The sequence below is a fragment of the Bacillus benzoevorans genome, assembly GCF_014207535.1.
Lineage (GTDB): Bacteria > Bacillota > Bacilli > Bacillales > Cytobacillaceae > Bacillus_BD > Bacillus_BD benzoevorans.
In genome coordinates, this window is sequence record NZ_JACHGK010000014.1 from 1 (window position 1) to 57,671 (window position 57,671).

Genomic DNA, 57,671 nt, shown 5'->3' on the forward strand with positions numbered 1-57,671 from the left:
AAAGTCCGCTCGACTTGCATGTATTAGGCACGCCGCCAGCGTTCGTCCTGAGCCAGGATCAAACTCTCCAATAAGATGAGACTTTAATTGTGAGATGGTTTTCCTCACAATTATTAGTCGAATCGATCGGGCATTTACGAGCAGTTTATCCGAAGGATATTACTGATCGTTAATCGCGATAAAGTGTTTGATTTGCTCATGTTTTGTTACAAAAATAAAACTTACGTTGACGTTTCTGCTTTGTTTAGTTTTCAAAGAACAAAAGGTCGATTTAGATTCAACGACTTATTGAATATTATCATTTTTCTTCATCGAAGTCAACTATTATGAAAATATTTTTTACTTAACTTTCATCTCAGCGACATAATTTAGTATACTCGACACCTTCACAGAAGTCAACTTCTTTTTTGAAGTTTTTTCTGCAAAATTTTTACTCTCTTTTAACAAAGAAAAGAGTAAGTGACCGCTCCTTTTCGTTTACAAAAAGAAAACGGAAATTAATAATATCATCATCCCTACTAGATTTCAATAGGAACTTGCTCTTTTTTCGAGCCCACAGAGAAGTCCCTCCGGCATCAACTTTTGCCGCTGAATTAAAGTGATGCCCGAGAATACCTTTGCGCTGCTAATAGAAATGTATTTTCAATTATTGAGCGTGCCGGCAGTGTTTATTTACTTTTATTTAAACATCGTATGTCAGAGCATGTTTGGTTAGGATAAAACTAATACAATGGTGAGTACACTTCTTAGAGGAGAAATACCTTTTAAGTTCTTCAACAACTACGGGTATGGGGCGTAAGGATGCATTGGCAATGGATGAATTAACTAGAATCAATAGGGTCTTAAACAGTTCAATATCTTCCGACTCGTGTCCGCATATACACGTTTCTGACTTCATATGTCTTTTAAGCATAAAGTAGGCCTGCCCTAATTCATATCTTACTAATCCGAGCACTTCATATGACCACGGTTCATTCAGCAGAAAGGATAAGGCGTTCAACGCATGATCATGCGCTTCTCTGCCTTCATCGTATCCTCCTCTGCTCTTTCTCCTTGGCATGTTTACCCCTCCCCAGTATTCAGTTTTATAACAGCCTGCATTTTAAAAGGCTGTTATAATACCTGAATTATATCACAGATAATTGTGATAATTTGTGAAATTAGTATGAATTGTAAAGGGAGAATAATTTCAGGTTTCATCCAAATCCCATCCTTTTTTTTGAAGTCAGGTGATTTTTATCACACCTTTCAAATAGAAAGGTTTTATAATAGAAGAAAACGGAATGAGCCGGTTACACCAATTTCGTATGCTAATCTAATGTACGTGCCATGGCTTGCCGAATAACAAAACAAAAAGCGGTCAATCATGTCTGCTTTACTTTTGCAGGACTGATTAAACCGCTTATTCTATGATATTACTTAATCCATTCTGGTTTTATGAGACCCCTCATAGCCTTACTGCAGAGATGAAAGCGAACCGTCGCCGTACTTTCCTTTTTGATAGAGTGTGATCAACTGGTCCAATTGCTGGCTGCAGTAGATTGTGTCGGGACTGTTTAAACCAGTTTCTTTTGCAATCTGAATCAACTCTTTTTTCAATTGGTTTATCTTGTACTCTAATTCCAGTTCATCTCCATCCACAAGACCCATAGCCAGAGGACTCATATGAAACCAGTATGTAAAGAATGAGACAAAATAACTCAGCCAAGATGTCTGCAAATTGTTCATACTATCTTGGTTCATGTCAAATAATTCTACAACCTTCATAACTTCTTTCCTCCTTCATCCATAAATTTGCAGTCCTTCAGATGAGTTGCCATACTTTGCATGGCAGAATCTCAAACGACCTTGCATGATACTTCACAATCTTTTTTATATATAAATATCCCCAGATATGTCCTTTAAATCCAGAAACTCCTTTAACTGCATCTTTCTATTTTCTTAATATTCTAAAAATTATAATCATAAACTAGCAGATACAAGTATTATAGCATAGGCATGTATGAATCTCCAATAAAAACTTCACAGAATTGTCTTACTTTTATAGACAGAGGTCAGTATACTTTCAAGCGCTATCCTATCAGGAGCAGTCCGCACCCCAAACGGCTCTTTTCAATATAACGAAGACGGTCTCGTTCAAAATTCAGCACTCCCTTTTAAATGTGAATAAAATCCCCATTGCTCTCTTTATTTCTCCTATTTTACATGATTGAAATTTTTTTAGAAAATGACCAAAAAATTTTTTAAAATTTTCTTTCAATTCGGACTTTTTGTGCTATAATAACTCTACTAAGGATAACTACCAAGTTATCTATTATAAAAATACTATATCTAGGGAGGAATATTATGCCAATTAATGAAGGTAGGAAAGCACATGAACATGCCATTAACGCTTTATCCTATCTACTGAACGAACCGTGGTCGTATGAAACGCTGGGATTAGTAAGATTTGAGTTAGGCCAATCCTATGCAATGCTGAAAAAGCATCTAAAAAAGGGAAAATGTGTATGCGGCGACGGGCATGAAGATTTGAATCTATATAAATCACTTCTCATCAATGTTCACGCAGCGATATCCAACGCATCCCTACACCCCGTTCCAGAAGTAGTAGAAGAACTTAAATCCTATTTCACAGAGAAAAAATCATCCCATAATTGTATCAATTCCATACTAAAACAACAGTCCATGACCCAGGATTTCTAAGGTCACTAGTACCTGCAAAATGTCGAATAAGACTAAACACAGCATTCCAGTCCCCATATTGTACGCCGCATGAAGCGCGGCACTGGAGAGACGGTTCTTTTAAGAAGATTGTAAAAGGCGAGCCAATACTATGATGGCTCGCCTTTTAACTTTTTTTAATTCATCCTCGATTCATAAGCAGGTTTCCATTTACTTTTCAATCAATTCATAGAGGGTGATTTCCCTCCTGCTCTGTATATAAAGAGTGAAAGGAGAGGATGTTAAATGGCAACAGCAATTATGTCAAGTTCAAGGTTAATGATTAATTATGAGATTGGGATGGACGGCGAGGGAAATCCGCTTTACAAGTTGAAGTCCTACCCTAATGTGAAAGAGGCCGCTACGGCAGACCAGCTGTATCAAGTGGCTCAGGCACTGGCATCTTTAACCAACTACTCGCTTAGCAGCGTGAAGCGTAATGATGTTTCTGATTTAATCTAATCGAAAACGGAAGAATGGCAGCATCACTTAGGACCCAAGCGGTTCAGGAGAAATGCGCTTTAACCCGATTCCAAAGCTGATTAAAAAATGAAAGGATGATTTTAATGGCAAAAACAATAGAACTTCTTTTTACCAATACCAGTGGAAAAATTTCTAAGCTGACAGTAGACAGCCCAAAGGAGCCGATTGATCCGCTTTTAGTGAAGCAGGTGATGGATCAAATTATTGCGGCAAATGTATTTAGCGGAACCAATGGTGATTTCGTCAGCGCCGCTGAAGCTCGTCTTGTCGAGCATAATGTAACAGACTACGAACTCGTATAAGGTGAAACTTCCATCAGCGGGGGTTTCCCGACACACAGGACGTCGCGGTTTTAGCCTGATTTCACCCCCCATTGACGGTTAGCGATAAACTCATGTCTTCACCAGTGTATTGATTATGAGCATGACAAACAGGCTGCTTCCTCCTAGAAGCAGCCTGTTATTGCAGCTTCACGCACTCCATTTTATTCAGGAAAGAGGTGGTTACAATGGATCAAATCATCCCATTCATCAGCGAGGTTGGCTTTCCGATTGCCGTTTCTCTCTACCTGCTCTACCGGATGGAAGTAAAGCTTGATATGGTCATCCAATCCATCCAAAGCCTGCCGGAGAGAATCAAACTATAAGCCTTATGACGTCTTATGGTTTGCACTTTTGAAGGTTTGAGCCGTAAGACGTCCTGTCATTTCTCTGAAAAAGCCTTCAGCCTTACCAATTTATGCAGCAGCATAACCGCAATCATTCGGCAATTATCGAGGTAATTCTGTAACTAATGGTTAAATTTTTAGTAAATTTAATATTTTCTATTTACTTTTATATACACTTAGGTGTAAATTACATATATGGAACATTTTTAAACTACTATTTTTTCAAGGAGGCATTTACATTGGCACAATCAACCGTTACTAAAAAACGTGAAGAAACTGCTGCTGCTCCAAAAACTGCAGCTGCGCAAATTCAAGAGGAAGTGGTTTCATTTATTGAAACATTCCCAAACAACTGGGCAAACAACTTAGATAGAATCTTCGATGCTTACAGCGAGTCTGAAAATATTTTACTAGACGCTTTAGAAAGCCAAAGAGAAACTTGGGAGAAACTTACTGGGGATTTTACACAAATCAACGAAGAACAAAAGAAATTATATGAAAAACTTCAAGAACTTGCTGTATTAAACATCCAAAACGTATTTGGTCCTCAAGCAAGCAAGCCTGTAGAACAAGGAATTGCTCAATTTGTGGAAGTAAATAACAAAATCCAGCAAATCGTTGAAGCACCTTACAAAGAAGGTTTAAATCTATTAAACCAAGCACAAGATCAATTCCAACAATTCGCTCGTGAAAGTGTTGCACAGCAACAAAAAATTCGCGAAGATTTCAAAAAAGAAATCATTGCGGCTACTAATACTTTCATTGAAATCTATGAAGCGAACATCAAAGCTTCTCTAGCTTTTTTCAAATAAGATCCGCTCGCATTCATTCTGACCTGGTTGATTATAGAAACTTTAGACTAACCAGGTCAGAATGAGAGGCGGTTCTCGTGTCTCATTCCCATTTGCGGTATGAGATACGAGAACTGTCCCCATGTCCTACCTTGAAGAAGTAGCTTCCCTGCAGTCTGTGGTTAAAGCAGCGGGGTTACTTCTTTTTTTAATAAGCTGCGGCATTCTCCGTGCAGTTTGTTTTATATGGTCTTTTACATAGTGAAAAAGGAAATCGAACCAATGGGACTTGTTTGATTCCAATGCAATAAGTACTTAAAACGCAGATTTTTTTGTGAAAAATTGTAAAATCAGGAGGAACTCGTTATGCAAGAGCTTGTTGGAACCTGTTATATTTGTGGTAAAAACCTGTACTGCCTGGACGGTTTCTTTAATGGTCTGCATACCGATGATAAGGAAATAGTCTGTTACGACTGTGCAGAGGAACAAAATAAGGATTCCTTATCTAAATGAGGCGCGGTGACGGTTCTTGTGCTTCGCCGCCTCCAATGAATAGAAGCCGGAACTCCATCCCAGGCTTCCTCCTCCATCTAAGAAGCACGAGAATCGTCCCTACGGTTCAATTCCCGGGGTAAAACGAAGCACGGGTACCCACATCCCCGTGCTTCAAAATGAAAAAAGCAAGGGCATGGATCCCTTGCTTTTTCTATATGCTTATGATTGATTTCGCGATTACTTCATTATTTATCCTGCCAGCTGTTTATACGGCCGGTTCTGGCGCTGGGACAGGGTCTGGTACTGAAACCGGAGGAGCAGGTTCAGGTTCTGGCACTGTTACCGGAGGTGTTGGTTCTGGTGTTGGTTCCGGTGCCGGCTCTGGTTCTGGTGTTGGCTCTGGTGTTGGAGCTGGTTTTGGCTCCGGTACAGGTGCTGGCTCTGGCTTTGGCTCCGGCTTAGGCGCTGGTGCTGGCTCTGGTGTTGGTTCAGGTGCTGGCGCCGGTTTCGGTGTTGGCTTTGGTGTTGGTTTTGGTACAGGCTTAGTTTCCGTTTTCTTCTGACTCTTCTCTTCCGTTTTCACCTTATTCGCTGCGCTGTTTGCTTTACTTTCCGGTTCCTTTTTCGTCTCAGTGTCCGGCTCCTCTTTTGCTTTTATTTCCGCTTCATTTTTCACTTCATTATTTGGTTTTACCGGCACGTATGCTCCGCCAGTACCCGGTTTAATAGTCTTTAACTCCTGGATCATCACCTTGGATATTTTTCCATAACCGATGTCGTTCGGATGGAGATTATCAACCGTCCACTTGGCAAAGGTTTCCTCATTAAACCCGCTCTTTTCGTATAAGTCAATCAAAGGGATGCCGTAAAGCTCTGCGACTTCTCTTATCGCATTGACATAATCCTCCAGCGTATTTCCACTTGCATTCGGCTCCGTGTATAATGGCTCTGTATCAAACACGCCGCGCTTCAGCGGGGTTAGGAATACGATAACCGCATCCTTCTCTTTTGCCGCGATAATTTTCTCCGTTACCATTTTCAATTCACCGTAAAATGTCGGAGTATTTTGATCATCAGCAATAGTCCCGAGCAGGCTATTATGACCAAAATCGTTCGTACCGCCAAATAGCGTGATGAGATTCATACCTTTCAGGGCCTCCGGCGTTACATAGTCCGCCATGGTCTTAATCGATTGGCCGGCTATAGCGTCCGTTCGCACGGTTTGGAAGCCAAGCTCCTGTTTCACAATCGATTGGTATTGATTATCTGCTGTAATACTATCGCCAATCGCGTACCAGTTTTTATCCATCCACGGTCCTTTTTCCTCTGCTTCTTTCTTTTTTTCTCTATCTGCTATTTTTTGCTGCTTTTCCAATGCTGCCTGGGCCGATTCTGTCTGGCTGTTAATTTTATCCTGATAATATTTGTTCCCAATCAATACAATCACTATTGAGAACACAACAAAAAGCAAAAAAGCAATCTTCTTGCCCATAACGCACCCCTTATTATGTAAAAATACAAATCCCCTTTTCTATCGTAAATAGTATCATAAATAAAGAAAAAAATGTCAATTATCCACGAAATTTCCTGTCCACTTGGGCGCCCCGAAATTTATCTAACGATTATTCTAAATATCCAGTTCTAATCCCAAATTAAAAAGGCACAACAAGCGGTTATGATGCTTGATTGTGCCCTTTTCTTTCTTTTATATAATCGAGGCGCTGCCGTAACGCCCCGATATATTAGTTTACATCGACATAAATGTTTTCAGATGGGATTTTAGTTGAGTGTGAAACAATGTCTTTAATTCGTTCCTGCATGTTTTTGATGCTGTTGGTTGGAGAGTTTACCCGGATGAGTGTGTACACTTCTTCTTCATTCACACCCCATACCTTTACATCTTTAATCGTTAATTCGTGGTGCAGATTCTGAATGTTTTTCCGGATGCAGTCTACAGAGTAGCCTTCCGGTGTTCCCTCCATCAGGATATTGAATGATTCTTTTGTGATCTTTATCCCGCCATGGATGATAATCAGAGAAGTAACAAGACTGCCAATGGGGTCAAGCCATACCATATCAAAGAACATTATCGCCAGCGCAATCACGACAGCACTTAAGCTTGTAATCATATCTGCAAACACGTGAAGTAATGCGCTTCTCATGTTAATGTTTGAATTTCCTTTTGATAAAATAAAACCCACAACTGCATTAATGATAAGACCAATCATCCCGACAACAGCCATTTCCGCAGGTCTTATTTCAACCGGAGTAATCATGCGGTTCACTGCCTCATAAATCAGATAAAGCGGAATAATAATCAGCGATAACCCATTGATAAAAGCCGCGATTGGCTCAAAACGCTTGTAGCCGAATGTTCTGTTTTTCGTTATCGCTTTGGCTGCCATAATCGTTGCAATTAAAGAAAGAATCAGCGATGCGGAATCGGAAGCCATGTGGATTCCGTCCCCGATAATCATTAACGAACCAGAAATATATCCATAAACGACTTCAATGACCGCAAATATAATCGTTAATCCAGCCGCCCACATTAGTAATTGTTTGTTTCTATTTTTATTTGTATATTCTTCATTAGAATTCATAGTTTTCACCGTCCGTATGTTAGAAACCTTGTTTATGTATTACATACTACTCCATTTTTCCGAGAAACACAAGTCATAATTGAGAAAAATATTTTCTAATTGAGAATGAGAAATATCATCAATTAGATGAAAACGTATACTTTAAGCAATTGATAAACATTATTAATTAGAATAATTATTATTTTATTTTTTGTAAAAAATAGGAGCCCTTATGGTACACCTATCAGCAAGGTCTCAGAAAAATAGCAAACTATGATCTAAATCAATGAAAATAATTTTTAATTCGGTAAGCTAGAGGTAATCGACAGATCCGGCAGAATTCGGGTCGTCACCGTGATGAGAGGAAGTTTTTGCGATGTTTTTCAAAAAATATAAACAGTTAAGGCTGGAAAATGAAGAGTTAAAGAGCCGATTATGTGAGGCGGAGAAGAAATCAAGACAGGATGAAGAAAAGCTCAATGCTTTTATAGATCGGTTTTATCATGATTTAACCGCGACGATTCAGCAGCATGAATTAGTGAACGGTCAGCATCATCTCCTCGGAAATTTGGTAGAAAAAATTAAGGCGCGTTTTGATTCTGTCCATTCTCTGAGCCAATTGTCTTCCGATAAATCGGTTGTTTTACATAAACAAGGTCAGGCATTACTTGCCTCGATGGAAGACATGGTAGCAGTTTCCGATGAAGGAAAAAAGTCCGTTCAAACCGTCGCCGGGCTGATGGGACAGCTCGGGGACCAGCTTCATGAAACATCCCAACAAATGAATGGGTTGAATGACCGTTCGCATGAAATCGAGCTTATCGTGAAGGTGATAAAAGATATCGCTGATCAAACCAATCTGCTCGCGCTCAATGCATCCATTGAAGCGGCAAGAGCCGGTGAGCATGGCAGGGGTTTTGCGGTTGTTGCCGAAGAGGTGCGCAAGCTGGCGGAAAGCACCGCTCAGAGTACAAGTACGATCAGCCTTCTGACGCAAAGCATTCAGCGGGATATCCACAATTCTATTCAGGCGGCAAAGGCTGGTGCCGGACTGATGGAGGAAGGTGTGAAGGTCAGCACAGACACTTCGGGGAAAATTGACCATATTTTAGATGTGGTGCATCAAGTACAGCGGGAGGTTCAGGAGGTGATCGGCACGATTCAGGAGCAAAAGAATTTAGCGAATGAAGCGATGAGCGAAATACATAACACCGCGGTTAATTTCGAGGAAGCGAACAACATGATTTTACAGCACATTAAGGATGCCAGCGTTGTGGATGAAAAATTGGAAAACGGCAGTCAGTGGATATTGGAGCTGCGGCCGTGATGGACATGATGTGGTGAACATGTAAGGGGCATGATATACTCGGCAGACTTGTCCGCCAGGTTCTTTGCTTTCATTTTTCATTATACATACACTTTAATAAAGGACGGATGTTCTATGGTAACACTGTATTATACACCAAGATGCGTTTCCTGCAGAAAAGCGAAAAAATGGTTTGAGGACCACGAGATTCCTATTAAAGAACACAATCTCTATACCCATCCGTTAACAAAAGAAGAACTATTGCGGATTTTGCAGATGACGGAAGAAGGGACGGATGAAATCATCTCCACACGTTCAGTAACGATTCGCCAATTAGATATTAATCTAAATCAACTATCTCTGAGCGCTTTATATGATTTAATCAATCAACACCCGTGTCTATTGAAAAAGCCGATCATTCTCGATGAAAAACGCCTCCAGGTCGGCTATAACAAAGATGAAATCGTGCGCTTTTTGCCAAGGAAAAGGCGGGAGTACAATCCCGCCGAGATGATTCAAGCCTAGATTTCCGGGCGTCACCGTGACGCCCAATATTTTACTGTTGCTGTTCTAGTACGTTTAGTGCCAGTGCAGCGAAAAATTCTGCCGCAACTTTTATCGCTTCTTCTTTAAGGTCAAATTTTGGGTGATGCCATTCGCGCGGACCGTCGACACCCATCCAGACAAAGAAGCCCGGGGTAAATTTTTGGTAAAATGCGAAGTCCTCGCCGGCTGCACTTGGCTCTGCATCAACGGCCATGTACCCAATCTCCTCTGCTGTTGTGCGGATGATTTTTTCAAAAGCGGCGTCATTATAGACCACCGGCATATAGGCATCCCAATGAAATTGGGCGGTACCGCCATAGCCTTGTGCTGTCGATTCTGCCATTTGCTTCATCAGACCCGGAATGACCTCGCGTGCCTCCTCTTGGAAAGTACGCACGGTTCCCTGGAGCACCACTTTGTCCGGAATGACATTCCATGTATTCCCGCCATGAATACTCGTGATGCTGACAACAGCGTTATGAAACAAGTCCATTCTTCTCGAGACAATCGACTGAACCGCGGTCACATACTGACTCGCCATGACAATCGGGTCTATCGCATTATGCGGAATCCCCGCATGACCGCCGACTCCATGAAAGGTAATATCAAACTTATCAACACTTGCCATCAGACCTTCTGATTTAACCCCGATCGTCCCAACGGGCAAGTCCGGTTTATTGTGCATGCCGAAAATCGCCTGCACTCCTTCGAGAACGCCATTTTCCACGAGATGTTTCGCCCCTTGGGCAATCTCTTCCGCCGGTTGAAAAATAATTCTTACATTTCCCTTCAGCTGCTCCTTCTGTTCATGTAACAGAATCGCCGCCCCAAGAATGGATACCGTATGAAAATCATGTCCGCACGCATGCATGCAGCCTTCTTTTTTTGATTGAAAAGAAACCTCTGTTTCTTCTTTAATCGGCAAGGCATCGATATCCGCCCGCAGTGCGATGGTCGGTCCTTCCTGATTCCCCTTAATTTCCGCCACCACACCTGTCTTTAATGCGAATGGAAGCACAGGGATTCCTTTTTCCGCAAGCCAGCTTTTCAGCATCTCCGTTGTATGAACTTCCTCAAAGCCCAGCTCTGGGTGTTCATGCAAATAGCGGCGTTTCTCTGTTAACTCCTGCAAAAGCTCATCTGAAACTTGAAACATATCATTCACCCATCCTTTATATAACTCCGCTTCGTCCCTCTGGTTTTCGAATATTGTACCACGATTAGACATGGAAAGTCGCAAATCGGGCTTGTTGAAGATTGGGATCCTAGTTTTAGTATTATCACAGGAGCATTGAAATCAAGAAAAAATCGAGGCGTCACTGTGACGCCTCGATTTGATTTTATTTGGTCCCGAAGCTCCAAATATCTGATATCGTTTTGCCGGTGTAGTTGTCTTCGGCTGTGACATACCAGTAGTAGGTTTGGTTTGGTTCCAGACCACGCCATTGGGCTTCGGCCGTTTGTCCGCTTTGGATATTATCCTTTTGTTCAATGAGCGTATCGGTGTAGATATTGACTTTGAAGCTGTCGGTGGCGATGCGTTTTTGCCGGGCTTCAAGGTTCAGGTTGATGACTAATTCGTCTTTTGCCCCGTATTTTTCAGTATTATAATAATTGTAGTCATTCATATACGGCGAGTAGGTGTTGACAATGATGCGGCTCCCCCCCTGGTCAAAGTGAAGCAGCCTCATATAGCCCAGTCCGCCTTCAGGTCCGCCCTGATAATCCATCAGCATTTGGTACACCGTACGGTCCGGCTCTCCGTCGCCGTTATCATCAATCTTATCGATCAAAGTTTGCGCCTCATGATAATGCCCTGACAGGACAGCAAACACGTTTTTGTTCGGCAGAACCACTTCATTGTATAGCTTGTCACCCATCGGATGCCTTGTGCCGGAAGCCTGCAGGTATTCATGGAAACACAAAATTGCTTTACGGTCCGGGTGGCCGGCGAGCACGCGATTGATCCAGACAATCGCCTCTTCATCAATGCCCCAGCCCATATAGACGATGATATAATCATTGCCGCCGGCCGAAATTAAATCATAATGACCGCGGTTATTTTTGTAGGAACCGCCGTAATACGGCCGGTCCTTATAACGCGCTTCGCCAAAGCAGCGGGTAAAGTTCGTATAATCCGATGTTTTATGGTCGACATCGTGGTTGCCGGCAAGCACCCCATTCGGAATATTCGCATCATCCAGCGTTCTCATAAAGGTGCTGGCGTTGTTCCACTGGTAGTCCTTATCGCTTTCATCGACCAGGTCACCGGTATGGAAGACATATTTAATTTTTAAAGCGTCCTGATTTTCAACAATCCACTTCGTCATCCGGTCATAGATATAGGGATAGCTCTCAGAATAATACTGAGTGTCGGACATCCAGACAAAGGTATAATCATATTGCTCCGGTGAGACAGGAATTTCATCCTGCACGAGGACATTGATTTTGCTATCCTTCACAAACTCCGCAACCGCTGCATTTCCCTTCAGGGTAAAATCTTTCTCCCCGGCTATTTTAAAATCAAGCATGATCCATTGATTCTTCTTCTGGCTCCACGCGTACATGGACACCTTCCGGCCAGACAGTGAATGTCCCTCCCACAACAATTCCACGATATCCGACTCATCTACCGAGCTGTCCACCGTGACATCAAAGCGATGATATGGGAATTGTGTATCTGAATCGGTCACAAGATAGTCGTCATCCGAGACAGAAATTTTCTTGATTTCCTCATCCAGCACGTCCATTTCTCCCGGCTGCACCGGCAGCTTCGGCGGCTCTGTGTCCGCAGCGTTTTTATAAACCTTCATCGAACTCACGTCAGACGGCTGATACTGGAAACCTTTGTAAAAAGAAACCTTCATCTCATCATTCGTCGGGTCGCTTACCTTTACTTTTAACAGCCCACTATTGTTCTCAGCGGCGGAACGGTCGTCCGGCGCCACCCACTCGGGCTTTTTCGGCATCTCATCGACAACTGTGAAAGGAACCTTCTTCTCTATTTTATTCCCGGCTTTGTCGACAGCAGCTATCAACAGCTCATGGCTCCCCGGCGACAGCAGGGCGGACGAGGTTTTGTACGGCACTTCAATCACTTTACCATCCAGTTTGACCTCTGCTGATTCGATACCGGCAATTTGATCCGAAGCACCCGCCTCAATGGTAAAGGCACCCTTGTACTGCCTCCCTGTTACCATATTGGTTTCAATCACAGGGGGGGTGTTATCGACCTTCACTTTCACTGTTGTCTTTCCGTTGCCAGGGTCCTCGGCACGAATCGTGTATTCGCCGTCTGCCGCCTTCGTTGTATCCCAGCGAAACGATTTCGCGAGCATTTTTTCCTCCGGGATCATGAAATTGAAATCAACGGCAGCATTGGAATCCTTCATCGTCATGATTTTTGTATCATCACTGTAATGGGCATCTCTGATCACCGTTCCGTCATCCAAAATCAAACGGACATTTCTCAGATTATAGTCATCGCGGTTCTCGCCGTTATCCCGCGGAAACGGAGTCGCCTTATCCCCGGAACGGAAGGTAAAAATATTGCCCCCGGCCTTCAGCTTCTCCGGCTCAACCGGCACGGTAATCGTCTTCCACTGCGGAATCCAATCGTCGAATATACGAAGGATTTCGTCCCCCATCGTGACACCGTTTTGAAAAAAGAGATTCACGCCGCTGACCTCCAACGCAAGATAGCTTTCACTTTCCAGGGAGCGGAATGTGTTTCCAACCGGCTTCTGATCATTGATGAAGAGCTGTATCTGTTCCGGAGCGGCATCATCGGATGCGGTCTTCAGCACCTTTTCACCGGAAAGGATCGCACCATTTTCCACATTGAGCCGTAAACGGGCATCACTGCGGCCTCCCCTCACTTTCACGCTGTATGTTTCACTGCGCACTTCATTGGTCCCATCGGAAACAACATAGTAGTATTCAAGCGCCTTTTTCCCAATGAGATCGGGCGCATAGATCGTGAAATGATACTGCCGGTCATGATCATCCTGCTGCAGGAGAACCTTTTTGTAATGCTGTTCTTGATTATTTTTGTAAAAAAGAGCAACCGTTTTGACGATCAAATTGTCCTTTGCTGCGGCTTTCAGGGTCAAATCCTCTGTCTGCTGCATCTCCGTTTGCGCCGTTACATTTTCCACACTTGGCGGTGTGTTGTCGTCGGGAACCTCAACAGGTTTCGCCGGGACCTGGGACGCTTCCACCTTTCCCGGAGTGGCCCTTTTTTTCCCCGCGCTTATTTTTTTCATGATCCGGGTGCCGTCAATTGGATATTGATAGATGATCCCTTTATTAGGATGGGTGTCATCTGCTCCTGATCCTTCATTATAATAGGCAACTGAGCTTACGATATCGGTGTTAGTGGCGGCGACAATGCCTCTATGGCTGCTATTCGCCATGCCAGGTGAATAAATTTTGATGATGTCCCGATTCTCCGCCAGATGCGTCCGGTAGTGCTTGTTAAAATCCGTGACGGTTTTGCCGGCGTTTTGTTCATTCATCATCCAAAATACAATCGTTCCTTGCGCCGGGATGATCATATCATCCGGCACCGCCTCCCACATGACGTCGGTTTCCGGGTTGGAACCGTAGCGGTATTGGATTTGATAATCCTTAAACTTCAGCGGGGCGTTGGTGTTATTGTAGAGTTCAATGAACTCAAACCCGTCTTCGTCCCCGACATTCGTTGAATCCGGCACCAACTCGGTAATCAGGAGGGGCGGCAGCTTATTGAAATTTACTTTCGGTTTCGCCACTTGGATTTTGATTTCATCCGTCTTGTTGTAATTTTTCCCATCAGAGGCTTCGATGTAATAGATTAAATTCGCTTCGACGGCACGACGTGGAATTTTCGCCGAAAAATGACCAGGCTTTTCCGCCGTCATCGTCATCGATAAAGCGGTAAATGCTTCGCCGCCTTCTTTCTTATAGTAAAGGGTCGCATATGGCACAGACTGGTCGTCCTTCACATTTGCTTCGAGGACAATGTCCGTGTAGGCTTCGCTGTACTCGACCGGCTGATGCTTGATGATTGGCGGGTTAATATCCCCGGCAATTTCTTCCGGATTAACCGGGGTTACCGGTACCTGTTTCATATCAATGCTCCCCGGGGTCGGGTTGGCAAGCACGGCCATTTTATTCATGACGGTCGTCGACCTTGGATAGCTGTATTGCACGACCTTGCCGGCGTTGTTCGTTTCCTTTGGCAGGTAGCGCGCTGAAACGATTGTCTCACCTGCTTTATCCTTTACGGCTGCTCCACGGTATCCTTTGTTCGAAAAACCGGAAAAGCCTTTGACTTCAATGATCTGATCTTCAGGTATATTGGTGCCGAACTTTGCATTAAAATCAGCCTTCCTTTTTCCGGAGGGGTTGTACCAGAAGATGACAAGCTGCTGCGGCAGAATCACCTTTTTCCGAGGAACGGTCAGTGCCTTTTCGCGGTGGCGCCCTTCGAGATCCTGGTAATAAAAGGAGTAGTTATTCAGCACCAGTGTTTGCGTCGTGTTATTGTATACTTCAAAATATTCATAGTCATCGCGTCCAGCGGAATTTGGCGCCATCTCGGTAATCAAGAGCGGCGGATAGGCATTGAAATCCTCCTGCCCATTAGCTGCGGGTTTCTCATCATCCGCGAGAACGGTGTTTGTGAATGCATCAGCAGACGATTCTTCCGCTGTTTTGACCGGGGCTCCGCTTTGGCTGCCTTCCTCCGCTTTCATCAGGAAGGTTGACGGCGGCGCAAATTGGGATAGTAAAAAGATCAATATAATGATAGATGATAACCATAATCCCGTTTTCCTTTTCCTGTTGTTCATGGTATCCTCCTGTTAATGACAATCAATATCAAATTTCACCATTTTATTTTACACTTATTATAGTATTTGTTAATAACTTATTAATATAGGCTGACCACTCCCACAGCTGAAGCAGTGGGGTTCTTTTTCGCAAACATCCCACTTACATACTTTCAAGAGAAAGATGCAGAGGCGAGACTTGGGCGAACAACCCTTGAGAGAAAAACAGTCTTTCAAGAGGGCAAGGTCTGTGCCAACTACGCCGTCCTTTCGGCGATACTTTTTGCCTTTTTAGGCTTATCCTTAGGATGTTTAGTTTCTTGTCTTCTCTCATCCGTCAGATGATGTTTATACCAAACAGGCTGTTTATAAACAATCGATTCCATCGGTTTTACTTCCATCGGATAGAGTTTCCTGACAATATTTTGGGCCCCATTTACATCACGATGAATTTCTGTTTTGTGAACAGAACATATGAAGTTTCGACCATTAGCTCGGTGTCTCCCACCACAAAATGGGCAGACTTGAGAAGTATAACTTTCCTCTGTTTCTTCTACTTCGATCCCTCTCAACTTAGCTTTATAAATTAACTTTTCTTTAATTTTCCCCTGGTTCCAAAGTGACAATTGTTGTCTTCTTACTTTATTGTTCTTCTTTTTCTTTTTCTCATCCTTTTTTGTGTTCTTTTCAATGCCTGACACATTGCCAATCACGAAGTGAGTGACTTTCTCTTCTTCTAAAAATAAGACTGCCTCTTTTGTTGTTTTGTGTTCCAACTCTTCGAGTTGGTTTTTACTCTTTTGACGAATACGTCCCCTAGCTTTATTATATTTTCTCCATTGCCGTGATCCCTTTTTACAGCGAGACATTAATCTACTCAATTCTGCCAATGTTTTAGCTCGATATTGCGAAATACTCCTCATAGATCTTCCTGATACCAATAGAGATTTGTCTTCCGTGGCAACAGAAACTGCGTGAATTTCACCTAGATCAGCGCCAGCTACTTTGAATTCATAGGAAGATATATCTTTTTCAGGGACTTCTACTGAATAAGCAAACCAATACGCTCCGTTTCTCCAAACGATTTCTGCATAGTTGCATTTCGTCAAATCCTCGGTTAATAAATTCGGAACTGGAATATAGTCATTTTTCTTCGGGAACTTTTCATTCCAGCCCTTCTTTTTCTTTTTAGTCAATAAATCAACCAAAGCAGAACCATACTCTGCCTTTTTGACTTTGATGATTCCATCTGATATTTCCATAGACGCCTTTTTCAACGGAATGCAATAATAGTACTTTTTTCTCCACGGATACTTAGCTTTTTTATCTGTTAGACGTAGTTTGCGGATGGTCTCCCGATTGGCTGTATATTTATCCGCAATTGCTTGGACAGTTTGAGAATGGAGGTTATATGTTTGTTTTCGGACAGATTGAATCTCTGCTTTGCTGAGCCATTTTTTAGTGGTGAAATAATAGGAGTTCGCTTCTCGAACAATATCATTCCATACAGAAGCAGCCTCTCTTTGCATTATTCTTAATTCGTTGTATAAGTCTTTTTCATAAGGTATTTGAAAAGAATGGGTGACGAACATCTCGTACCTCCTTTCGTACTTTTATACTATTCTTTTATTGTACCAGAATGTACGTTCCTGTTAAAATGGCATTTTTTCAATAATAAAAAAATCAAATCATTAACGTGTCTGAAGACACGCCTGATTTGACCTCACTATCATCCTACAGCTGAAGCAGTGGGCTTTCTCGTTCGGGAAGCTCTGTAAATTTAGTGAAGTTAAGGGGTTTTTTCGGAGCGGTCCGATGGGGGCGTGGGGTGAAGGACATTTTTGCTTCTGGCACCTTAGATTTTGTCTTTCATCCGGAAGCTAATGGATACAAGAAAACCGCCCGAGCCGGCGGACGGTTTATTTGACCTTTGTTAATCCATGTTTCTGCAATACTTCTTTTTGCTTCACGCCTTTCGCGGTGACGTAGTTATTTTTAAACCAAGCTGTAATCGATGTTACAGCTGTAAACACTGTTGAAATAAAGAGATACTGCTCTTCAGATGTCCCAGGTATAGTCGAAAAACCAAAGGCCGTTAAAAACTGATTGAGCAGAGCAACCGCCAATACAATTGTGCGGATCTTCGTGCCTTTATCCATTAATTACGTTCTCCCCTTTCATTTCTGTATCTATTCACTGATGGGCTGGTTTAGAACAAGCCCTAAAAAAGGAACTGCCGTTCAACAGGAAAAAGCTCTGTAGACCATCATCAACTACAGAGCTTTTTCATATAGAGCACTAATCATTTCATGTCGTCACGGTGAATTTGTCCCGTGAATAGGATGGTGTAGCTTTAAATAGAAAAGGAGTGTGTTCCCTGTGTACCCACGTTATGAAGATGATTGGTACAACTACCAATCTGAGCAGGAGGCTTATTTGTCTCCTTCACCATATCAGCAAGAGAATTTTTACGATCCATCCTATTATGAATATGAAAGACAATTTGGTCCTGGAGGACAGCCTCCAATGGGAATGCCTGGACAGGGATTTCCTGGATCACAGCCTCCAATGGGAGCGCCGGGACAGGGTTTTCCTGGATCACAGCCTCCAATGGGAGCGCCAGGGCAAGGATTTCCTGGAGGGCAGCCTTCAATGGGAGCACCAGGGCAGGGATTTCCTGGAGGGCAGCCTTCAATGGGAGCGCCGGGGCAAGGTTCGATGTCCGGGCCGCCAACTGCACCACCGCCTTCTTATGTACCGACTCAAACGATGCAGGCAAGTGCATTTGCCGTTGATCCCGGCAGTATCCGCAGATGTTTATTCAGATATACCTATATCTGGTTAAGAAATCGACAGCAATTTTGGTTTTACCCAGTCTTCCTCGGACGCAACTCTGTTGCAGGCTGGCGCTGGACTGGATTTAGATGGATGTATTTTGGCATAAGCCTGAACCAAATCCAATCGTTCACTTGTGTATAATTGGCAAAAAATAAGACGGCTGCGAAACCCATTTTACGGGATATCGCAGCTGTTTGTTTATTTATTTTCAAGCATTCCCCCAGATGATTACAGAGAAATCCACAGAAAACCTTTTATTCGACAAATTTCGAGGTATCTGCACCTTTTTTTGAACATTACGGACATAAAACGACACAGCTATCCGAATTTATGAAATGGAGGGATGATTTTCCATACCCTGCATCGGGCGGGGATGGCAAGGAGTCTATGAACTGAACTTTTAACATCAAGGAAAGAATAGGTGAATGTTTTCATGACTTTTGAAAAGGCTTTATATAGGGAATTCACATTAAGCAGAAAAGAAACCTACGGGAAAAATAAGAAAAAGAATAACACGCCGGTTTTTACATCCAGAATGGAAAAACACGACTATTTTAAAGGTACGCCTTTTTTCGATATACGCAATGTAATAGATGTAACAGGATTTCTAAAAGATATCAAAGCACATTGGAATACATATGTTTCTCAGGTAAATCGCCTGATTCAGCACAATCCAATCAAAAAACTGGTAATGACTGGGATCTTTACGATTGTGCTTGGCATTTCGGCTCTCCATCCGAGTGCAGCCATTGTGCCTGAATATACCTATCAAGTGAAAGCCGGAGAAAAAGTGGATACGATTGCACAAGCACATGGAGTGACGGCACATGAAATCTATGCTGCTAATGGAATCTCAACTTTAAACAGCGGGCAAAAGCTTCTCCTGCCAAAGGTGGAAGATATGTCTGTTAGCGCTGATACTTTAAATATCCGTTCGCAGCCAACTGTTCAAGGCAGTGTTGTTGGATTTTTAAAAAAGGGTCAGGTCGTGAAGGTTTCCTTCATCGAAAACGGCTGGGCGGCCATCATGATGGAAGGGCGAATCCGTTATGTGAGTGCTGATTATCTGAGCAAAAATGCGGAGAAAAACATTATTGCCGCAAGCAGTTCTGCTGTTTATACGATTAAGCCCGGGGATACTTTTTACAAAATCAGCCAAGCCCTCGGAGTTTCCATTTCTTCCATTCAAAACCTGAATCCGGGGGTGGAGCCTTCTAAACTGAAAGTGGGGCAATCTATTCAAGTTCCAAACGCAGCTGGCAGCAATCCGGCGAAAAAGGAATCGATTGCAACGATTAGCCAGTCTGTTTATGTGATACAACCCGGGGATACTTTTTACAAAATCAGTAAGGAATTGGGCGTTACTGTCGCTTCCATTCAAGAGCTAAATCCAGGGGTCGAACCTGCGAAACTGAAAGTGGGACAGTCCATCAATCTTTCAAGCACTGCTGCTAAACCTCAAGCAATGGATAAGGCTGAGCAAATAAGCGAAACTACTAAGTATGCGGTTAAGTCCGGAGATACGCTATATAAAATCAGCAAAACCCTGGGTGTGTCTGTTTCTTCGATTCAGGAAATGAATCCGGCGGTTGACCCTGGAAAGCTGCAAATCGGTCAGCCCCTCAATATTCCGGCTGTAACGGCGTCTGAAGTGAACCACATAGAAGTGGATGCCCACATCATAGACGCAGACTCTCGGGGAAAGTTTCTATTTAGCACAGTTGATGGCAGCGTACATTCTGCCGAGGCATCAGGTGTGCTATTAAATGAATTAATCGAACACAAAGGAGAAAAACTGCTTCTTACACTAAAGGGAAAACGGGGGCAGGAGATGTTTCTTGCCGCCATTCATTAAGGCGGAACTTAATAGGAAGATATTAAAGGAACGTAGTGAGCCCATACACATGAGGCAGTATACTGTTCAACAATAAGATTTTACAGCACCTATAAGCAAAGGAAGCAGCAGCCTCGCAAAGTATCGGCTGCTGCTTCCTTTCTGTTTTTTCGTTTGGGATAAACCCCTTCATCCCTGCTGGTTTCACCTCGTAGTCTTGTATCCTCTACGAAAAGTCAGGCATATTCATTCGATAAATCTCGATGAGTCACAGTGACTGCTTCGAGGATTTTTTCGTTAAGGATTTTGATGTAGGTTCCTTTGACTCCAAGGGAGTGGGATTCGATGATGCCCGCTGTTTTTAGTTTGCGCAGTGCTACGATCAGAATGGAGCGGGAAATACTGTATTTTTTCGCCACTTTAGAAGTAACAATCAGACCTGCCTTTCCATTCAATTCTTGGAGGACAATTCCAACTGCCGCTAATTCACTGTGTGTGAGCGTATGAATAACCTTTTGTGCTTTCATCATGCTGCGGGCTTCCTTTTCCTGCCCTTTGGCTTTACGGCGGCGCAATTTGAGACCTAATAGGGTTGCAACATACTCTGCAAGGACTATATCATCCTCACAAAAAGGTTCATGAAGCCTGTTCATGACAATCGTCCCAAAGCACTCTCTTCCGCCGATAATCGAAACAACTGCTGTCAATTTACTTCTTTCAAATAAATCTTTATCATTCACGGGGATGGTTAAATCTTCTCTGTTTGAATTCTGACCCGCAAAGACTTCGTGCAAACTGAATAGATGATGAACGGATGTTTCCGGTGAAGGATGGTTTTCCAGCCCTTGCTGCATCCAATCATGGGCAATAGGCTGCTTTATATTATATCCCAGCAGCGTATCCTGGCTGCTTATCATATAAACATTGGACTGAGTAAGTTCACTTAATAACTCTGACATTTCTATAAAAATATCCTGGTGATTGATATTTTTCTTTATTAAATCATTTATGTTTCTTGCTTTCGCTAACAAATTCATGATGCTGCCTCCAATAATTTATGAATACACTGACAATTGAGAAGCGGAGATACAGTTCCATTCCATTGGCATATTGCAAATTCGGCAAGCCTTAGGATACAAGTATACATAGGCAGGTATACTTTCCCCATTTTAAAAACTAGCCCCGACCTCCTCGGCAAGATTCATTTTGCATGTGCAGCAAACTACTCTCTCCCGTTGCAATAGGCGGGGAATACCCCTGACAATCTTTTTTTACTAGTAATAATTATCTTTATAATGATTATATTACAGCCCACGACAGTTTTCGACGTTTTCACAGAAACTTAATACTATAGACATCTTCCTTTTATTTCCGTTACAGGACTGAAAAAGGTGAAGCGCGATTGAAACGCACTTCACCTTTTTGCTGTGTCCAAGAAGCGTGAATGCTGACCTGCTTCACGGGGCGTGCCAACGCAGTTTTACGGCTATTTTTATCAATGCGTATTCGCCGGTTGCACTGCTGTTTTCACCAAAGCAATAAATGTCTCCAGCACCTTCGTCTGGTAAATCGTTTGGGTCACAATCGAGAAACTGCGCTTAAACGGCAGCTCGATTACCGGAATGATATCGATATAGCCGTTCAGCCTCTCTTTTTCAATCGCCCGGCTCGACAGCAGCGAAATCCCGAGGCCGGCCTCAACCGATTCCTTGATCAGCTGTGTGCTGCCGAACTCAAGAATATTCTGCGGAGTAAATCCATACAGTTCAAATAGATTATCAGCCGCCTGCCTCGTACCGGAGCCTTTTTCCCGCAAAATCCATGTCTCTTCCTTCAAGTCAGAGAACCAAATCTTCTCCTTTTTCACAAAAGGATGCTGCGGCGACGCGACAATAAACATATGATCCTCTGAAATACGCTCGATATTCAGCTTCTTGTCATGACACGGACCTTCAATGATACCCACATCCAGCTGGTGTGTCGCCACCAGCTCGCAAATATCCTTTGTATTGTGAATCGTGATCGTCGGATGAATCTCCGGAAACTGCCTTTTCAACTGTACGATAATCTTCGGCAAAATGTACTCGCCAAACGTATAGCTCGCGCCAATCGAAATCGGCCCTGACCTCTGATTCGTCAGATCATCCAGCGAACTCTGCATCTTCGCATACAGCGCCAAGATTTCTTTTGCATGATGATAGACAATCTCCCCCGCCTTATTCATCCGCACGAACTTATTGCTCCTCTCTAAGAGCCGCGTCCCCACCGTTTCCTCCAGCGCCTTAATATACTGACTCACCGCCGGCTGCGTCATATGCAGTTCAGATGCCACCTTCGAAAAATTCTCCTTCTCCACAACCTTCACAAACACATTTAAATACTGATCCATAGTGAAACACTCCCTTTGAAACAGGGGGACGGTTCTCCCGTTTCCCTAATATTTCCCATTACACTATCTATTTGGTCTATTCCCTTTTCCTCCATATTCCATTTATTCACTTTATTATAACCATTTACTTATCATAACTATCAAATATACTTATTTCACTTATACACCATACCACGATATGCTTTATGTATCAAAAGAAAATGAGATGATTATATGGAAATGCAACATGTCAATGTTTTAATAGAAAAAGAACAGCACAAAAAACTGATTTCTTCGCGTGGTTTATGGGTATCGGGTGTCGCCTTTACTTTTCTCATTGCGGTCATCGGCTTCATGCTGGCGAAAATGCCCGTTCTGGACAAAATCGGACCGATGGCCAGCGCCATCATCCTAGCTATTCTTTACCGCCAATTCGTCGGCTATCCTGAAAGCTTAAGGGCAGGAATTCAATTTTCATCGAAAGCACTCCTGCGCTGTGCCATCATTTTGTATGGATTGAAATTGAATATGAATGTGATCCTGAGCCAAGGCCTGGGGCTCTTAATGCGGGATATGATTGTTATTACCTTTGCTATCCTGACCACCTTATGGCTTGGGAAAAAATTAAAAGCAGACGCCTCTCTGACTTTGCTTCTCGGCGTCGGTACAGGGGTCTGCGGTGCTGCTGCGATTGCCGCGGTTTCCCCCATTTTAAAGGCGAAAGAAGAGGATACAGCACTAGGAGTCGGAATTATCGCGCTTGTCGGTACGATTTTTTCCATTATCTATACCATTCTGCAGCCGCTTCTGCCATTATCGGCGAGTGAGTACGGAATCTGGAGCGGTTTAAGCCTTCATGAACTCGCCCATGCCGCATTAGCCGGTGCAGCCGCCGGTCCTGACGGCTTGACTTTCGCGCTTCTGGCCAAGCTAGGCCGGGTATTGCTGCTCGTACCGCTCTGTTTGTTTCTTGTTTATTGGATGAAAAGGAAGGAAACGACTGCGACGGAAAGTGCCAAAATTGAATTTCCATGGTTCCTAATCGGGTTTATCGCCATGAGTTTGTTTGGCAGTTATGTTCTTGGAGACGCGATTCCCGTTTCGGAAAGCGTGTCAGATGGAATCTCTTCCTTAACCGCCTTTCTCTTAACGTCAGCCATGGTCGGACTTGGTTTAAACGTCAGCCTTTCAAGCCTGCGGACAAAAGCGGCCCGCCCGCTCATCGCGATGGCTATTACTTCCGTGCTCCTATCGGCAGTTGCGTTTTTTCTCGCATAAACACCGGGACAGACTTTTATAAACAAAGCTGTGTTAAAGGTCAATGTTGATTTTGGAGGACTTTGTTGATTGGAGTGGAAGGCACGAAGACTCCTCCGAAAATGCTAGCGCATTTTCATCGTGCGTGGGTGGATTCGAGGAAGCTTATTCAATGTCCTGCGGGAACAGCGAGACAGACGAGACCCCGCAGGCACGAAGTGGCGAGGAGGCTCAGGCGTAGATGAGCGGAAAGCGAAGTGCCTGGAACGGAAATCAACAACCAAGTTTAACAGAGCCATAAACAAAAAAAGTGCTGTAAAGCCAATCCGATGATTTTACAGCACCCTTTTTTCTATTATATAAATAAATTTTAATACAATAGCGTTTTTTATGCAGCAATTTCACATACTTTCCTAAACCTCTTGTCCAAAAAAATATTTAAATAAAAAAAAGGATTTTTCGAAGCCGGTATAGAACTATTTTATTAGGCCAAAATGATTCCGAAGAATCTTTTACTCGGTTCATGAATAAGATAATACACAAGGAAATACCATATTGATAAAGCCATGAGAACCACCTATTGACCTCTATTTTGTAAAAGTTTAGACAACATTCATATAAGGAGTGGATTGTATGGAAAAATTATATGATTTATGGTTTGTGAATTATGAACATGACATGTCATCGGTTTGCGATAAAGGCATCCCTGAGTCAGAGATTGACGAACGTATTCGTCAGATGCAGGAAATCTACTCTGCCGAAGGATTTGACATTGTAGCTGCGCCTTCACAATTGTAAGGGCTTTCAAAAAAATAAGAAATAAAGGAAACTCGCTTCCACATCGATGAAGCGGGTTTTTTATTTTTAGCAAGAATAATGGCTCGACAAATTCCGAGGAATTTCCTGTCAAAGGTCTTAAAGCTAGACGAGAAATCTGAATAATTTTATAATTATAGCAAAAGGAGTGAATAGGATGGGAAATGTTATTCCAGAGGTCACATTGAATGATGGCATGACGCTGCCGGTTGTTGGTTTAGGTACATATTTAATCAGAGGAAATACAGGAGTCAATTCTTTATTAAGCGCGCTGGATTTAGGTTACCGCCTAATTGATGCCGCTTACAACTATGAAAATGAGGGGACAATCGGTGAAGCCGTGCGCCGCACTTCCGTTCCGCGGGAGCAATTAAGAATTACATCGAAGCTTCCTGGCCGCTATCAGGAATATGATAAAGCGGTTTCGACGATCCAGGAATCTTTATACCGCGCCGGTCTAGACTACTACGATCTCTATCTGATTCATTGGCCAAACCCGAGCCAGGATAACTATGTGGAAGCGTGGCAGGCCTTAATTGATGCGAAGAAATGGGGCTTGATCCGTTCCATCGGCGTGTGCAACTTCCTGCCTGAGCATATCGATCGCTTAGAAAAAGAAACCGGTGTCCTTCCCAGCGTGAACCAAATTGAATTGCATCCTTTCTTTAACCAGGAAGAGCAAAGAAACTATCACGCGGAGAAAGGAATTATCACAGAATCCTGGAGTCCGTTAACCCGCGGCATCCGCGAAATCCAGCTGCCTGAACTGCAGCAAATTGCCGAGAAGCACAACAAAACGATTGTCCAGGTCGTTTTACGCTGGCATTATCAGCTTGGCGCTGTTTCGATTCCAAAATCAGCAGCAGCCGTGCGTCAGCTTGATAATATCTCATTATTTGACTTCTCACTGGATGAAGCAGATATGAGCATCATTTCAGGACTTTCTTTCCCTGAAGGCAGAATCGCTAACCAAGATCCGGCATTTTATGAGGAATTTTAATGGCTTGACAAACAAAAGACCCTCTAGTAAGATATTGAAATTGAACAGGCTGTGTACCATATCGTACATGAGGCCGGGTCTTTTAAAGACAGTGGAAATAACATCCATGGGACACAATTGGGTTCCATGGTTTTTTTATTTTTCAAGCGAAAAGAAACATATAATGAGGCAGGAAACAAAGGCTTTATAAAAAATCACAACCCGCCCCATTTTATAAATTTCGGGGCATCCTTGTGATAATGGAGGATTGATTAAGTTTTATGACAACTGATGTTTTTCGAAGGGTGCAGCTGGTGCTGTTTGTTATTTTGCTGGCTAATTTGGCTGTAGCTGCATTAAAGATCGTGGTTGGCTCGTTGATTAACAGTGCGAGTATGACAGCAGATGGTTTCCATTCGCTTTCCGATGGAATGTCGAATGTTGTGGGCTTGATTGGGATCCGTTTAGCGATGAAACCAAAGGATTTAGACCATCCATACGGTCACAACAAATTTGAGACACTAGCCGGTCTATTCATTTCAGGAATGCTGTTTTTTGTAGGCGGAAAAGTTATTTACGATGCGATCGGCCGCTTTCAACAACCGGTTGAGCTGGATATTTCCCTTTCCAGTCTTGTCGCCATGCTTGTTACATTAGCGGTTAATATATTTGTGACCGTTACGGAGTATAAAAAAGGGAAGGAATTGAACAGTCCCATTTTGATTTCCGACTCGATGCACACAAGAAGTGATATTTATGTTTCGATCGGAGTGCTTGCTACACTGGTTGGGATTAAACTTGGCCTGCCAGCGCTCATCGACCCGATTGCTTCTCTTATTGTATCCGGATTTATCATCCACGCGGCCTATGGAATTTTCCGCGAAAACAGCGATGTTCTGGTAGACCGCTCCGTTGCTGATACGGAAGAAATCAGGGAGCTTGCTATGTCCTTTAAACAGGTGAAGGATGCGCACAATATTAGAAGCAGAGGCAGCCACCACGCCTTCTTTATTGATTTGCATATTTTAATCGATCCGCTTATGACGACCGAAGAAGCGCATGCACTAGTGCATGCTATCGAGGAAGAAATTAAAGAAAAAATAAACCCGAATGCGGAGGTTTTGGTCCACGTGGAACCTTACAGCGATACAAATCTTGAAGATTAGTTCTGAAAGATTTGAGGCGGGGATCGAAGGTATTAGATAAGGGATCGTTCGAGAATCTTCATGCAAAAAAAATGTTAGCATTTCACTCTCATCTTACTTTAGAAGCCCTTATCCTTCAAGGGTTGTGGGCACCTATTACATCATGCCGCCAGTAAGATGAGAGTGTGTTAATTTCGGAGATAAAAGGGGTTTTTCTCTTAGCGATTATACAAGTACAGGAACTTTCTTATTCTGCAATTGTTTCATTAATTCAGGCAATAGTGCCTTAATATCGGCAACGGCTGCATAATCAGACATCCTGAATAATGCATTGTCCTTATTATTATTAACGGAAATAATTAATCCAGAGTTTTGCATTCCCACTGTATAATGGACAGCACCGGAAATACCTAGGTTTAAGATAGCGTTTGGCTTAACGGTCTTTCCACTTTGACCAATTTGATCAAATGGAGTGAACCAGCCATTATCAACTAATGGACGAGTAACAGCCAATTTAGCCCCAGCTGCATCTGCAAGCTTTTGCGCTATATCTACATGATCTTTTTTTCCGATACCACGGCCAATAGAAACAATGAAATCCGCATTTTCTAATGTTAATGTATCCTCTACCAATGGTTGTTCTTCAATTACTTCATAATTAAAGTCATCCTCAACTGTAATTGCTTCTAAAATGATTTCCCCTCTGCGGTTGATATTCGGTAATAATACCGGGAAAATATTAGGGCGTACAGTGACCATTTGCGGGCGTGCTTCCGGGATGATAATTTTACACATAATATTTCCGCCAAATGACGGTTTAATTTGTTCTAAAATGCCATCTTCATTTACTTCTAAATCTAAACAATCTGCCGTTAACCCTGTTCCTAATTTGGTCATGGCTCTTGGGGCCAAATCACGACCAAAGGACGTCGCAGCAAATAAAAAGATGGATGGTTCATACTTCCTGCATAATACTTCTAATACTTTTGCATATGGACGAGGATTATAGTGTGCTAATACAGGATGATCAACGACAATGACTTTATCTGCACCATGCTGAATTAACTTTTCCGTTAATCCTTTTATTTGATAGCCTAATAATACAGCTGTAATTTCTTCATGTAATTGTTCTTTTAATTCAAGCGCTTTTCCTAATAATTCATAGGTTGACTGTTCTTGAACCCCATTGCTTTGTTCGGCAAAAATCCAAATTCCTTGAGCCTTCATGTTTTTTCCTCCTTCTCTTAGATAGCCTTATGTTCTTCTAATACATTCATAATTTGTTGAGCGATTTCTTCAGTAGATCCTTCAAGATACACCGTATTTCCTGTCTTATGTTGAGGAGGGAAAATGGAAAGTACCCTGCTTGGAGATCCCTTCAATCCAATACGGTTTGGATCACATTCAATATCCTGGCTGTTCCATACAGTAATTTCTTTTTTCGCTGATTGCATAATGGACATAGCCGTGGCAAAACGAGGTTCATTCAATTCTTTTGTTGTTGTAATCAATGCAGGTAATTTAACCTTTACTTTTTGTGTACTTCTTTCCAATAAACGAGTCACAATTGCGTGATCTCCGTCCATTTTAATCTCGCTTGCAAATGTAACCTGCGGAATATCTAGAAACTCGGCAACAATTGGTCCTGTTTGCCCTGTATCGGCATCGACTGCTTGACGTCCGCAGAAAATTAAATCGACGTTTCCAATCTTTTCAATTGCTTTTGCTAATGGATAACCAGTTGCTAAGGTGTCAGCACCGCCTAATGCCCGGTCACTGATTAGATATCCATGGTCACAGCCCATCGCTAAAGCTTTCTTTAATGCTTTTCTTCCTTGAGGCGGCCCCATGGTCACAACTGCTACTTCGCCGCCATATGTTTCTTTTAATCTCAATGCTTCTTCAATGGCATTCAAATCAAAGGGGTTAATGACACTCTTGACTCCATCACGATCGATATTATTGGTTTTTGGATTTATTTTAACGTCTACTGTATCTGGCACTTGTTTAATACACACAACAATTTTCATATGGTTACTCCTCCTGCTGCTTATTATTTTTGGTAAAGTTTTGGTAAAATTCGGCCGGCAATGTGTACCATGATTTCTGAAGTACCGCCGCCGATTGCCATACCGCGTGCATCAACCCAGAGACGGCCAACACGTGTATCTTTTGTATATCCGATCCCGCCGAAAATTTGTAAAGCATCATCTGTAATTTCAGTTGTTGCCTCATTACTGTAATACTTCAATAAGGCGGTACTTAATTTAACATCCATGCGATTATCATTTTCCCAAGCCGTTTTATATAAAAGGCTGCGCAAATTCTGCAGTTTAATTTCCATGCGCACTAATTTTTCTTGGATCAATTGATAGTTTTTAATTTCTTTACCGAATGTTGTTCGTTGTGAAACATATGCAGCCGCATCATCCATCGCAGCTTGTGCTAATCCCAAATTATTGGCACATACATTTAATCGTTCAGATTCAAAGTTTTTCATTAAATAGTAGAAACCTTTACCCTTTTCTCCTAAACGATATTCTTCTTTCAACTCAACATCGGTAAAATAGTAGTCACAGAATGGAATTAAATCTGTACCAATTTTTTCAGCTGGAACAATATCAATACCCGGTAAGCTCATAGGAATTAACCATAGAGAGTGGTTCTTATTCGTTCTAGATGGGTCATCATCTTTCGCAACGATAATGCAGTATTCCGCATCTGTCCCATTGGAGATCCAGCATTTATTTCCGTTTAAAATGAACTTATCACCAACTTGTTTTACAACAGTGCTCATTCCTTGACTGTCTGATCCAGCGTTTGGCTCGGATAAAGCCAGAACGATATTGGCTTTACCGGTCGTCCTATATTTTTGCACAATTTCTTCTGTTTGTTCTTTCGTCCCAAAATGAGTTAAATCATTCATACATTGCATGGAGATTAAAAATGGCATCTGAACTCCTGCACATCGTTGTAATTCTTCCAGGACTAAGACTTGGGTCATGCTATCTGAAGTGATTCCGCCCGCTTCTTCTGGTAATCCTAAAAGTCCGAAACCGGCTTCTGTCCAAGATTTATAAATCCAATCGGGCACACGATGATTTTTACACCATTCTTTTACATCTTCTTCTGTGAAATTTCGTTCGCACCATTCGCGAACACTTTCAACCATTAGTTCTTGTTCTTCCGTGATGTGATAATATTCATATGAACTAATCATGATAGAACCTCCATATCTTTTAAAGAAATAATTTTTTAGCCTGTTAAATTGTTTGTTAAATAATTCACATATGATTTCAAGGGGGAGTAAAATGAGTTACATTCTACATTCATTATTCCCACCTATTACTTTATATTTGGCTCTGTTAAACTTGGTTGTTGATTTCCGTTCCAAGCACTTCGCTTTCCGCTCATCTACGCCTGAGCCTCCTCGCCACTTCGTGCCTGCGGGGTCTCGTCTGTCTCGCTGTTCCCGCAGGACATTGAATAAGCTTCCTCGAATCCGCCCACGCACGATGAAAATGCGCTAGCATTTTCGGAGGAGTCTTCGTGCCTTCCACTCCAATCAACAAAGTCCTCCAAAATCAACATTGACCTTTAACACAGCCTTTTATTTAGTAAAAATGCAAGTATCGTGCCAACTTTAAATTTCTTAATTTTCCAGATGCCATTCATTATTTGTACCTAAAATAAGTTATGCCAATACGTTTTGATTGATAAAAGGCCTTTATTCACCAAACAATGGCCCATAGCAAGTGTTCACAGATACGAATATGTATCACTTCTTACTCAACAGGACCTATTGTGATGCAAATGTGTATCACCTAAGATGATTAAACTCGGTTTAATCGCCTTTATTGATACATAACGAAATCAGTTATATAGGTTTGTATCATTGTATATTTAAATGTAAATATTTATTTACTATTACAAACTTGTTAACGCTAAGCGAGGCGAAACTGTGTACCTCGCCCTTGTCCCTTTATACAATAGTCCACTAAAGACTTTTTATTTATTTTCCCATTAGCGAGTCTGGGCATCTCCTGCAGGAGAACAATATGATCGGGAATTTTATATTTAGCTATTTTGCCAATAGCGTATTCTTTTAATGTAGTTTCTGTTTCTTTACAATTCTCTTTTAAGGTGATGCAGGCATAAGTCCGTTCACCTAGTATGTTATCTGGAATTCCAAAAACATAGACTTCTACAACTGAAGGGTGAGAGAAATAAATACATTCCACTTCTGCAGGGACAATATTATTGCCGCCACGAATAATGAGGTCTTTTTTTCTTCCTACAATTTTGATGTAACCTAATGAATCAACGGTTACCAAATCACCTGTATGAAACCAGCCGTCTTCATCAATGACTTCTGCTGTTTCCCGAGGCATTTGATAGTAGCCCTTCATTAAGCCTTCACCTTTTACAGCCAATTCGCCCACTAATCCCTGACCGGCAGATGAACCTTCCTCATTAATTACTTTCAACTCTACTCCTTCGAAGATACGGCCGGATGTTTGAAAACGGCGATCCATCGAATCATATAAACCAGTCATTGAAATACCCATTGCTTCTGAAGAACCATAAAGATTCATAAGTTCAACGTTAAACTCAGAGTATATTTGTCTCATGATGGTTTCAGGGCAGGGCGCTCCTGCAACGATCCCTGTCCTAAGGGAGGATATATTCCTCTTATCATTTCTAAAATGTTCAAGCTCACGAATAAACATAGTAGGTACGCCTAAATGGACAGTTACTTTTTCCTGCCCAATTAAATCCAAGGTCTCTATCGGCCGATGTTTCTCCATTAAAACAATCTTTGCACCAAAAAAAAGCGGCATTAACACCCCTGCCAACAAACCAAAGGTATGACCACATGGCAGGGGAACCAGCACTGTATCTTGACTTGAACAATTGATCCGGAATCCAATACTTTTTGCTGACTGAAACAGATTATGCGGTGTCACTTGAACGCCTTTCGGATGACCTGTTGAGCCTGATGTAAACAGAATGGCATATAAATCTTCTTTAGGATCTATTTCTACTTGATCAAAAATACTATTCTCACCAATTTTCAGCAGGTCACCTAAATGAAGCAAGTCTATATATGAATCATACCCATCTTCTTTAAAACGGGTAGTAACAATTAAGGGGAATTCATAGTTTTCTCTGAGCCATGACAACTGAGACGAATTTGAAACAAAGACTGCTTTCGGATCAATGATATGAATGCGCTGCTCTAATTCTTTCCCTTTTAATGCGCAATTGCATGGAACAGCAATAGCTCCTATTTTTGCGATCGCCATATAGAGAGCAATAAATTCATACCAATTGGGCAGTAATATCAAGACCTTGTCATTTTTTTGAATGTCTAATAGGGTTAGAGCAGAAGACAGCTGCTGAACTTCTTTATTAAGCTCCCCATAAGTAATTCTCAGCTGCCCATCGAAAATGGCTTCCCTTTCAGGAGACCGTTCCCCCCAGTAATCAATTAGATTTCGAAATGATTTTTCTGTGTACATCTTACATCGCCCCGATTATTATGGATTATCCGCAGCGAAACTCTATTCCCATTGTTCCAACTGGAAATTCCCATTTTTCCAGAATCGTTGATCCGCATAGTACACGGCAAGTACCGCATTCTACACATCCTGCATAATCAAAGTGAACATCACCCTTTTCATCCACTTTATATAATCCGGCAGGACATGCCAGCTCCAGCTTTCTGAATTCCTTCATATCAATATTTCCTGATTTTAATACGATATGAGCATTTTCTTCATCAACATAAAATTTATCGATACCCAATTTTTCATCGACATTAACTTTACTCATAGTGCACGGACTCCTTTCATTGCATCCTTCGCAATGTTCATGATGCCAACCTTCTTCACATGCTTCATCATATTTTTCATTAGAGGCTTTGCAGGCTCTCCATTCATGACAAACATCTGCGCCATTACGTCTGCAGCCAGGCGAGGATAGCCATCAAATATTCTTGGGGTTTCTTCTAAGAAATGAGGGAATTTCTTATAGTGTTTCAAATCCTTCATGACAAAGCTCGCATCTAAAAAGTCTTGATAGGATTTAAGGGACTGTTCACTGAAGTCTTGAGCCTCTTTCGCCTTTAATACAGCATTCGCTGCACATTCTGCTGATGCTGCGGCAAAGTCCATTCCACGAACGGCATAACCGAGGTTAATACAGAATCCCGCTGCATCCCCTACGACCAATACACCATTTCCAATAATTTTAGGCACCATCGTGATACCAGCCTCAGGGACAAGGTGTCCGGAATACTCAATTAACTTTCCGCCTTTTACGAGCGGTTGAATCGCTGGATGATTTTTAAAGTTTTCCAGCATTTGTGGGACAGATATGTCTCCTTTGACTAATTCACTTAAGGTACTTACGACACCAATCGAAATGCTGGATTTATTGGTATAAATAAATCCGCCTCCAACACGACCGCCAGAAGGTGTCCCCGCAAACAGCCAAGAAGTACCTTCTTCGCCATTACATTGGAACCGATCCTCAATGACATTTTGCGGCAATTCAATCACTTCTTTTGCTCCAACAGCGACTTGATTCGGTTGTAATTCCCCGCGGAAGCCTAGTTTTTGTGCTAAAAGAGAGTTAACACCATCAGCTAAAATCGTAACATCTGCTTCCAACTCATCTTCACCAGCGACAACCCCGCAAACTTTACCGTCACGGACAATGAGATCGTCCACACGGATACCGTTAATAATGCTGACGCCTGCTTCTTCGGCCTTTTCTGCTATCCATTGGTCAAATTCACCGCGGAGCACTGAATAGGAGTCACTGCCTTGTACGCCGAGCATTTCAGATTGAAAATCAATGGTAAAATTACTTTCTTCTGTCATCAAACTAATTTTTTCACGTGTTATTTTTCGTTGCACTGGAGCTTCAGCGGCAAAGTTTGGCATAATCTTTTCCAGACTATGACTGTAAATCCGGCCGCCGGTCATATTTTTACTGCCTGAGTAATTTCCACGTTCGACTAATAAAACTTCCAAGCCTTCTTTTGCTAATAAATAGGACGTAACTGTCCCGGCAATCCCTCCGCCAACAACGATGGCATCAAATTTTTCCTCCGACATTTTTAACACCCTTTCGGTCTCTTCCTTAGTAAGAAGCGGAAAAACCAGATGGAGTTTTTCCGCTTTTTTCTCTGTCGTTTAGTTGTTAAACTGTCAATTAATAAAATGAGTAACTTATAAAATGAATAACATATTTGACTGTTAAACTAGTACTTTATTAAAATGTTCTGTTAAGGCAGGTACTACTTTATATAGGTCACCTACGATGCCATAATCCGCATATTTAAAAATAGGAGCGTTTTTATCTTTATTCACAGCAATCACTACTTTAGACTGGTTGATTCCAACAACGTGCTGAATTTGACCAGAAATTCCAAGTGCAACATAGATATCCGGTGAAAGCATTAAGCCCGTTACCCCAATATAAAGTTCCTTCGGCATCCAGCCTTCGCCGTCAGCAATTGGACGGGAACAGCCTACTTCCGCACCGATTGATGCAGCAAAGTCCTTAATCATATCAAGGTCCTCTTGCGCAGCAAGACCGCGTCCAATTCCCACAACGCGTTTTGATTTATTTAAATCAGCAGAAGTTTTAGGTTTCTGTTCTTTACTAACTACTTTAATCGTGAAAGCAGGTGCTACGAATGCAACTGTTTCTACTTCGCTCTCTAACGTTACTGGTTCTGAGTCAGCAAAGACACCAGATCCTACAGTGACAATCGCAGTGGCAGTAACGGCTTTCTCCTTGCGGACAGCAGCGCCGCCATAAACCATATGTTTGGCTTCTCCAGCACTTGTTAATTCGGAAGCATCTGTAATAACACTTGCTCCCAGCATCGCAGCCAAACGTCCAGACACTAGCTTACAGCGTTTAGTAGGCTCTACTAATAAGAAACTAGGTTTAACCTTTTCTACTAGTGCAGCAATTGTTTCTGTATAATCTTCAAACATGGCATCTGCTTGTGCAGGGATATGCCATACTTTATCAGCAAAGCCGCCTTGTGCCTCACCAATTACAATGGCTTCTACACGATCGCCTAATTGACGAGCCCCATTACATAGTTCAATAAGAGTACTAGTTTTTTCAGCAAATACTAATATAGTCATTATCTTCACCCACCTATCGTAATTCTACAGCAATTTTTTCGATAAATTGTTGAATCGCGTCATCTGAGCCGCCTTCAATCACAATCTGCTTCCGCTCAACTTGTTTAGGAGCTTTTGTTTCTAGAACCTCAATGGAATGAGCCGGAATAGTTAGGTCTGCATCACCTGAACTCCAAACAGTGGAAGGTTTTTTGCCTGCGGATAAAATTTGTTTCATACTTGGAATACGCGGCTCATTGATGTCTGCAGTAACGGAAAGCACAGCTGGAAGCGGTACTTCCAGGGTTTCAACTTCATCTTCTAAAGTACGTTCAACGATAGCTTTACCGTCAACAACAGAGATTTTGCTTACGCTGTTAATAGTTGGGACGGAAAGAAGCTGTCCTAATTGTGCTCCTACTTGTTGCGCATATAAATCAGAAGACCCATCGCCGCAAAGAATAAGATCATAACTGCCAATTTTTTCAATGCCTGCTTTTAAGGCTTGAGCAGTTTGATGCGTGTCCATATTGTCTAAGCTGTCGTCCGCAATAAGGTATAAACTTTCAGGACCACGGGATAACACATTTTTCTTTAATTTAGAGTCATCGATTTTAGCTGCGCCGGCACTTAATGCCAGTAAGTTTCCGCCATTTGCTTCCACAAGCTGTGCACCTGCTTCAATGCTGTTTATATCATAGTTACTTATTGTAAGCTTTGCCTTGTCTACAGAAATGTCACCGTTAGAGTTAACCATAATGTCTTGTTCATCTGGAACGACTTTAAAACAAGCGATAATATTCATCATTTCACCTCAAGTTAGTAGTAAACTAGTCTAATAAAAAAATGGTGGAATCCAGGCATTAAATAGATGTAATCTATTTAATGCCTGGAAGGGCTTTCATAAAGAATGTTTATGAAATAGCAACTTTTCAAAGTATTGGATGATGATCAAACTAAAAGTATCTTGTTATTTTGCATATTTTTTAATAATTTGACGACCAGAAATATGAACCATAATTTGGTCAGTACCACCAGCATATTGGTTCCCACGGCAATCCTGCCATAATCTGCTTGTTCTTGAATCTGTCGTATAACCAAGACCGCCAAAGATTTGCATAGCATCTGAAGCCACTTCAGTAGATGTTTTACAAACATAGCGTTTCACAAGTGCACTGTCTAAACGTACAGGAATGTTATTATCCATTTTCCAAGCTGTACTATATAATAGATGTCTCATCGTTTGTAATTTAATTTCCATATCCGTGAGCATTTGTTGAATTTGCTGGAAATCTCCAATTGGTTTTCCAAAAGCAATTCTTTCCCCTGCATACTTCGCAGCATCTTCCATCGCAGCCTGCGCCATACCTAAGCTGTGAGCTGCAACAAATAAACGCTCGATTTCAAAATTTTTCATTAAGTTAGTGAAGCCTTTTCCTGTTTCACCAACTTGAGCGCTTTCGTCTACTTCAACATTGTCAAAGTACATTTCACAGAAAGGAACGCTCGTTTGACCAATTTTTGATAATGAAGCTGTTTTCAATCCTGGTGTATCTTTAGATAAAAGGAACATCGTCATACTTCTATTTGATGGGGATGGATCTTCCTCTTTTGCAATAACTAGAACGTAAGGGTTAATTTCACCATTTGTTACCCATGTTTTTTGACCGTTAATCACAACTTTTCCGTTGCCTAAGCGCTTAATCGTTGAAGTCATAGAGCCGTTATCAGAACCTGCTCCTGGCTCAGATATTGCAATAGAAATAGGGCATCGGCCAGTTTCCTGATAGATATCCATTACTAATTTAACTTGTTCTTTGTTACCAAACTCAACAATATCCCATAATGTAAGGGTGTTAAGGAAGAATGGAAGAGATCCGCCAGCAGCCCGGCATGTTTCTTCTACAAGAGTTACTAATGTTTGAACATCGCATTCGGTTCCGCCTAAATCTTCAGGAAGACCCATAAATCCAAATCCTGCATCTAAATAGGATTTATATACTTCATCTGAGAAACCGTGATCAGCGTATGCTTTTCTTAATACATCATCTGGAAGATACCTTGCGACCCATTCTCTTGCACTTTCAATCAATAGTTCTTGTTCTTCAGTTCTGCTAAAATCCATTTATGTTCCCTCCTAGAATAAGCTCTTTTTGTTTCTACACTTACTATATTTGCAAGTACCGTGCCAACTTTTTTATATCAACCTTAGACACCGTAGAATCCCTTTTACATCGCCATTTAGAACGGTTTTCAGCCGAAAAATGATAGATTTTTGCCTCGATCCAAAAATACTTGTATGCCAACTTTAGAAGTCCCACAGATACAAATATGCATCACCTTTTGACCTAATTGAACGAAAAGAAGCGTTTTCGATTCAATTAAGTATCTCCTAAGAGTAATAAAATCGTTATAGAGAATCAAAATAGAATCACTTTTCTAATAATCACTTAAAACTAACTCATTTCTTGTTACCTTATCTATTACCCTAAACGTATACTAGAAGATGTTACTTGATTCCAATAGCACCCATGAGAACAGCAACATATGTTGCTATTGTAGGAATGAGTAATCCTATCACAAATACATATTTATACGTGTCTTTCATCGTTGAATTTGTTACCGCCAACATCGTTAATAATGCACCACAGTTAGGAAGAATGGCCGCAGTAGAGGCCACAGAAGCAATTCTATGGAAAACTTCTGGACTAATTCCTGTTGTTTGGGATAGTTGATAAAACGTATCACCAAAAGTAGAAAGGGCAATTCCCATACCTCCTGCAGCAGAACCTGTGATCATAGACATAACTTGTACAGAAATTGCTTCGGTAAACAATGGATTATCAGAAAGATTAAATAACATAGTAGTGATATCCGCAAATGCCGGGACTGCAGCAATAACAGCACCAAAACCAACAGCGGCACTAGTATTTAAAATAGCCATTACTGAACCCGCGCCACCCCCATTAATAGAGGGAATGAATTGCTTCCAATCCTTTAAATTTAAAAGCATGCTGCCAACGATCCCGATTAAAAGAGCATAGATAGCTTCTAGTTTCACTACATTAAGGAAAATAATTACAAGCAACAGTGGGATAAAAGATAAGATCCAGTTTGGAACTGCTTTTTCTTCACCTTGTTCAGCCGGCTTGCCGTTTGATTCCGGTTCTACATATCCCTCTCCTTTAGCAGTCAGTCTCTTCTGACTAAAGGCTAAGTAAAGATATCCACCGACAGCCATAATTAATGCCGTCACAATCCCGATAATAGGCGCAGCTGTAGGGGTTGTATGAAAGTATGGCATTGGGATTAGGTTGTGTATCTGTGGTGATCCAGGTATAGAAGCCATTGCATAAGTACCAAGTCCAAGCATGATGGTAGGAACAATTAATTTCCTTGAGATATTCGCTTCACGGAATAATTCAATAGCGATTGGATAAATAGCAAACACGATGACAAAAACACTGACTCCGCCATAAGCTAAGATGGATGTAGCGAGCAAAACGCCAAGAAGGGCTCTCTTCGTACCAATTAATTGGGATACCTTTACAGCAATTGATTTAGCAGCACCGGTCGCTTCCATCAATTTACCGAATATGGCTCCTAATAAGAACAGCGGAAACCATTTCTGAACGAAGCCAACAAGACCAGTCATATAAGTATTTGTATATGCATCAAAAAAGTCTAATCCGCTCAACAACGCTACCACACCTGCTGCCAGCGGCGCTACCCAAATAATGGACCAGCCAATATAAGATAAAGCTACAAGCACTGCTAAACCTATAAGAATACTAACCATCTATCATTCACCTGATTTCTCAATGTTTTGACAATACATATTATAATTTCCGGGGTAACTATTCATTTCAAATTGTCTTTCAATAATCATCATACAAACATTACATTTCGGGCTGCCCGTACCGTGCCTCAACCCTCAGAGCCAAAACAATTAAGAATGGATAGGGAACGGGCTGCCCGTCATTTCATTTCCCCTCGTCAAAAGGGAGCACACATAAGCGCAGATGATGCTTTATCGCAGCGTAGGGAATCATCATCTTCCATAAGAAGATCTATGATTACTAATTCTATTTATCTTCAAAAACCGGCGAACGTTTTTCTAAGAATGCCGCAATTCCACCCTTAGCATCCTCACTGCCAATTGCAAGGCCGCCCAATGCTTTTTCCAAACGTAACCCTTCTTCTAAAGACATTTGCATACCCTTGTTTATGGCAATTTTGTCATACTTTATTGAAAGAGGAGCATTTTGTGCAATGGTGCGAATCAATTCTTCTGCTGCAGGGATCAATTCTTCTGGTTCCACTACCTTGTTTACCAGCCCAATTTCTTTTGCTTCATCGGCTTTGATCCTACGGCAGGTGTAAATCAATTCTTTGGCAACACCGATACCAACTAGTCTTGGTAAACGCTGGGTTCCGCCATAAGTTGGGATCAAACCTAAAGTAGCCTCAGGTAAGCCCATTTGTGCCTTTGTGCTCGCTATACGGATGTCACATGATAACGCTACTTCCAAACCGCCGCCTAAGCAAAAACCATTTATTGCAGCAACAACAGGGCGAGGGTAATTTTCAAGCAGTGCTAAAGTTTGATAGGTTTCTTCTACTACGTCCATGAAACGTTCGCTTACATTAGGGCTTTTACCAGGAACTTCTGCCAATAATTCAGTAATGTCAGCACCCGCAATAAAGCTGCGTCCTTCACCGGTAATAATGACGCCACGGATTGTGCGAACATCTTTATACATCGTTTCTACAATGTCGCGCAATTCGCCAAGCAACGCAGCGTTAAGCGCATTGAGTGCTTGAGGGCGATTCATCGTAATATAGGCAATGGAATCTTTCACTTCATATTTAATATTTTGGTAATCCATTTCTTTCCTCCTACCTTCCTAGTAACCAGATTTTTATAGTCCCCTTGGCGTTCTAACTTGTGAAATAAATCACAAGGTAGAACGCATTTCATCAGGGATCCCACGATAAACAAGAGATTGTTTATATTTGTTATTAAACTAGTGTTGGAACCTTGTCCGCCGCGATTGCTCCAGACTTGTACATTTCTTCGATTTGTTCATCAGTGTAGCCAAGGGATTTAAGAATTTCTTCGTTATGCTCTCCCAAATGCGGTGCTCTATTACATGGCGGTGCTACATTGGCAGAGAACTGTACTGGTGAGCAAGGGAAAGCTATTTCTTTACCGCTTTCAAATTTGAATTTAGTAAGGTTGCCATTTGCCCAGCCCTGCGGGTCTTTATGCACATCAGCAAAGTGTCTAACCTCTTCACAAGGTACATCATTAGCAGTAAACTGCTCAATCCAATATGCTCTGTCTTGGGATGCAAAAGCCTCATCCAGTATGGCAACCATCTCAGGTCTGTGCTTCTTAACCTGTTCTAAAGTATTATAACGAGAATCATCAATAAGGTGATCAAGACCTAATACTTTACAAACTGTTTGATAGAAACGTGCATATTCGATAACTGTAAGCATGAACCACTCGCCATCCTTACAACAATAAGAACTCATAAGCGGGTGATTCGGCTCTGTACGGGATTTCGGGAAAGCATCTCCATACTGAGTAGACAAAACCATCATTGCATAAGCCCAAGTAGCAGTACCAAGCAAGGAAACTGAAACTCTGTCACCTTCACCTGTTTGACGCTGTTTAAATAGAGCACCTAAAATACCGGCAGCAAGGCCAAGGCTTAATGTATGGTCACCTGCACCAGATGGGGAATTATTTGGAGCATAACCAGGTTGGGTAACATCCAAGAGAGCACCCGTTCTTGACCAGAAAGCTGTAATATCGAAGCCAGGTTTATTAGCTTCAGGTCCTTCAGCCCCCAAACCATTAACATGAGCCCAAACTAACTTTGGAAACTTTGCATGTAATGATTCATAATCGAGTCCGAGCTTTTTCAGTGATTGTAATCGAGTGTTACTAATGAATACATCAGCTGTTTCAAGAAGCTTATGAAGCGCCTCCTTACCTTCAGGAGCTTTCAAATTAAGTGAAATGCCTTTTTTATTTGCATTCTCAAATTGGTAAATCGGACTCTCTTCTCTAGTGTTAGGCATACCCATACTTACGCTATAGCCACGAATCGGATCTGGCCCGGGACCTTCAATTTTAATAACATCTGCACCCCAGTCAGCAAGTATACGCGCTGCAGCAGGAGCTGCGGCATAGTTTGCTAGTTCAACAACTTTGACTCCTTTTAACACAGTACCGAATTCCATTTTTTGTACCTCCTAGTTTTTCTTATGATATTTACCCCAAGTATTGGAATAAAGTCAATAACCTTCAGAAAGGGAATGGCCTTTCTAAAATTCCTCCTTAGAAGGAGTATGATTATCACCATCTCCCTTACTATCCATTTATGCATTTTTCATACCAACTCGGTGCTTTTCATGTATTTTTTTTTGAACAATTAAGGACAAAAAGAATAATGAATGGCTGTTATTCTATATATAAAGGAAACTTTTTATCGATGTGAAAAAACTTCAATGGCAAATAGATTGAGGCATCAGCAATGAAAAGGACCTGCCTTCAAAACAAATGACCGATCCAATTATTCATCTATTTTCATAGATACAAATATGTATCACTTTTTAATTAAAAGAACCTATCATGATTCAAATAAGTATCACCAAAAATGATTAAACCCAGGATAATCATTTTTATTGATACAAAACCAAATCAGTTACCTTCATTAGTTTAAGTTCCTTCAGACGGAAGTTTGGGGAACTTTTGGTATAATAATGAACCTACTGTTACTAAAGTCACTATCTGGACATGTAAAGTTAAATACCTTGTCATAAAAATGACATCTTTACTATCATGGATGAATCTCAATGTAAATTATAATAAACCTTGAATATTTTAATACATCAATAAGACCTCATAGATTAAACGAATAGATTTTCCAACTTGCATGTTGAAATAAAACATTTAATGAAACCGCTTCGAAATTCGGCTCTGATGAATACTCAATAGAATGAAAACGCATACGCAGATAAAATCAAGAAACTGCAAATGATTATTTTAATATCTTTTATGGGGGTTTTGATATGATATTAGAATCTGGTTACTCAGTACTAAATGGTTCCTTATTCAATAACTATAATGATGGAATTATTATTGTTAATGCTGAAGGATTCATAAAAGATATTAATCAGAAAGCATGTGAAATGCTTAGTATTTACAGAAGAGAAGTAATAAATGAATCTTTTAATAGAACTTTTCAAGATTTACTGCAACTAGACAATCTTACAGATAACACCATTTACGTAAATGACTATTGTTTATCCGTTAAAGTGATTCCAACTCCATTTGGAACTAATATATTGTTAGAAAACAGGTCTTATATAGAAGAAATATCTAGTAATATTTTCGATAATAATATGAACAATATAGTTAAATTACTTAATTCATCTGACGATGGACTCTCAATAGTCGATAGGGATGGAATAATCATCCATGCGAATAAAACCCTGCTGCATAATCTAGAAATAGCTTCCAAAGAAGTCATCGGCAGGGTTTCAACGTCTCTTGTCAGTAATGGAATTATTAACGAGGTTACTTTTCGACACGTATTAAGAAATAAGAAAAAGGTCGATCTCAAACAAGTAGTCACTCGAAGAAAGAATCGATTATTGACAACGGCGGTACCTATCCTTAGTCCTAAAGGAGAAATAGAGTATATTGTTTCAACAAGCAGGGATTTAAATCGAATGCAACAGATTTCCCGCACAGCAAACAAAACAACTCTTATCGCTCCTAAGCGCAGCACGAATGAAGTCGATGACTTTATCAAGATGTTAAGAAATGAAGGCAATGTTATTGAATCAAAATCAATGGTAGACGCTTTTATAAAAATTAAAAAAGTGAAGGATACTGAAGCACCTGTACTATTAATAGGAGAAACAGGAGCAGGAAAAGAAGTGTTCGCTAACACCCTTCATGAAAAGGGACTCCGCAAAAATAGGGCCTATATCAAGGTGAACTGTGGTGCAATCCCTTCAGAATTATTAGAATCTGAATTGTTTGGTTATGAAGACGGTGCCTTCACTGGAGCCAAAAAAGGAGGTAAAAAGGGATTATTTGAGCTGGCAAACGGCGGAACAATCTTTCTCGATGAAATTACCACATTATCCTTACCGCTCCAATCAAAACTTCTGCGTGTTTTGCAAGAACATGAAATCATGCGAATTGGGGGAGCTAAGACAATAAAGATTGATACCCGGATCATTGCTGCAGCTAATGATCTCGATAAAAAACTAAAAAATGGGGAATTCCGGGAGGATTTATATTACAGGTTGAATGTGGTTCAAATTAAAATCCCGCCTCTGCGTGATAGACCTGAAGATATAGCCCAGTTAGTAACTCAATATACAACTAGGCTAAATTTAAAATACAACAAAAATGTATCTTTTTCTTCCAGTGCGATGGCTCTGCTTAATCTTTATACATGGCCCGGGAATGTAAGAGAATTGATAAATGTGATTGAAAAATGTGTGATCTTATCTAATAAAAATATTGTGGACACGAGCGATCTCCCTGAAGAGATTAATTCTGATGTAGTAGATAATGGAGAAGAGTTGGAAGGTTTAAAAGAGGTATTATATAAAACAGAAAAGGCATTAATAGAAAAATCTATGCTCTATTATGGAAGCACACGAAAAGCGGCCAAAGCATTAGGCGTGAGTCAGCCAACAATCGTACGAAAACTGCAGCAGTATGCCGATTCCAGCGAAATCACTAAATAGGATCCCTCTATCTAACAGATAAATTCTATTTAGTGTTTAGAGAACTTGTTAAACCCCATGACTTCATGCCATTGATTGTTGTTCTTGAATCGTTGAAGCCACCCGCTTGAATTTGATAACTTAATTATAAAACAAAAAAGGAGGGATTCCCCAAGGTAAATGGGGGATCCTTCCTTTTTTTGCTTAAAGGGACTTTTTCAGTGCCTCTATTGATGAGAGCTGTTTTTCGTATCCTATCTATTTAATGTGCTTTCGTTTCTAAAGCTTGTCCAGCAGTGGTGATCACTTTTTCCCCTTGTTTGTTCGCTGTGAAAACAGCCAAGGCCGCGATGATTCCCGGAATACCAAATATCATGAAGTTCATTTGTACTGTTAACTGGGAAGCTAGTAATATACCGCCGATGGCTGGTCCCAGGATGCCGCCAATTCTACCTACTCCTAATGCCCATCCGAGCGCTGTTGAACGCATGGTTACAGGATAAAATTGAGAAGTATAGGAATGGGTAAGGTTTTGTGTTCCAACGGTTGCCGCTCCTGCAATGGCTACAATGATGTATAATACAGCCATATTCATCGCATTTCCAAATCCAAGGCTCGTAATCGAAACAAATGCCAGCAGGAAAAAGATAATAAGCGCCCGCCCAACGCCCCAGTGATCGGCTGCCCATCCCATTAGAATTGCCCCGACTGTAGCGCCAACATTTAATGCCAGCAGAAAGCTTAAACTTGAACCAAGAGGAAATCCTGCTTCATTCATAAATTTAGGCAGCCATGTATTCAGACCATAGAGCATAAGCAGTGACGACGCATAGGTTAACCAAATCATCACGGTTAAAAGAGCCCTTTTTTCCGTAAATAAATTTTGAACCGGTGATGAAGCTTCTTTCGGTTCATTTAAGACAAAAATCTCATTTTCAGCCGGTTTATAGGCCGGATTTAACTTAACAAGAATTTTCTGTATCCCTTTATCATCATTTTTAGTTATTAACGTGCCGACTGAATCTGGTAATGACTTTATTAGGAAAGGTACGAATAGTAATGGAAGGGTGCCAAAGAAGAAAACGGACTCCCAGCCAAAATTTGCAATAAGAATCATACTTAGAAAGGCAGCGACAACCCCTCCGACGGAATATCCAGCCATAATTGAAGCAATCATCCGGCTGCGTAATCCTTTAGGGGAGTACTCACTAATCAAACCAATGACATTCGGCATCATGCCGCCTAATCCTAACCCGGTAATAAAGCGGAATAAACCAAACATTTTCGGAGTTGGTGCTAATCCCGACAGCAGCATAAACAAACTGAAAATGGAAACACAAATTAAGATGATCTTTTTTCGTCCTAATTTATCCGCTAGTGTTCCAAAAATAAATGCCCCGAACATCATGCCAAATAACGCATAACTCCCAAACATTCCGGCCTCAACAGAAGAAATCTTCCATTCTTCCATAAGAGTCGGAACAACTGCTCCATAGATGACTAAATCAAAGCCATCAAACAACATTAAGAGTGCGCCCCAGAAAAGCAGCATTCCATGAAACTTATTAAACTTTGTTTGTTCAACCAATTGTTCGGCATTTGTTGTGACCTGCATGTTTTCTCCCCCTTAGCTTTATCCTCTAAATCAAACTTTTCGATCTGCTGAAATTGTTTTTCATATCCCTACATCAATTTGCGATAGCAGTATAATAGTTTGTGACCATTATCATACTATTTATAGTATTAAATAACTTTTGATTTAGTAAATGGTATCTTTCCACTTTTCCCATTTTTATATATAATCTGAATTCCATCAGCAAAACAATAGTGACCCTTTGGCCACTATGAGGAATATTTGTGACAAATATGTGACCCAAACTGCTTATTTTATACATTATCATCTTTTATCATTTGCTGAACAGGGCATTTTGTAATATTTAGAAAAATAATAATAGTGAAATAACTAGAATTCTCCATCAGTATAATAATAGATAAGCACTGATGTTTTGCAAGAAGATTAAATTCATATGGCTGATCGGCGAAAGAATTACTATTCTGGGCAACAGAAATAATAAAGCCTAAATCTCTATAAGATTTAGGCTTCTAAAAAAGTCTACAAGCTGCTCTACAATTTCCGAACATCAAAGTTTTCGGCTGTTTTTGAAAAAACTGCTGCTCCTTTTAGGGGCAGGTATTTTTTAAATAGAAGGATGGCGCCGCTGATGCTGACTGCAGCGAGTATCAGCGACATGATGCCGATAAGGATATGGGATGATTTTTCAGCGGACATGACTTCTTGTTCCAGCTTCTGAATGGTGTGCTTTTGCGCAGCAATTTGCTTTTGATAGCCCGCTTGTATGTCATTTATTTGCGCATAAGCAGCTTCCACTTTTTGCGCATATTCTTCCCCTTTTGCCCCTTCTTCGGCCGCATTCATGATCTCTTTTTCGGCAAAAACGAACCACTCTTTGTTTTTTGTCAGAAGGATATTTAATTCTTCCGCAGCGGTTAATTTTTCCACATCTTCCATATGGTAAACCATTATCGCCGCCTGCTTTTGGAATTGTTTCTTGTCTAACTCATCTCCGTTACTTCCCAAGAATCCTTGCAGGGTCCCCTCTCCAGCTTTCCCTGCTGCAGCCAGCCCTTTTTCGGCAATGAGCAAGGGCATTTCTTTTTCAGCTATTTGCTCCACTTTTTTCTCGGCGGCATGAACGGCGGCATAATCATATACCCCTAAAGCAACCGTGAAGAAAATAGCTGTGAGAAATCCAAGCCATCTATTTATTTTAAAAAAACTTTTTCGAAATTTCATTTCAATCATCACTCCGAAATGTCATGTTTTTAGTTCCTTCATACTACTTCAAGAAATTAGTATAGTTAAAAATGAAAACTTTGGCTATGATCTCAGTCAATAAAATAGGGGAATTTACTCATTCTTAACGTTTCCTTTACTATTTTGTAATGTAAAGCAAACGCTGATTGATTCATATGAGAATATTCGATGGCGGGACTGCTTGCGGATGGTGTTGCAGATAAAAATGTTTGCAGAATATTGGAATGTGGAATGAAAATAAAATAGGGACGAAAACTATAGGAATGAATATGGGATGAAAAAACGGAGCAGATTTAGCAGAGGGCAAAATAGGTCTTTATAATCATTATACACCCATGCAAAATTCCCACAAACCCCTTCGAACTATTTTTCGAAAAAAATACGAGGTGTCACTGTGACACCTCATATTTTTGATAGAGGCTGGCGGTCCATTTCGTGTGGGGGCTGCTGCTTAAATTTTTGAGCAGGCCTTGGATGATGGCTGGGCTTAAAGCAGCACCTCTCAGATGTCCTGTAAGCAGCTCCAGTGATTCCAGCAGGATCGGATCGTCGATTTCATTTATTTTTCGCATCAGGACTTCCATTAGTTGTTCTTTTGTTGGAGCGATCCTTTCATGCACGGACATCGCGAAGAACTCCGGTGCTAATACGGGAATGGCAGCGTGCCGGGCGAGAATTTCTGTTTTTTCCACCAATGCCGTACATAGTTCATGTAAATCAACAGATGCGTGATCAATGAAAAATAATTCACCGTAATTTTTTACAAAGCCCTGAATGACAAAGACCAGATCAGCGCGCATCTTACTATTGGTTTGCGGAAATTGCCGTTCGATGATCGAAAAGACCACTTTCGTTAAGTGGGCATGATACACCAAAATTCGTTCAATCAATTCAGGGTTAAACATCGCAGATAGCTCCTTGATAAAAAGCTTTGCAAAATCAGCATGTCTTTCATACGCACGAAAGAACACGAAATAATATTGATATAATAGATCGCCAGCATGCTGATCGTCATTGACTGCACGTTCAATCTCAGCGGCAATAGTACTCATAAAATGGTCGATAATACTTAAAATCAATTCATCCTTCGATTTAAAAGAAAGGTAAAATGCCCCTTTTGAAATGCCGCATTTTTCTGTTATTTGCTGAATGGATGTGGCTTCAAAGCCATTTTTCGCAAATAACTCCAGCGCCTTCTCCATAATCATTTGTTTTTTCACGAATCCAAGTCACTCCACTCTTATCCTTTGTTTGACACATGACTGATTAGTCATTAGTATAGGTAATTGAATGGTACAAGTCAATTAAGGGCGGGTGTAATAGTGAAAGGTCTAGTTAACTTTGTCTTAAAGAATAAACTGGCTGTATGGTTATTAACCATCATCATTACAGTTTCCGGGATATATTCTGGGACACGAATGAAGATGGAGTCGATCCCGAACATCTCCATTCCTTATCTAATCGTGATGGGAGTCTATCCAGGCGCCACTCCTGAGCAAGTGATGGAAGACATCTCGATCCCGATGGAAAAGGCGGTCGAGGGACTTGAAGATGTGAAAAATGTTTTTTCCAGTTCATCATCGAGCGTCTCGCAATTGCAGATTGAATATGAATACGGCATCGATATGAATGAGAAAAAACGGGAGCTCGAGGCCGCGCTTGATGGCGTGAAACTCCCCGAAGATGCACAGGAGCCGGTGATTACGGCGATCAGTATGAATATGATGCCGGTCATTGCCTTATCAATTAGCTCTACGAAAGAGAATATCGTGGAATTAACGTCCACGGTTGAAGATATTCTTTTACCGAAAATCGAAAAGATTGATGGCGTGGCATCGGCAACGATTAACGGACAGCATGTGAATGAAGTAGAATTCACCTATAATGAAGAAAAAATGGCCCAGCTTGGTCTGACAGAAGACAAAGTGAAGGAAATGATTCAGGCCAGCGACATGGGATTATCATTAGGTCTCTATGAATTTGAAACTGGCAAGGAAGCCATTTATGTCGACGGCAAGTTGAAGTCGGCGGCTGAGCTGAAGGAAATGCTCATTCCGGTCACACCGAGTGCGGCACATCCCGCACCATTTGTGAAACTGGGTGATATCGCTACAATTAAAACAGTCGGGAAAGTAAAATCTGTTTCCCGGACAAACGGCGAAAATGCAATATCGATTCAAATTGTCAAAGGGCAGCAGGCGAACACGGTGACAGTTGTCAATGCCGTGAAGGATTTAATAAAGGAAGAGAAAGCAAAAATTGACGGGCTCGTCATTGATGTCACGCTTGACCAAGGAGAACCGATTGAGGAATCTGTTTTTTCCATGGTTGAAAAAGCGTTATTCGGCGGATTGATTGCTGTCTTAATCATTCTCTTGTTCCTGCGTGATTTCAAATCGACGATTATTTCGATTATCTCGATTCCAGTTTCGGTATTTATGGCCTTATTGCTGCTGCACTGGCTCGATATTACGTTAAACATCATGACATTAGGCGCGATTACGGTGGCGATTGGACGGGTGATTGATGACTCGATTGTCGTCGTCGAGAATATTTACCGCCGTCTCCATTCAAAAGAGGAAGTCTTGAGCGGGCGCGCTTTAATTCGTGAAGCGACGATTGAAATGTTTAAGCCGATCCTATCCTCTACATTAGTGACGGTGGCAGTCTTCGCACCGCTGATTTTTGTCGGCGGCATGGTCGGCGAATTATTCATGCCTTTTGCTTTAACGATGACCTTTGCCCTAGGCGCGTCATTAATAGTCGCGATTACGATCGTGCCTACCCTTTCTCACACTTTATTTCGGAAAAAATTGTACGGTGAGAAAACGAAGAAAAAACATAAAGGTGTCGGCGAACTCGCGCAATGGTATAAGTTTATTTTAGAAAAAGCATTAAACCATAAAGTCATTACCTCCACGATTGCGATTGTGCTCTTGGCCGGTTCCTTAGCGTTAACGCCGCTGATCGGTTTTTCCTTCATGGGTTCCGGGGAAGAGAAGGTGATGTATTTAACGTACACACCAAGAGCCGGTGAGCTTAAGGAAGAAACCTTAGCCAATCTGGAACAAGTGGAACAGAAATTAATGAAGCGTGACGATATTGATATTTTACAATTATCGGTAAACGATGCTGCAAGCGGCGACACGATGATGTCGATGGCCACAGGCGGCCGCGACGGCGCTTTAATGTACTTGATTTTTGACAAAGAAATGAAAAATTTCCCTGAGGCTAAAGAAAAAGTCGAGAACTATCTCTTTCATTTGGATCAGTCGGGCAAGTGGTCGACACAGAACTTCTCTGCCATGTCGATGGGCGGCAATGATGAAGTCAGTTACACCTTATACAGTGAAGACCTTGATGATTTAAGCACAGCCGTTAAACAAGTGGAGTCAGCTTTAAAAGATGTGAAAGGCTTGAAGGATGTCACATCAGACTATGAGGACCCGTACATTGAGCACTCATTCAAGGTGAACCAGCAGGAGCTGCTGCAATATGGTTTAACCACGGCGCAAATTGTCATGGCATTAAACACTTCATCGACACCTGAAGTCTTGACGACGGTTGAACATGACGGCGACGAGGTGAATGTCGTGGTCAAACGGAAGGCAAAGACAGATGCGAAATCCGTAGAGGAATTACTGGCGGCGGAAGTGAAAACAGCGATTGGGACGACGATGCCGCTGTCTCAGTTGGTTGATGTTCAAGATGGAACGACTTTAAATACATTAACCCGCTCCCAAGGCGAATATTATGCAACAGTTTCCGGAACGATTACCGATGATGATATATCCAAAGCAACCAATGCGGCCGATAAAAAAGTAGAGAAGCTTGACCTGCCGAGGGGCGTAACCACGGGTGTTGAGGGTGTCGCAGCAGATATGCAGGAAACCTTTAAACAGCTTGGGATCGCGATGATTGCGGCAATCTTGATTGTGTACTTCATCCTTGTTGTGACATTCGGTGAAGGTCTGGCCCCATTTGCGATTCTCTTCTCGCTGCCGTTTACCGTGATTGGTTCCTTTATTGGGCTGTATCTCACCGGGCAGACGATTTCCGTGTCGGTGATGATGGGAATGTTAATGTTAATTGGGATTGTTGTGACGAATGCGATTGTCCTTGTTGACCGGATTATCCACATGGAACGCGGAGGACTTTCCATGCGTGAAGCGATTTTGGAAGCCGGAGCAACCCGGCTGCGCCCGATTCTGATGACAGCAATCGCCACGATTGGCGCGATGCTGCCAATGGCGATTGCCGGAGGCGGCGGCGGTCTGATTTCCCAGGACCTTGCCACAACCGTCATCGGCGGGTTGTTCAGTTCAACCTTGCTGACATTGGTGATTGTGCCAATTGTGTATGAAACGCTTTCGAAAATGCTGAAGAAGAATCGGAAAGACATAGAGGAGAATTGAATTAATAAAGAGCGGGGCGTCGTAGTGGCGCCCCGCTTTTGAAAACGAGGGGACGGTTTTTGCGTTTCCCTAAATTTCCCCAACGGATAGGTTTTGGGATTCCAGGTGCTTAAAGGACCCGTGAAGCTTGGCTTCACTCTGAGGGAGAATGAGTTTGCCGGGGAATTGTTTGGTGGTGCCTGGCACCAAAAATGGACATTTATCCATATGGGGCGGACAGTGGGGACAGGTACTCTGTCCCTGTTTACGTTTCAAATCTTCTGTCTCATTGCAAACACAATACACAATTCCATTATCGTTTTAATTTTTTGCATCCATTTCCACTTTTCTTCCTATGTAAAATGCTTTTTCAGCAACCATAATATTTTCTTTAGCGGTAATCTCAGTTGGCACCAACTTCAAGACCGCAGTTTTGCTGCCCAATGATGATTGATATCTCTCTAGGTGATTGGCCGATAATGGGGTCTTATAATACTGCGGAACATACTTTTCTAAAAGCTGTTGCATGGCCGATGTCGCCTCAGTTAAATCATCCACAATCTCTACTTTTCCAAACAACATCACACTAAAATATGCCGTATCTGTATTGGCGGGAGTAGGATCGGTCATCGTACCATAATTCTCACTCAAAACAAAAGTAGCATTTGCATTTCTTTGTAACATATCGATTTTCCTACCCGTCGTTGCACCATGAAAATAAATATTTCCTTCATGCCACACATAATTTAATGGTACAATATACGGCATATCTTCAGCTGATAAACCTAAATATCCAGTCTGTGTTTTTAAAAGAAATGAGTTTACTTTTTCCTCATCCAGACAAATTCTTGCCGCCATTCTCATAAAAATTCCCCCTTGAAATCTTAAATATCTGTATATCCCTCTATTGAAGTATTATTTTATTTTACCTATAGATATATTAACTCTGTAGTTGGCATATTTGAGTATTTCATCAAGTGTATTATTTAAAGCCAATTGATCAGAGATGCTGGTTTTAATCATATAGCAGCCTTCACCACTTATACGATAAGCTTCTTTTATATCCGGATTTTCTTTTATGTATTTTTGAAATTCAAGATGATGATTTGATTTTAAAAAAATCGTTATAAATGCCTGTATACTCTTTCCAAGTTTTAATTCATTTATTGAAATAGTGTATTGCTCAATAATCCCCTCATCTTCCATCCTGCGAATTCTATTCCCCACTGCCTGGCCTGTCATATGAATCGATTCTCCGATTTCCTTCCAAGGTATTCGGGAATTTTCTCTTAATATTTCAAGAATTTGAAAGTCAATTTCATCCATGCCCATTCCCCCTCAAAGACTGTAAAGATTTTCTAATTGTATTGTAAATGATTCGAAGCGAGATTAGTGATAAAAATTCTTTCATCATGAAACAAAAGGGCGAAAATCCTTTTCGTCAGACTCTGTTAGTAAAAATGTAAGGAATATACAATAAACTGGAAAAGAACTTTACGAGGAGAGAAAATCTATGCAGATTCAATTAATACGCCATGCAACACATCTGATTACGTATAAAGGTCTAAAATTCCTTTTAGACCCTATGTTTAGCGGCCAAGGAACACTTGCACCTATTACTAATGCCGCTAATCAGCATCTTAATAATCCTTTATCTTCACTGCCGCTCAGTCTGGAGGAGTTAACAGGGATTGATGCCATCATTGTTACACACTTGCACTGTGATCATTTTGATGACGCTGCTATTTCGATTTTACCAAAAGATTTACCATTATTTTGTCAGCCTGTAGATGAGCGATTTATCAAAGATAAAGGATTTGAACAGACAATAGCAATAGATGGGGGAATTGTTTGGCAAGGGGTTGAAATAATCCGAACAGAAGGGAGACACGGTCATGGTCAGCTGGCAGAAGCAATGGGGGCTGTTTCCGGATTTATTTTAAGAGCAAGTGATGAGCCAACCCTATATATTATCGGGGACAGCGTATGGTATTCGGAAATAGGACAAAATTTTAAACAATTTGCTCCTGATGCTGCCATTGTGTTTGCAGGTGAAGCGCGTTTCTTAGAAGGTCTTCCGATTACAATGGGGATTGCGGATATTGAAAATATTAGACAGACTTCACCACATACGCAACTAATTATTTCCCATATGGAATCTTGGAATCATTGCTTATTAAAGCGCGAAGAAGTTAGAGATTATATAAGGCAAAACCAATTAGAAAATACAATTTCAGTGCCCGAAAATGGAGAAATTATTGGCATTAGATAGAGGGATGGTTGAAATTCTATAACGGCTTCTTCAAGAGGCGGGACACATCATCCAGATTAGCCTATACTCCATTGGCGACTGTAATAAATTATCAAACTAAGGAAAGCCTTGAATCACAAGAAAGGACGCTTTTGCTTACTTATTTCGGCAAAGCGCCCTTTCAGAAAACTTGAATTAAGAAAGATTAATAATGATCCTCCGTATCTGTCCCCATTTTGTTAATGAGGATTTTATTGAAGTCCATATTTTAGTATCAAAGCATTTAAAGGGTTAGTAGATAGATGAGAGACGAAATTATTTATTTAACAACGAATCAAGTGATAGCTATCAATACAGTACAAATTCGCTTATATTCACCTCAAGAGACTATTGGCGTAAAAGACCCTGCACTGCTGGACACTAAGCTTAACCGACCGAAACAATCCGCATTTGGTCAAGATGCCTATCCAACCATATATGAAAAAGCAGCTGCACTATTTGAATCCATTGCTAAAAATCATGCTTTCCACAATGCAAATAAAAGAACAGCCCTTGCTTCACTTATTATTTTTTTGAAAATAAATCATTATAGATGGACATAGAATAACTAGAATATGGACTCAGAGCCTAGACGACTTAATTTTGACCTCAACTAGCTATCCGATAGTTAATAATAAGTAGTATTAATCAAAATCATTTTCTTGTTCAACTTTTAAAATTCTTCCTGTTTTTGCAACAATCTCAACTTCGAAAATTCTGTTATCTGGTGTTAAAATGAAAACTTCATAAACTAAAACACCATTTTCTAAATCCATATCTACGTGTTGAATTTGTCCAGGTACACGTTTAAGTGCAATTTCTTGTGCCTGTTGCTTCGTAATTCTTTGTCTATACATTGGGGCTTGGGTGCCATGATAAAAATTTTCATACACTTGGGAATTTCCTCCTCGTTAAATGTTTATCCCCTTATCTATATGTATTAGACAAACTATGAGTGAACTTAATGACCTTTATTCTTCAGGAACTCTGCTTCTCTACATTTAGAAGATCAACCATAAAGTGATTACTTTTTAAAAAAATAAAGACGTTATACTTTGTTGCTGTTTACTGCACCCAATTTATTGGAACGCGTGTGGCTGCATGATTGGATAATCAGGGAGGAATTCAAAAAAGCCATTAGAGAACCGCTTCAGCTCTAATGGCCTTTTTACATTGTAGAATTTTGCCTCATATCCGTTTTTCTTTTTCAAAAATTCAATCCTAACTGATGGCGTCCATTTGCTCGTGAGCGCGCAATTCTGTCTGTCGCTTCTGCATGAGAACCATAAAGAAATTTAAAATCGGTCCTCCTAAAAAGACGGTTAACACGGTTCCGAGACCGATTGGACCGTTAAAGAGGAAGGCTAGTGTTAAGGAAACGAGATAAATCAAGGTTCTGGAGAAGAGAATCCCTTTTCCCGTCAACTCCCGGATGACCAGCATTAAATGATCGAGTGGTGCTGGCGCAAGATGGGTGTATAGATAGACAGCCGTACCCAGCCCAAGGAGAATCACGCCGGTAAGGAAACAAACCAGTTTACTTAAGACTTGTTCAGGCACGATGAAATAAGGGAGCAAATAGAGCCAAAAATCAATCCCAATACCAGTGACAACAGCCGTCAGCAGTCCGATAAATACAGGTCTTTGTCTTTTTAAAACCGCAATCATCAGGATGATGATCAGGGCAAGGATGATTTCCCAACTCCCCACTGTCAATCCAATCGTGCGAAACAGCCCAACCAATAGCGCATCATAAGGAGATGCCCCCAAATCGGACTGAATCGTGAGCGCAATACCCAGCGTTAAAATGAAAATCCCCGTTACATATTGAATATATTTCATTTTTCGACCCCTTTTGCAGGCAGTTCTTTTACCATTAATATATGCGGGATGCCGGCGTCCATAAAGACGTCTGACGCTGTGCGATAGCCAAGTTTTTCATAAAAACCTTCTGCCTGCGTCTGCCGGCACACGCTGTCCTTGATAAACACTTCTTTTCTAATATAAAAGGCTTTTTCTAAATCTTTCTCTGTTGTAATTCTGATTGAGTCCACAGTTTTGCAGCCCTTTCCATTATTATCGTTGAATAGTATATAAGATGGTGGTTGGATTGTACAGCATTCGCATGGTGATTCATGACAACTATCCAATCCTTTATGATACGAGATTAATATATTTTTATATTGACAGGAAAAATTGATCATGTTATTATTATCTCGAGTTAAATATAATTTAATTAAAGATAATTTAAAACAATGTTTTTAAAGTTAGCATATTTTTTATTTTTTTGAATATATATCTTGAATTCAAGATAACAAAAACCAAATTGGAGGAATTTAAAATGAAAAAATGGACAGTAGACCAAACACACTCAACAGTAGGATTTGAAGTAAAGCATATGATGGTATCAAAGGTAAAAGGCCAATTTGAATCTTATACAGCAGATGTAGCAGCTGAAGATTTAACGGATCTAACCACTGCAGCTATTGCCTTTAAATTTGATGTAGCCAGCATTAACACACGTAATGACGATCGCGATAATCACTTAAAATCAGCTGACTTCTTTGATGCTGAGAATAACTCTTCCATAGAGTTTAAATCTACTAATATCACAAAAGATGGCAGCGACTTCAAGGTAACTGGCGACTTAACGATTAAGGATGTCACGAAACCAGTAACATTTGATGTTGAATTTGGCGGTAAAGGTACAAACCCATGGGGTGTAGAAGTTTACGGATTTGAAGCAGCAGCTAAAATTAACCGTGAAGAATTCGGTCTTACGTGGAATGCAGCACTTGAAACAGGCGGGGTACTTGTGGGAAAAGACATCAAAATCAAAGTTGAATTAGAACTCAACCCAGCAGCAGAATAAGTACAGTTTTCAAAAAGAATACTGATAGGATCTACTATATATAGCCTTGAAAAGCCATTAGAGAATTGTTGGAGCTCTAGTGGCTTTTCTTGTTCGTTTCATTCAGACCGATTGTTCGATAAAGTTTGAAGTGTTACCGTGACATCCTGAATTTTGTTGTTGGAAAAAATTAGGGAAACGGGGGAACCGTCCCTCTGTTTCACTGTGCCGTGTAGCCCCCGTCCATGACAACGGCCTGTCCGGTGACTCCTTTTGCTTTGTCGCTTGCCAGGAATAAAGCATAGTCGGCAACTTCGCGTGTGTCCAATAATCGCTTTTGCGGGATTAATGGCAAGAGGATCTCTGCTAACACATCTTCTATAGGAATACCGCGGGTGTTGGCAAGGTCCTCCATTTGCCCGCGGACGAGCGGGGTATCGACGTATCCTGGGCATAGGGCGTTGACGGTGATTCCGTATCGTGCCCCTTCTAGGGCGGCGACTTTGGTTAAGCCGATTGCTCCGTGTTTGGCGCTGTTATAGGCCGCTTTACCGGCGAATCCAACGAGACCGTTAATTGAGGCAATATTAATAATACGCCCGAAGCGTTGTTTTTTCATAAGAGGGAAAACGCTTTTTGTCAGGATGAAGGGGGCTGTCAGCATGATTTTGACCATCCGTTCGAACATCTCCGTGGGGAAATCCTCCAGCGGTGATACATGCTGCATACCTGCGTTGTTCACGGCGATATCAACGCGCCCGAATGAGTCTTGGGCTGCCTTCACTAAACGCTGCAGCTCCTTTTCACTTGTGACATCCGCTTTGATACTGCTGCAATCGAGGCCTGACTCTTGCAGGGTTCCTGCCGCTTCCCTTACTCTTTCCTCATCGATGTCTGAAAGCATAACCTTCGCACCATTCTCCGCAAATAATTTCCCAATTTCAAATCCAATTCCGCTTGCCGCCCCGGTAATAATGGCAACTTTGTTTTTTATCATCCTCGTCCCTCCCCTATCTATTGTCGTACCATTCTGTTAAAAACAAGCCCTTCTATTAATATATTCAGCAGCTAATCGAGGATGCCAACGAAATCCCGCAGGTAGAACTCAATAATATAAATTTCGATCCTATCAAAAAAAGCACGCAACAAAAAAGCGGGGCATCACAGTGACACCCCGAAATAAAGTATTGGAAGAAATTAGGGGAACGGGAGAGCCGTCCCCTTGTTTTTCTTGTACAGTTTGTTTTTGCTGCTCAGTACCTCGTAGCAGCTTGCTTTTTCGGTGCAGTAAAGCGATTCTTTGTCACCGAGACCGAGGATGCCGAACATGCATAGACTATCGTAAAAAAGGTCATGGACCTTTTTTTGCAAAGTACGGTTAAAGTAGATTAATACATTTCTGCATAGAATGACATGAAACTCATTAAATGAACGGTCTGTTACGAGATTATGCTGGGCGAAGACAATATTTTTTGTTAAAAATGGATCGAACTTCACCCCAGCACGCGTCACCGTATAATAATCGGAAAAAGACCTTTCCCCGCCGGCAAGCAAATAATTATTGGTGTATTGCTTCATCTTTTCCAGCGGAAAAACCCCTGTTTTGGCAATTTCCAGCACATTGGCATTAATATCGGTCGCATAGATTTTACTTTTCTCATACAAGCCGGCTTCATAAAGCAGGATCGCCATCGAATACACTTCTTCCCCGGTGGCACAGCCTGCATGCCAAATCCGGATCGATGGATA

The 57,671-nt window shown here is 41.4% G+C and carries 50 protein-coding genes, 1 rRNA gene, 1 pseudogene and 1 riboswitch (1 of these 53 running past the window's edge); of the genes and pseudogenes, 19 read left to right on the top strand and 33 right to left on the bottom strand.

The features are described from left to right. The 3 genes from HNR53_RS17035 to HNR53_RS23270 form a co-directional block, all read right to left on the bottom strand. Positions 1-74 (bottom strand): 16S ribosomal RNA (locus HNR53_RS17035); the annotation flags it as partial. 608 nt (positions 75-682) lie between these two features. After that, positions 683-1,060 (bottom strand): hypothetical protein, encoded by a 378-nt coding sequence (locus HNR53_RS17040; protein ID WP_184528224.1) that lies wholly within the window; start codon positions 1,058-1,060, stop codon positions 683-685. Between the two features lie 395 nt (positions 1,061-1,455). Then, positions 1,456-1,767, bottom strand: a complete 312-nt coding sequence (locus HNR53_RS23270) for an aspartyl-phosphate phosphatase Spo0E family protein (RefSeq protein ID WP_246439646.1) — start codon at positions 1,765-1,767, stop codon at positions 1,456-1,458. Between the two features lie 579 nt (positions 1,768-2,346). Here HNR53_RS23270 and HNR53_RS17050 point away from each other — a divergent pair. The 6 genes from HNR53_RS17050 (at position 2,347) to HNR53_RS17075 (ending at position 5,175) form a co-directional block, all read left to right on the top strand. Continuing rightward, positions 2,347-2,703, top strand: a complete 357-nt coding sequence (locus HNR53_RS17050) for a hypothetical protein (RefSeq protein ID WP_184528226.1) — start codon at positions 2,347-2,349, stop codon at positions 2,701-2,703. A gap of 264 nt (positions 2,704-2,967) precedes the next feature. Continuing rightward, entirely contained in the window at positions 2,968-3,183 is a 216-nt protein-coding gene (locus HNR53_RS17055; protein ID WP_184528228.1) for a DUF1659 domain-containing protein, read from the top strand. Between the two features lie 104 nt (positions 3,184-3,287). Continuing rightward, a complete protein-coding gene (locus HNR53_RS17060) occupies positions 3,288-3,506 on the top strand; it encodes a DUF2922 domain-containing protein (protein ID WP_184528230.1) in 219 nt (72 codons plus the stop codon). A gap of 206 nt (positions 3,507-3,712) precedes the next feature. After that, on the top strand, positions 3,713-3,850 hold the full coding sequence (locus tag HNR53_RS17065; protein ID WP_184528232.1) for a YvrJ family protein: 138 nt from the start codon (positions 3,713-3,715) through the stop codon (positions 3,848-3,850). A 260-nt stretch (positions 3,851-4,110) separates the two neighbouring features. Next, positions 4,111-4,683, top strand: a complete 573-nt coding sequence (locus tag HNR53_RS17070; protein WP_184528234.1) for a hypothetical protein — start codon at positions 4,111-4,113, stop codon at positions 4,681-4,683. Between the two features lie 345 nt (positions 4,684-5,028). Next, positions 5,029-5,175 carry a hypothetical protein gene (locus tag HNR53_RS17075; RefSeq protein ID WP_184528236.1) on the top strand — a complete coding sequence of 49 codons (147 nt, stop codon included), beginning with the start codon at positions 5,029-5,031 and terminating at the stop codon, positions 5,173-5,175. A 247-nt stretch (positions 5,176-5,422) separates the two neighbouring features. Here HNR53_RS17075 and HNR53_RS17080 read toward each other — a convergent pair whose 3' ends face one another. Together HNR53_RS17080 and HNR53_RS17085 are read right to left on the bottom strand one after the other, a co-directional pair. Next, positions 5,423-6,649, bottom strand: a complete 1,227-nt coding sequence (locus HNR53_RS17080; RefSeq protein WP_184528238.1) for an SGNH/GDSL hydrolase family protein — start codon at positions 6,647-6,649, stop codon at positions 5,423-5,425. A gap of 250 nt (positions 6,650-6,899) precedes the next feature. After that, on the bottom strand, positions 6,900-7,757 hold the full coding sequence (locus HNR53_RS17085; RefSeq protein ID WP_184528240.1) for a cation diffusion facilitator family transporter: 858 nt from the start codon (positions 7,755-7,757) through the stop codon (positions 6,900-6,902). Between the two features lie 718 nt (positions 7,758-8,475). Between HNR53_RS17085 and HNR53_RS23705 the strand changes: the two genes are divergently transcribed. Together HNR53_RS23705 and spx are read left to right on the top strand one after the other, a co-directional pair. Further along, entirely contained in the window at positions 8,476-9,063 is a 588-nt protein-coding gene (locus HNR53_RS23705) for a methyl-accepting chemotaxis protein (protein ID WP_377802004.1), read from the top strand. A gap of 114 nt (positions 9,064-9,177) precedes the next feature. Next, positions 9,178-9,567, top strand: coding sequence for a transcriptional regulator Spx (gene spx / locus HNR53_RS17095; RefSeq protein WP_184528244.1), 390 nt, complete (start codon positions 9,178-9,180; stop codon positions 9,565-9,567). A gap of 31 nt (positions 9,568-9,598) precedes the next feature. Here spx and HNR53_RS17100 read toward each other — a convergent pair whose 3' ends face one another. From HNR53_RS17100 to HNR53_RS17115, 4 genes are all read right to left on the bottom strand, one after another. After that, the gene (locus HNR53_RS17100; protein ID WP_184528246.1) at positions 9,599-10,744 is read right to left on the bottom strand and encodes an amidohydrolase; all 1,146 of its coding nucleotides are present in this window, start codon (positions 10,742-10,744) and stop codon (positions 9,599-9,601) included. A 184-nt stretch (positions 10,745-10,928) separates the two neighbouring features. After that, positions 10,929-15,422 (bottom strand): lamin tail domain-containing metallophosphoesterase family protein, encoded by a 4,494-nt coding sequence (locus tag HNR53_RS17105; RefSeq protein ID WP_184528248.1) that lies wholly within the window; start codon positions 15,420-15,422, stop codon positions 10,929-10,931. Positions 15,423-15,658: 236 nt separating this feature from the next. Then, the gene (locus HNR53_RS17110) at positions 15,659-16,993 is read right to left on the bottom strand and encodes an RNA-guided endonuclease InsQ/TnpB family protein (RefSeq protein WP_184528250.1); all 1,335 of its coding nucleotides are present in this window, start codon (positions 16,991-16,993) and stop codon (positions 15,659-15,661) included. A 327-nt stretch (positions 16,994-17,320) separates the two neighbouring features. Then, a complete protein-coding gene (locus HNR53_RS17115) occupies positions 17,321-17,560 on the bottom strand; it encodes a phage holin (protein ID WP_184528252.1) in 240 nt (79 codons plus the stop codon). A 220-nt stretch (positions 17,561-17,780) separates the two neighbouring features. On the opposite strand from HNR53_RS17115, the gene HNR53_RS17120 reads away from it, so the two are divergent. Together HNR53_RS17120 and HNR53_RS17125 are read left to right on the top strand one after the other, a co-directional pair. After that, the gene (locus tag HNR53_RS17120) at positions 17,781-18,380 is read left to right on the top strand and encodes a hypothetical protein (protein WP_377802000.1); all 600 of its coding nucleotides are present in this window, start codon (positions 17,781-17,783) and stop codon (positions 18,378-18,380) included. A 292-nt stretch (positions 18,381-18,672) separates the two neighbouring features. Continuing rightward, a complete protein-coding gene (locus tag HNR53_RS17125; protein WP_184528254.1) occupies positions 18,673-20,094 on the top strand; it encodes a LysM peptidoglycan-binding domain-containing protein in 1,422 nt (473 codons plus the stop codon). 215 nt (positions 20,095-20,309) lie between these two features. On the opposite strand, the gene HNR53_RS17130 is transcribed toward HNR53_RS17125, so the two are convergent. Together HNR53_RS17130 and HNR53_RS17135 are read right to left on the bottom strand one after the other, a co-directional pair. Beyond that, positions 20,310-21,110, bottom strand: coding sequence for a GTP-sensing pleiotropic transcriptional regulator CodY (locus HNR53_RS17130; RefSeq protein ID WP_184528256.1), 801 nt, complete (start codon positions 21,108-21,110; stop codon positions 20,310-20,312). 458 nt (positions 21,111-21,568) lie between these two features. Beyond that, the gene (locus HNR53_RS17135) at positions 21,569-22,462 is read right to left on the bottom strand and encodes a LysR family transcriptional regulator (protein WP_184528258.1); all 894 of its coding nucleotides are present in this window, start codon (positions 22,460-22,462) and stop codon (positions 21,569-21,571) included. A gap of 213 nt (positions 22,463-22,675) precedes the next feature. Here HNR53_RS17135 and HNR53_RS17140 point away from each other — a divergent pair, with 213 nt between their 5' ends. The 4 genes from HNR53_RS17140 (at position 22,676) to HNR53_RS17155 (ending at position 26,659) form a co-directional block, all read left to right on the top strand. After that, the gene (locus tag HNR53_RS17140) at positions 22,676-23,719 is read left to right on the top strand and encodes a YeiH family protein (protein WP_184528260.1); all 1,044 of its coding nucleotides are present in this window, start codon (positions 22,676-22,678) and stop codon (positions 23,717-23,719) included. Between the two features lie 612 nt (positions 23,720-24,331). After that, on the top strand, positions 24,332-24,496 hold the full coding sequence (locus tag HNR53_RS17145; RefSeq protein ID WP_184528262.1) for a hypothetical protein: 165 nt from the start codon (positions 24,332-24,334) through the stop codon (positions 24,494-24,496). 175 nt (positions 24,497-24,671) lie between these two features. After that, positions 24,672-25,514, top strand: coding sequence for an aldo/keto reductase (locus HNR53_RS17150; RefSeq protein WP_184528264.1), 843 nt, complete (start codon positions 24,672-24,674; stop codon positions 25,512-25,514). 31 nt (positions 25,515-25,545) lie between these two features. Next, a riboswitch (NiCo riboswitch) is annotated at positions 25,546-25,631 on the top strand. Between the two features lie 143 nt (positions 25,632-25,774). Beyond that, positions 25,775-26,659 carry a cation diffusion facilitator family transporter gene (locus tag HNR53_RS17155; RefSeq protein WP_184528266.1) on the top strand — a complete coding sequence of 295 codons (885 nt, stop codon included), beginning with the start codon at positions 25,775-25,777 and terminating at the stop codon, positions 26,657-26,659. A 204-nt stretch (positions 26,660-26,863) separates the two neighbouring features. Here the strand turns inward: HNR53_RS17155 and HNR53_RS17160 are convergent, their stop codons facing one another. The 12 genes from HNR53_RS17160 to HNR53_RS17215 form a co-directional block, all read right to left on the bottom strand. Continuing rightward, entirely contained in the window at positions 26,864-27,865 is a 1,002-nt protein-coding gene (locus HNR53_RS17160) for an electron transfer flavoprotein subunit alpha/FixB family protein (protein ID WP_184528268.1), read from the bottom strand. Positions 27,866-27,882: 17 nt separating this feature from the next. Further along, positions 27,883-28,668 carry an electron transfer flavoprotein subunit beta/FixA family protein gene (locus HNR53_RS17165; protein ID WP_184528270.1) on the bottom strand — a complete coding sequence of 262 codons (786 nt, stop codon included), beginning with the start codon at positions 28,666-28,668 and terminating at the stop codon, positions 27,883-27,885. A 23-nt stretch (positions 28,669-28,691) separates the two neighbouring features. Beyond that, positions 28,692-29,858: an acyl-CoA dehydrogenase family protein gene (locus HNR53_RS17170; protein WP_184528272.1), complete on the bottom strand. Its 1,167-nt coding sequence runs from the start codon at positions 29,856-29,858 to the stop codon at positions 28,692-28,694. 724 nt (positions 29,859-30,582) lie between these two features. Further along, on the bottom strand, positions 30,583-32,160 hold the full coding sequence (locus tag HNR53_RS17175) for a class I adenylate-forming enzyme family protein (RefSeq protein ID WP_184528274.1): 1,578 nt from the start codon (positions 32,158-32,160) through the stop codon (positions 30,583-30,585). Positions 32,161-32,185: 25 nt separating this feature from the next. Continuing rightward, on the bottom strand, positions 32,186-32,473 hold the full coding sequence (locus tag HNR53_RS17180) for a ferredoxin family protein (RefSeq protein WP_184528276.1): 288 nt from the start codon (positions 32,471-32,473) through the stop codon (positions 32,186-32,188). Continuing rightward, complete coding sequence (locus tag HNR53_RS17185) at positions 32,470-33,771, bottom strand: FAD-dependent oxidoreductase (RefSeq protein WP_377802001.1); 1,302 nt, start codon at positions 33,769-33,771, stop codon at positions 32,470-32,472. Before HNR53_RS17185 ends, HNR53_RS17180 begins: the two co-directional genes overlap by 4 nt. 132 nt (positions 33,772-33,903) lie before the next feature. After that, positions 33,904-34,809: an electron transfer flavoprotein subunit alpha/FixB family protein gene (locus tag HNR53_RS17190; RefSeq protein ID WP_184528280.1), complete on the bottom strand. Its 906-nt coding sequence runs from the start codon at positions 34,807-34,809 to the stop codon at positions 33,904-33,906. Between the two features lie 13 nt (positions 34,810-34,822). Then, positions 34,823-35,596 carry an electron transfer flavoprotein gene (locus HNR53_RS17195; RefSeq protein WP_246439647.1) on the bottom strand — a complete coding sequence of 258 codons (774 nt, stop codon included), beginning with the start codon at positions 35,594-35,596 and terminating at the stop codon, positions 34,823-34,825. 162 nt (positions 35,597-35,758) lie between these two features. After that, positions 35,759-36,913, bottom strand: a complete 1,155-nt coding sequence (locus tag HNR53_RS17200; RefSeq protein ID WP_184528282.1) for an acyl-CoA dehydrogenase family protein — start codon at positions 36,911-36,913, stop codon at positions 35,759-35,761. A 384-nt stretch (positions 36,914-37,297) separates the two neighbouring features. Continuing rightward, positions 37,298-38,587 carry a GntP family permease gene (locus HNR53_RS17205; RefSeq protein WP_184528284.1) on the bottom strand — a complete coding sequence of 430 codons (1,290 nt, stop codon included), beginning with the start codon at positions 38,585-38,587 and terminating at the stop codon, positions 37,298-37,300. 286 nt (positions 38,588-38,873) lie between these two features. Then, complete coding sequence (locus tag HNR53_RS17210) at positions 38,874-39,677, bottom strand: enoyl-CoA hydratase/isomerase family protein (RefSeq protein WP_184528286.1); 804 nt, start codon at positions 39,675-39,677, stop codon at positions 38,874-38,876. Positions 39,678-39,810: 133 nt separating this feature from the next. After that, entirely contained in the window at positions 39,811-41,043 is a 1,233-nt protein-coding gene (locus HNR53_RS17215; protein ID WP_184528288.1) for a CaiB/BaiF CoA transferase family protein, read from the bottom strand. Positions 41,044-41,874: 831 nt separating this feature from the next. Between HNR53_RS17215 and HNR53_RS17220 the strand changes: the two genes are divergently transcribed. Then, complete coding sequence (locus HNR53_RS17220) at positions 41,875-43,572, top strand: sigma 54-interacting transcriptional regulator (RefSeq protein WP_184528290.1); 1,698 nt, start codon at positions 41,875-41,877, stop codon at positions 43,570-43,572. A gap of 241 nt (positions 43,573-43,813) precedes the next feature. On the opposite strand, the gene HNR53_RS17225 is transcribed toward HNR53_RS17220, so the two are convergent. From HNR53_RS17225 to HNR53_RS17235, 3 genes are all read right to left on the bottom strand, one after another. After that, positions 43,814-45,166 (bottom strand): MFS transporter, encoded by a 1,353-nt coding sequence (locus HNR53_RS17225; protein WP_184528292.1) that lies wholly within the window; start codon positions 45,164-45,166, stop codon positions 43,814-43,816. 510 nt (positions 45,167-45,676) lie between these two features. Then, complete coding sequence (locus HNR53_RS17230) at positions 45,677-46,366, bottom strand: hypothetical protein (RefSeq protein ID WP_184528294.1); 690 nt, start codon at positions 46,364-46,366, stop codon at positions 45,677-45,679. A 410-nt stretch (positions 46,367-46,776) separates the two neighbouring features. Then, positions 46,777-47,607: a TetR family transcriptional regulator gene (locus HNR53_RS17235; RefSeq protein ID WP_184528296.1), complete on the bottom strand. Its 831-nt coding sequence runs from the start codon at positions 47,605-47,607 to the stop codon at positions 46,777-46,779. A gap of 102 nt (positions 47,608-47,709) precedes the next feature. On the opposite strand from HNR53_RS17235, the gene HNR53_RS17240 reads away from it, so the two are divergent. After that, positions 47,710-50,802, top strand: a complete 3,093-nt coding sequence (locus HNR53_RS17240) for an efflux RND transporter permease subunit (protein ID WP_184528297.1) — start codon at positions 47,710-47,712, stop codon at positions 50,800-50,802. Between the two features lie 300 nt (positions 50,803-51,102). Here the strand turns inward: HNR53_RS17240 and HNR53_RS17245 are convergent, their stop codons facing one another. Further along, entirely contained in the window at positions 51,103-51,645 is a 543-nt protein-coding gene (locus tag HNR53_RS17245) for a pyridoxamine 5'-phosphate oxidase family protein (protein WP_184528299.1), read from the bottom strand. 51 nt (positions 51,646-51,696) lie between these two features. Further along, entirely contained in the window at positions 51,697-52,113 is a 417-nt protein-coding gene (locus HNR53_RS17250; protein ID WP_184528301.1) for an Lrp/AsnC family transcriptional regulator, read from the bottom strand. 181 nt (positions 52,114-52,294) lie between these two features. Between HNR53_RS17250 and HNR53_RS17255 the strand changes: the two genes are divergently transcribed. Both HNR53_RS17255 and HNR53_RS17260 read left to right on the top strand, forming a co-directional pair. Beyond that, positions 52,295-53,053, top strand: coding sequence for an MBL fold metallo-hydrolase (locus HNR53_RS17255; RefSeq protein WP_184528303.1), 759 nt, complete (start codon positions 52,295-52,297; stop codon positions 53,051-53,053). A 281-nt stretch (positions 53,054-53,334) separates the two neighbouring features. Next, a complete protein-coding gene (locus tag HNR53_RS17260; RefSeq protein WP_184528305.1) occupies positions 53,335-53,634 on the top strand; it encodes a type II toxin-antitoxin system death-on-curing family toxin in 300 nt (99 codons plus the stop codon). 81 nt (positions 53,635-53,715) lie between these two features. Here the strand turns inward: HNR53_RS17260 and HNR53_RS17265 are convergent, their stop codons facing one another. The 3 genes and pseudogenes from HNR53_RS17265 to HNR53_RS17275 form a co-directional block, all read right to left on the bottom strand. Further along, the gene (locus tag HNR53_RS17265; protein ID WP_343065353.1) at positions 53,716-53,964 is read right to left on the bottom strand and encodes a PepSY domain-containing protein; all 249 of its coding nucleotides are present in this window, start codon (positions 53,962-53,964) and stop codon (positions 53,716-53,718) included. Between the two features lie 328 nt (positions 53,965-54,292). Continuing rightward, the gene (locus HNR53_RS17270) at positions 54,293-54,913 is read right to left on the bottom strand and encodes a YczE/YyaS/YitT family protein (protein WP_184528307.1); all 621 of its coding nucleotides are present in this window, start codon (positions 54,911-54,913) and stop codon (positions 54,293-54,295) included. Further along, positions 54,910-55,035, bottom strand: a pseudogene (locus tag HNR53_RS17275) (GNAT family N-acetyltransferase); the annotation flags it as partial. The pseudogene HNR53_RS17275 and the gene HNR53_RS17270, both read right to left, overlap by 4 nt. A 377-nt stretch (positions 55,036-55,412) precedes the next feature. Here HNR53_RS17275 and HNR53_RS17280 point away from each other — a divergent pair. Continuing rightward, positions 55,413-55,943 (top strand): YceI family protein, encoded by a 531-nt coding sequence (locus HNR53_RS17280; RefSeq protein ID WP_184528309.1) that lies wholly within the window; start codon positions 55,413-55,415, stop codon positions 55,941-55,943. A 199-nt stretch (positions 55,944-56,142) separates the two neighbouring features. Here HNR53_RS17280 and HNR53_RS17285 read toward each other — a convergent pair whose 3' ends face one another. Then, positions 56,143-56,919: a 3-hydroxybutyrate dehydrogenase gene (locus HNR53_RS17285; protein WP_184528311.1), complete on the bottom strand. Its 777-nt coding sequence runs from the start codon at positions 56,917-56,919 to the stop codon at positions 56,143-56,145. A gap of 200 nt (positions 56,920-57,119) precedes the next feature. Beyond that, positions 57,120-57,671, bottom strand: partial view of a CheR family methyltransferase gene (locus HNR53_RS17290; protein ID WP_377802002.1) — the 3' portion only. The gene runs 342 nt beyond the window's last position; the window shows 552 of its 894 coding nt (coding positions 343-894); the start codon falls outside the window, past its right edge — the gene reads right to left on this strand; the stop codon is at positions 57,120-57,122.

What these genes read in the sequence shown, in the direction of transcription:
- HNR53_RS17040 (WP_184528224.1), bottom strand. Translation starts at nt 1,060, where the DNA reads ATGCCAAGGAGAAAGAGCAGAGGAGGATACGATGAAGGCAGAGAAGCG.
- HNR53_RS23270 (WP_246439646.1), bottom strand. Translation starts at nt 1,767, where the DNA reads ATGAAGGTTGTAGAATTATTTGACATGAACCAAGATAGTATGAACAAT.
- HNR53_RS17050 (WP_184528226.1), top strand. Translation starts at nt 2,347, where the DNA reads ATGCCAATTAATGAAGGTAGGAAAGCACATGAACATGCCATTAACGCT.
- HNR53_RS17055 (WP_184528228.1), top strand. Translation starts at nt 2,968, where the DNA reads ATGGCAACAGCAATTATGTCAAGTTCAAGGTTAATGATTAATTATGAG.
- HNR53_RS17060 (WP_184528230.1), top strand. Translation starts at nt 3,288, where the DNA reads ATGGCAAAAACAATAGAACTTCTTTTTACCAATACCAGTGGAAAAATT.
- HNR53_RS17065 (WP_184528232.1), top strand. Translation starts at nt 3,713, where the DNA reads ATGGATCAAATCATCCCATTCATCAGCGAGGTTGGCTTTCCGATTGCC.
- HNR53_RS17075 (WP_184528236.1), top strand. Translation starts at nt 5,029, where the DNA reads ATGCAAGAGCTTGTTGGAACCTGTTATATTTGTGGTAAAAACCTGTAC.
- HNR53_RS17080 (WP_184528238.1), bottom strand. Translation starts at nt 6,649, where the DNA reads ATGGGCAAGAAGATTGCTTTTTTGCTTTTTGTTGTGTTCTCAATAGTG.
- HNR53_RS17085 (WP_184528240.1), bottom strand. Translation starts at nt 7,757, where the DNA reads ATGAATTCTAATGAAGAATATACAAATAAAAATAGAAACAAACAATTA.
- HNR53_RS23705 (WP_377802004.1), top strand. Translation starts at nt 8,476, where the DNA reads ATGGGACAGCTCGGGGACCAGCTTCATGAAACATCCCAACAAATGAAT.
- spx (WP_184528244.1), top strand. Translation starts at nt 9,178, where the DNA reads ATGGTAACACTGTATTATACACCAAGATGCGTTTCCTGCAGAAAAGCG.
- HNR53_RS17100 (WP_184528246.1), bottom strand. Translation starts at nt 10,744, where the DNA reads ATGTTTCAAGTTTCAGATGAGCTTTTGCAGGAGTTAACAGAGAAACGC.
- HNR53_RS17105 (WP_184528248.1), bottom strand. Translation starts at nt 15,422, where the DNA reads ATGAACAACAGGAAAAGGAAAACGGGATTATGGTTATCATCTATCATT.
- HNR53_RS17110 (WP_184528250.1), bottom strand. Translation starts at nt 16,993, where the DNA reads ATGTTCGTCACCCATTCTTTTCAAATACCTTATGAAAAAGACTTATAC.
- HNR53_RS17115 (WP_184528252.1), bottom strand. Translation starts at nt 17,560, where the DNA reads ATGGATAAAGGCACGAAGATCCGCACAATTGTATTGGCGGTTGCTCTG.
- HNR53_RS17125 (WP_184528254.1), top strand. Translation starts at nt 18,673, where the DNA reads ATGACTTTTGAAAAGGCTTTATATAGGGAATTCACATTAAGCAGAAAA.
- HNR53_RS17130 (WP_184528256.1), bottom strand. Translation starts at nt 21,110, where the DNA reads ATGAATTTGTTAGCGAAAGCAAGAAACATAAATGATTTAATAAAGAAA.
- HNR53_RS17135 (WP_184528258.1), bottom strand. Translation starts at nt 22,462, where the DNA reads ATGGATCAGTATTTAAATGTGTTTGTGAAGGTTGTGGAGAAGGAGAAT.
- HNR53_RS17140 (WP_184528260.1), top strand. Translation starts at nt 22,676, where the DNA reads ATGGAAATGCAACATGTCAATGTTTTAATAGAAAAAGAACAGCACAAA.
- HNR53_RS17145 (WP_184528262.1), top strand. Translation starts at nt 24,332, where the DNA reads ATGGAAAAATTATATGATTTATGGTTTGTGAATTATGAACATGACATG.
- HNR53_RS17150 (WP_184528264.1), top strand. Translation starts at nt 24,672, where the DNA reads ATGGGAAATGTTATTCCAGAGGTCACATTGAATGATGGCATGACGCTG.
- HNR53_RS17155 (WP_184528266.1), top strand. Translation starts at nt 25,775, where the DNA reads ATGACAACTGATGTTTTTCGAAGGGTGCAGCTGGTGCTGTTTGTTATT.
- HNR53_RS17160 (WP_184528268.1), bottom strand. Translation starts at nt 27,865, where the DNA reads ATGAAGGCTCAAGGAATTTGGATTTTTGCCGAACAAAGCAATGGGGTT.
- HNR53_RS17165 (WP_184528270.1), bottom strand. Translation starts at nt 28,668, where the DNA reads ATGAAAATTGTTGTGTGTATTAAACAAGTGCCAGATACAGTAGACGTT.
- HNR53_RS17170 (WP_184528272.1), bottom strand. Translation starts at nt 29,858, where the DNA reads ATGATTAGTTCATATGAATATTATCACATCACGGAAGAACAAGAACTA.
- HNR53_RS17175 (WP_184528274.1), bottom strand. Translation starts at nt 32,160, where the DNA reads ATGTACACAGAAAAATCATTTCGAAATCTAATTGATTACTGGGGGGAA.
- HNR53_RS17180 (WP_184528276.1), bottom strand. Translation starts at nt 32,473, where the DNA reads ATGAGTAAAGTTAATGTCGATGAAAAATTGGGTATCGATAAATTTTAT.
- HNR53_RS17190 (WP_184528280.1), bottom strand. Translation starts at nt 34,809, where the DNA reads ATGACTATATTAGTATTTGCTGAAAAAACTAGTACTCTTATTGAACTA.
- HNR53_RS17195 (WP_246439647.1), bottom strand. Translation starts at nt 35,596, where the DNA reads ATGATGAATATTATCGCTTGTTTTAAAGTCGTTCCAGATGAACAAGAC.
- HNR53_RS17200 (WP_184528282.1), bottom strand. Translation starts at nt 36,913, where the DNA reads ATGGATTTTAGCAGAACTGAAGAACAAGAACTATTGATTGAAAGTGCA.
- HNR53_RS17205 (WP_184528284.1), bottom strand. Translation starts at nt 38,587, where the DNA reads ATGGTTAGTATTCTTATAGGTTTAGCAGTGCTTGTAGCTTTATCTTAT.
- HNR53_RS17210 (WP_184528286.1), bottom strand. Translation starts at nt 39,677, where the DNA reads ATGGATTACCAAAATATTAAATATGAAGTGAAAGATTCCATTGCCTAT.
- HNR53_RS17215 (WP_184528288.1), bottom strand. Translation starts at nt 41,043, where the DNA reads ATGGAATTCGGTACTGTGTTAAAAGGAGTCAAAGTTGTTGAACTAGCA.
- HNR53_RS17220 (WP_184528290.1), top strand. Translation starts at nt 41,875, where the DNA reads ATGATATTAGAATCTGGTTACTCAGTACTAAATGGTTCCTTATTCAAT.
- HNR53_RS17225 (WP_184528292.1), bottom strand. Translation starts at nt 45,166, where the DNA reads ATGCAGGTCACAACAAATGCCGAACAATTGGTTGAACAAACAAAGTTT.
- HNR53_RS17230 (WP_184528294.1), bottom strand. Translation starts at nt 46,366, where the DNA reads ATGAAATTTCGAAAAAGTTTTTTTAAAATAAATAGATGGCTTGGATTT.
- HNR53_RS17245 (WP_184528299.1), bottom strand. Translation starts at nt 51,645, where the DNA reads ATGAGAATGGCGGCAAGAATTTGTCTGGATGAGGAAAAAGTAAACTCA.
- HNR53_RS17250 (WP_184528301.1), bottom strand. Translation starts at nt 52,113, where the DNA reads ATGGGCATGGATGAAATTGACTTTCAAATTCTTGAAATATTAAGAGAA.
- HNR53_RS17255 (WP_184528303.1), top strand. Translation starts at nt 52,295, where the DNA reads ATGCAGATTCAATTAATACGCCATGCAACACATCTGATTACGTATAAA.
- HNR53_RS17260 (WP_184528305.1), top strand. Translation starts at nt 53,335, where the DNA reads ATGAGAGACGAAATTATTTATTTAACAACGAATCAAGTGATAGCTATC.
- HNR53_RS17270 (WP_184528307.1), bottom strand. Translation starts at nt 54,913, where the DNA reads ATGAAATATATTCAATATGTAACGGGGATTTTCATTTTAACGCTGGGT.
- HNR53_RS17280 (WP_184528309.1), top strand. Translation starts at nt 55,413, where the DNA reads ATGAAAAAATGGACAGTAGACCAAACACACTCAACAGTAGGATTTGAA.
- HNR53_RS17285 (WP_184528311.1), bottom strand. Translation starts at nt 56,919, where the DNA reads ATGATAAAAAACAAAGTTGCCATTATTACCGGGGCGGCAAGCGGAATT.